We start from the raw sequence: 56,191 nt of genomic DNA on the forward strand, positions 1-56,191 counted from the left end.
CTTCAATAAAATTCTTGAACCGCAGATGGGCGCCGTGCTGGGCAAAATCCTGATTCTGGTGGCGATCATTCTGTTTATTCAGAAACGTCCGCAGGGGTTATTCGCACTTAAAGGGAGGGTGACAGACTGATGAGCCAGCCATTGACCTTAACACTGGCGCGCAGGGCACCGCGCTCCACGCAAATCTTCGGCAGTCTGCTGGTTGCGGCGCTGCTGGTGCTGCCTTTTCTCGCGCTGTTGCCCGCAACGCATCCGCTGGCCGTTTCTACGTGGATGTTGACGCTCATCGGCAAGATCCTCTGCTACGCAGTTGTCGCCGTGGCCCTCGATCTGGTCTGGGGCTATGCCGGTATGCTCTCACTGGGGCACGGCATATTCTTCGCCCTGGGCGGCTATGCGATGGGCATGTACCTGATGCGCCAGGCGGCCGGGGACGGGCTGCCCGCGTTTATGTCGTTTCTCTCGTGGAGCGAGCTGCCCTGGTTCTGGTGGGGAACGCAGCATTTTGCCTGGGCTCTGGTGTTAATTGTGACGATCCCCGGCCTGCTGGCGCTGGTCTTCGGCTGGTTTGCTTTTCGCTCGAAGATCAAAGGGGTCTATTTCTCCATCATGACCCAGGCGCTGACCTACGCGGGCATGCTGCTGTTCTTTCGCAACGAAACCGGCTTTGGCGGCAATAACGGCTTTACCGGCTTTACCACGCTGCTCGGGTTTTCCGTCACGGCGACCACCACGCGGATCGCGCTGTTTCTCGCAACGGTCGTGCTGCTGCTTCTGGCCCTGGGCACAGGCTACGCGCTGGCGAAGAGTAAATTTGGCCGCATTTTAACGGCGGTGCGCGATGCGGAAAACCGTCTCACGTTCTGCGGCTACGATCCGCGCGGTTTCAAGCTGCTGGTCTGGACGCTTTCCGCCGTGCTGTGTGGCCTGGCGGGGGCGCTGTACGTTCCGCAGGTGGGCATTATCAACCCGGGTGAAATGTCGCCGACCAACTCGATTGAAGCGGCCATCTGGGTAGCGCTGGGTGGACGCGGCACTTTGGTGGGCCCGGTGATTGGCGCGGCGCTGGTCAACGGTGCGAAGAGCTTTTTCACCGTGGCGATGCCGGAGTACTGGCAGCTGTTTCTGGGGCTGATTTTCATCGCCGTGACGCTGTTTTTACCGCGCGGCGTGTTCGGTCTGTTTCGTAAGGGAGAGAATTAATGCAGCCCTCTGAAGGACTCTTTACCCGCCAGCTACCGGGCGACCGTTACCGCGAGCAGACCGATCCGGTGTTGCAGCTCGAGGCCATTAACGTCAGTTTCGACGGTTTTCAGGCGTTGACCGATCTCTCGCTGAACATCGGCGTCGGAGAATTGCGCTGCATCATTGGCCCTAATGGCGCCGGTAAAACCACGCTGATGGACGTGATTACCGGCAAAACCCGGCCAAAAAGCGGGAAAGCTATTTACGATCAGTCCATCGATCTGACTGCCCTGGAACCGGCGGCCATCGCCCGTCAGGGCATTGGCCGTAAGTTCCAGAAGCCGACCGTGTTTGAAGCGCTGACCGTAGGGGAAAACCTCGAAATCGCCATGAAAGCCGACAGGTCCGTCTGGGCGAGCCTGCGGGCCACGCTCAGCGGCGAGCAGCGCGACCGCATTGATGAGATGCTGGTTTTGCTGCGGCTTGGCAGCGAGCGCGATCGCCGTGCCGGGCTGCTTTCCCACGGACAGAAGCAGTTTCTGGAGATCGGCATGCTGCTGGTGCAGGACCCGCATCTGTTACTGCTGGACGAACCCGCTGCCGGTATGACCGACGCAGAGACGGAATACACTGCCGAGCTATTCCGAACCCTGGCAGGCAAGCATTCGCTGATGGTGGTTGAGCACGATATGGGTTTCGTCGAGACCATCGCCGACAACGTCACGGTGCTGCATCAGGGGCGGGTACTGGCGGAAGGTTCGCTTCGCGAGGTACAGGCCAATGAACAGGTAATTGACGTCTATCTGGGACGTTAAGGAGAGGTGATGTTACAGGTTAGCGAACTGAATCAGTACTACGGCGGAAGTCATATTCTGCGCGGGGTGAGCTTTGAGGCGGTCGTCGGGGAAGTTACCTGCCTGCTGGGGCGCAACGGGGTGGGCAAAACCACGCTGCTGAGGTGCCTGATGGGGCTGATCCCGGTGAAAGGCGGGGAGGTGGTCTGGCAGGGAAAGAGCATCACTCACAGTAAACCGCACCAGCGGGTGCAGTCCGGCGTGGCCTATGTTCCGCAGGGGCGGGAGATTTTTCCGCGTCTGACCGTAGAAGAAAACCTGCTGATGGGGCTGTCACGCTTCTCCGCGGGAAACGCAAGGAGCGTACCGGAGGAGATTTGGCAGCTTTTCCCGGTGCTGAAGGAGATGAAGCACCGACGCGGAGGCGATCTTTCCGGTGGTCAGCAGCAGCAGCTGGCGATAGGTCGCGCGCTGGCGAGCCGTCCACGGTTACTGATTCTGGATGAACCCACGGAAGGTATTCAGCCGTCGGTGATTAAAGAGATTGGGCAGGTGATCCGCAGCCTGGCGAACCGGGGGGATATGGCCATCCTGCTGGTGGAGCAGTTTTATGATTTTGCGGCAGAGCTGGCCGACAGCTATCTGGTGATGTCGCGCGGCAGCATCGTCCAGCAGGGGCGCGGGGAGAACATGGAGCAGGAGGGCGTTCGCGGGCTGGTTGCGATCTGAAATGTTATAATATAACATCCTCATTCTTATAAAACGGAATGAGGATTTTGCTGTGGCTGCACAACTTGCAAAAATTGCGCTGACTCTGGGAACGCTGCTGGTAAGCGGCTCGCTTTTTGCCCATTCGCACGGTCATCAGATGACAGAGGCGGAACAGAAGGCGGCAAACGGCGTCTTTGAGGATAAAGACGTCAGGGACAGGAAGCTGTCTGACTGGGACGGGACCTGGCAGTCCGTTTATCCGTTCCTGCTTGATGGTTCGCTGGATCCGGTTTTCGAAAAGAAAGCGCAGAAGGGAGAAAAATCCGCTGCCGAGGTGAAGGCCTACTACCGCAAGGGGTACGCGACGGACGTGGACGCCATCGGCATTGAAAACAACGTGATGGAATTCCACCGAGGCAAAACGGTGAGCAGTTGCCGCTACGACTACAGCGGCTACAAAATTCTGACCTATGCGTCGGGGAAAAAAGGCGTGCGCTACCTGTTTGAATGCAAGGATAACGCGAGCCAGGCGCCTAAGTTTGTGCAGTTCAGCGACCATATCATCGGGCCGAAAGCCTCTTCACACTTCCATATCTTTATGGGCAACACCTCCCACGAGGCGCTGCTGAAAGAGATGGATAACTGGCCGACCTACTACCCGAATGAGATGTACAAAGAGCAGGTGGTGGAGGAGATGTTGCACCACTAGGGTGTTGGTTTTGCCGGGTGACGGCTTCGCCTTACCCGGCTTACGATTAGGGTTTTGTCGGTCGGGTAAGCGCAGCGCCACCCGACACGCTATCTTCACTTTTCACGCGCATCCCGCGCAATATCATCAGCCAGGCCGCAATGATGGCGGCCATCATAATGATAAATAATGACCAGTGCGGCAGATGGGTCAGGATGAGCCCGGTGATCATCGGGTTCGCCGCCGCGCCGAGCCAGCCCAGCGCCTGGGCGGAGAAATAGCTCGCCTTCATGCCCGGCGGGGCGATATTGTCGATCAGCATGTATTCACCCGGTGCATAAATAATTTCACCCAGGGTGAAAATCGCCGCCGCGATCCCCCAGTAAATCAGGTTCTCGCCGGAAAGCATAAACCCGCCCAGCCCGAGGATGAAAAAAAGCGTCGCGGCGGTCATTAGCGGACGGATATTGCTGGCGGTGATCTTACGTCCAAGCGCGTATTGCAGGGTGACGACCACCGCCGCGTTGACGGGCAGCACAACGGCCACCACCTTTTCTGCGAAATCACTGTCCGCATGTGCGGCGAGGACATACTGGGAAATGCAGGTGGCGAACGATCCACCCACATACGACGCCAGCAGGCCGGAGAGCGTGTACCAGAACAGCGCCCGGTCTTTCAGCAGCACCGAGGGCTGCCACGGCATTTTCTCCTCAGGGCTGTCTGAGGCTATGCTTTTCTGCACAAAGAAATGGATAAACCCGAGCGGCAGTGCGGCGCAGAAGGCGGCCAGCCAGAACGGCAGTTGCAGGCTGTACATCACCAGCAGGGTGCCGATCGGCGGCCCGATCGTCCAGCCAATGTTCAGGAAACTGTAGTTGAGTGAGAAAACGCGCGCCTTTTCGCTGGAGGTCAGCACGTCGGCAAACCATGCTTTCAGCACCGTTGAGAAGACGGAATAGGCGCAGTTAATCAGGGCAAAGAACAGCACCACCAGCGTCACGTTATTCACCAGCGGAATCGCCACAAACCCGGCGATAAAGGCCACGATGGCGATCAGCATATAGCGTTTTTTGTCGAACTTATCCGCCAGGATGCCAAACCCCAGGCTAAACACCACGCCGATGGTCAACGCCACGGTAAGGGCATAGCCAATATTCTCCACGCTCATATCGTACACGCGTGTGAGATATATGGTCATAAAGGGCAGCGTTGCCCCGCGGCCAATTGTTAATAACAATGACGATGCCAGCAGCGCTGCGGTTGAGCGCCTGATTGATGGTTTCATTTTCCTGCCCGACAAATGCTTATGCTTTTTTTGTTGTGTTATTACAGGATTATCATGGGATCGGCAGCTTGTATAGCACCCAATTTATCCACAGGTGCTTCTCTCCAGTACCAGAATTAATGATCTTCTCGCGGGGCTATTTTTTCTGTTACCTTGAAGTGTTTACAAAATTTTAATAATTCAGGGGCGGAAAATGACGCGGAAAGACGGGCTGTTAGCGTTGCTGGTTGTCGTGGTGTGGGGACTCAATTTTGTGGTCATCAAAATGGGGTTGCACAACATGCCTCCACTGATGCTGGCGGGGCTGCGCTTCCTGCTGGTGGCCTTCCCGGCGCTGCTGTTCGTTGCCCGCCCGAAAATTCCCCTCAAGCTGCTGCTGGGCTACGGCCTTACCATCAGCTTTGGTCAGTTTGCGTTTCTTTTTTGCGCCATCAAATTCGGTATGCCTGCGGGCCTGGCTTCGCTGGTGCTTCAGGTGCAGGCGTTCTTTACCATCATTCTCGGCGCATTTGTCTTCGGCGAACGCTTGCAGGGCAAGCAGCTGGCGGGCATTAGCCTTGCGGTCTTTGGCGTGCTGGTGCTGATTGAAGGCAGCCTCAACGGTCAGCATGTCGCGCTGCTGGGCTTTATGCTCACCCTGGCGGCGGGGCTGAGCTGGGCGTGCGGCAATATCTTTAACAAACTGATAATGCAGCACGAGACGCGTCCGCCGGTCTTATCGCTGGTGGTCTGGAGCGCATTGATCCCAATCGTGCCGTTTATGGCCGCGTCGTTTATTCTGGATGGTCCGCAGGCGATGTTGAAAAGCCTGGTGGAGATCGACCTGACGACCATTTTGTCGCTGATCTACCTGGCGTTAGTCGCCTCAATCATTGGCTATGGTATCTGGGGATCGCTGCTCGGACGCTATGAAACCTGGCGTGTGGCGCCGTTATCGCTGCTGGTACCGGTGGTCGGGCTTGCCAGCGCCGCACTGTTGCTGGATGAAACGCTCAGCGCGCTGCAACTGTGTGGCGCAGGGCTGATTATGGCCGGGCTGTATATCAACGTCTTTGGCTTGCGGGTGCGTCGGGCAACGCGGGTGCGGGGTTAAGGCAGAAAAAAGCCCCGCATTAGCGGGGCAAAAACGAATTACAGGTCGTGGTTGTAATACGGCACGCCTAATTCGTCGGATTTGTCGCTGCCAGCGCCCATGTGATTGAAGTCCCAGGGCGACTGGTTTTGCGTGGACGGCATAATTATGGTGTCACGATTATTTTGCTGCCCCGCATTGGGGGTTTGCTCCGCGAAGCTCTGGCCGGAAACCAGCACCAGCAAGGTGAGGGCGGCGGAGGCGATAAATTTCATGATTTCCTCGGTTACGTCTTAACAGGCGATGATTAACTGCAATGTTTTAGCGGATACAGATAACGGGATTCACCCGGCATACTGGTAATACGGTACTTATGAGGCGGCACGTCAAAGTAGTTCTTGAACGTACGCGTCAGGGTTTGTTGCGATTCAAATCCGTAGCGTTCCGCCAGATAGAGGATCGGCTCATTGCTTTCTTTCAGTTTTTGGGCAATCTCCGTCAGCTTGCGGCTGCGAATATATTGTCCTAATGAATGGCCGGTCTCTTTTTTAAACATCCGTTGCAGGTGCCATTTTGAGTAACCTGAACGCTCAGACACTTTCTCAAGAGAGAGTGGAGATTCCAGGTTATCTTCGATCCAGTCCAAAATGCTATGAATGGTGATAGCGTCAGTATTGCGTCTGGACATCGTCATACCTCTTTTTCTGTTTACGGCAGGATTTTCTTGAGTAAGAGCTCAAGCGTTGCCACTTCATCTGCCGATAAGTTTTTTGTCAGTTCCTGGTGCAGTGTTTGTCCTACTAATTGATGACATTGCTCACACATGGCCGCGCCATCGCTGGTCAGTTTCACCAGTACGCCACGTTTGTCATTCGGGTTAGGGCTTCGTTCTATCCATCCTTTACAGACGAGACGATCCAGCATGCGGGTTAACGCACCCAGATCGACAGAGAGCACCTTTTTCAGCTCAACCGGCGTGATACACACTTCGCAGCGAATGGAACACAGCACTTTGAACTGTGTTGCGGTGATATCCAGCGGTGACAGATAGTCATTGAGCAGGCGATCTTTTTTCTGGTTAACCATATGAATAAGACGACCCAGTGGGATTATGTCGTTAAAGAGGTCACTGGTGCTTTTCACAATGGTTGCCCTGGCAAGTAGTTTAGTCACGGCAGATATTATTGCTCAGGCAAGTATAAGTCAACTGAATGAATCGGCCGATGCCACGAAATGCTAAAACGCTTCAGGAACTTATTCTGTACGCTTTTAAATCATACAGATAATCCGGGGTTATCAATTACGCGAGACAATTATGGTTACGCTGTCGGATGGCTCCGGACGAGGATTTGCCCCTATAATTGCGATGTTGAATAAGGATAAGGACTGCGGTGCATTATGTTGGATTTGATTAAAGCAGTGGGGCTTGGACTGGTGGTGTTGCTGCCGCTGGCGAACCCGTTAACGACGGTGGCGCTTTTTCTGGGGCTGGCGGGGAACATGAACAGCGCAGAGCGCAATCAGCAGTCGATGATGGCCTCTGTCTATGTCTTTGCCATAATGATGGTGGCTTATTACGCCGGGCAACTGGTGATGAATACCTTTGGTATTTCGATTCCCGGTCTGCGTATTGCTGGCGGGCTGATTGTGGCCTTTATTGGTTTCCGGATGCTGTTCCCGGCGCATAAAGCGCACGAATCCCCGGAAGCCAAAAGCAAATCGGAGGAGCTTGAAAGCGAACCGAGCGCCAACATCGCGTTTGTGCCGTTAGCCATGCCGAGCACGGCGGGGCCGGGGACGATTGCGATGATCATCAGTTCCGCCTCAACGGTGCGTGATGGGTCGACATTCCCGCACTGGGTTATCACCGTTGCGCCGCCGATCATTTTTGCGCTTATCGCCATTATCGTCTGGGGATCATTGCGCAGCTCCGGGGCGATTATGCGCTGGGTGGGCAAGGGCGGGATTGAAGCTATCTCCCGTCTGATGGGTTTCCTGCTGGTCTGTATGGGCGTGCAGTTTATTATTAACGGCGTGCTGGAGATTGTTAAGACGTATCATTGAGAACGTTGCCGGGTGGCGGCTTCGCCTTACCCGGCCTACAAGTCCGTAATAACGTAGGCCGGGTAAGGCGAAGCCGCCACCCGGCATAACAAACGTCAACCGTGACTGGACTGTTCTTCCATCGCGACCGGCCATTTACGGAAGATAAGCACCGACCAGATCAGCGCGATCAGCGCCGGAATCGCCCCGAGATAACCAATGGCCGACATCGATACATGCAGGCTGATCTGATTTCCCACCAGCGCACCGGCGCCAATCCCCAGATTAAAAATCCCGGAGAAGAGCGACATCGCTACGTCCGTGGCGTCCGGGGCCAGCGCCAGCACTTTGACCTGCATTCCCAGACCAATAATCATGATTGCCACGCCCCAGAACAGACTGAGGATCGCCAGATGACTCTCGCTGCCTGCCGCAGGCATCAGTAACAGCAGGCATGCCAGCAGCAGACCAATCGCACTGCTTACCAGCGCAGACGCGTGCTTATTGCCCAGCTTCCCGAACAGGATGCTGCCGATAATCCCCGCGCCGCCCAGGATCAGCAGCAGAACGGTGGCAAAGTTAGCGCTAAAGCCCGCCACAACCTGAACAAACGGCTCAATATAGCTGTAGGCCGTGTAATGGGCGGTCACCACAATCACGGTCAGCAGATAGATGCTCATCAGCGCCGGTCGACGCATCAGCAGCGGCAGACTTTTCAGCGAGCCGGAGTGTTCGCTGGGCAGTTTTGGCAGCAGTTTGATCAGACACACCAGGGTGATCAGCGCCCCCATGCCGATGGCAAAGAAGGTGGTGCGCCAGCCGAAGTATTGTCCCACAATGCGCCCGATCGGCAGGCCTAACACCATCGCCAGCGCCGTACCGGTGGCAATCAGGCTCAGCGCCTGGGCGCGTTTTCCCGCCGGAGCCAGACGAATGGCGAGGGACGCGGTGATCGACCAGAAAACGGCATGGGCAAACACGATGCCAACGCGGCTGATGACCAGTACGGTAAAGTTCCATGCCATAAATGACAGCACATGGCTGGCAATGAACACCACAAACAGCCCAATCAGCAGCTTACGGCGTTCCATCTGGCTGGTCAGCAGCATAAACGGCAGCGACATCAGCGCCACCACCCATGCATAGATGGTCAACATAATGCCAACCTGTGCCGTTTCCATATGGAAGCTGGCGGCGATGTCGGACAACAGCCCAACCGGAACAAATTCCGTGGTGTTGAAAATAAACGCGGCGATGGCGAGCGTGACCACGCGTAGCCACGCGACTCTGCGGGAAACCGTGTGTGTTGTCATAGGGATATCTGGGATTCGTTGCCTGAAAGATGAGGAGACGATCTTAAAGCCTTAAACGGCGAAAACTCAACCGTTATGTGATGTGAATCACAAAATTTACCTTCATGCAGCGGTAGCGAACGGGGTTGTTTTCATCGAAGATAAAGAACAACACAACAAAAACAGGCGGTAACACGATGCAGGAGATTGATTTTTATCTGGTAGATGCGTTCAGCGCGTCCTCCTTTGGCGGCAACCCGGCGGTGGTGTGCCCGCTCGACGCGTGGCTGCCGGATGAGACGTTACTGCGAATGGCACAACAGCATAACCAGTCAGAAACCGCGTTTTTTGTGTGTACCAAAGGGGGGATCGAGTTGCGCTGGTTCACCACGCTCACCGAGGTTAATCTCTGTGGTCACGCGACGCTTGCCGCGGCGTATGTACTGTTTCACGAATTGGATTATCCGGACTCACGCCTTCATTTTGACACCGCCTCTGGTCGCCTGACCGTCAGTCGTGAAGGTGACTGGATGACGCTGGACTTCCCGGCCTGCCCGACGCAGGCACAGACGCCGCCACCGGAGATGCTCACCGCACTCGGTATCAGCCACTACGTCGAGGCGCGAAAAGGCCGCGCCTGGGTGCTGGTACTGGAAAGCCGCGAGCAGGTTGAAGCCCTTAATCCGGGTTTCTCCACCATGACGCCGGGCGAGCATAAAGTGGCCGTCACTGCCCGGGACGAGGGGGAATACGACTTTGTCAGCCGTTTCTTCTCGCCAGGCGTGGCCGTGCCGGAAGATCCTGTCACCGGCTCCGCGCACACCATGCTGATCCCGTACTGGAGTGAACGGCTTGGCAAAACACAGATGTTTGCCCGCCAGGTTTCTGCCCGTGGTGGCGACGTACGCTGCGAACTCAAGGGCGACCGCGTGCGGATGGGCGGGCAGGCGGCACTGTATCTGAAGGGCACAGTATTTCTGCGCTGAACAAATCTAAGAGGAACCAACGATGCAGGAAATTGATTTTTATCTGGTAGATGCCTTCAGCGACAGGGCGTTCGGCGGCAATGCGGCGGCGGTGTGTCCGCTGGAAGCGTGGCTGCCGGATGAGACGCTGCTGAAGATGGCGAAGCAGCATAATCAGTCAGAGACGGCGTTCTTTGTCCGAACGGATAACGGGTTTGAACTGCGCTGGTTTACCACGCAGGATGAAATTAACCTGTGCGGCCACGCAACCCTCGCGGCTTCTCACGTTATTTTCGAATACCTGGATTATCCGCATACGGAAATCACCTTCACCACGCGCTTTGTCGGCGAACTGACGGTACAACGCAGCGGCGACTGGCTGACGCTTAATTTCCCGGCGTGGTCAACCGAGGTTGCCGATACTCCACCCGCGGTGCTGTTCAGCGCGCTGGGCATTAACGCGGCAAACGAGGTGCGTGTGGGGCGTGACTACATGGTGGTGCTCGACAGCCAGCGGCAGGTGGAAGCGCTGACGCCGGATATCGCGGCTATGCTCCCGCTCGGGAAAATGGTCTGCGTTACGGCGCCGGGGGATGAGTATGATTTCGTCAGCCGCTTCTTCTGCCCGGGGGAAGGGGTACCGGAGGATCCGGTGACCGGATCAGCTCACAGCATGCTGATCCCGTACTGGAGCGAAAAGCTCGGAAAAACGCAGATGTCGGCCCGCCAGGTCTCCTTGCGCGGCGGGGATCTGCGCTGCGAGCTGAAAGGCGACCGCGTGCTGATTGGCGGGCAGGCCACGTTGTATATGAAGGGGAAAATTTTCCTTCGACTCCAGGACTACGTTCAACATTAACAACTGGGCGCTGGTGGCTGACGCTCGTTGAACAGCGCGATAAAAGCCTCGAGCTGGCGGGTCATCGCCCCGCGTCGCCACACCAGCCAGGTGGTGAGCCAGCGCCAGTTTTCCGCCAGCGGCCACGCCGCCACCTGATGATGCCCCGGCATGCTCTCCAGCATGGAGCGGGGCATCAGCGCAATGCCTGCCCCGGCAATCACGCAGGCGAGCATCCCGTGATAGGACTCCATCTCATGGATCCTTCCCGGCGTGACGCGGTCGGCATGGAACCAGCTCTCCAGATGACGCCGGTAAGAACAGTTGGCGCGAAAGGCATACACGTCGCTGCCGCTCACCTGTGTAGCTTTTGACACTTCCGCGTGACCCGCAGGGGTGACCAGCATCATCTCTTCCCGGTAAACCGGCATCCCTTCCAGTTCCGGGTGCGAGAGCGGCCCGTCGACAAAGGCGGCGCTGAGCGTCCCCTCAAGCACGCCGTCAATCATCGTACCGGAAGGTCCGGTGGACAACGCAAACTGAATGCGCGGATAGCGCTGGTTAAACCGCGCCAGACTTTCCGGAATGCGTACGGCGGCGGTACTTTCCAGCGCGCCGAGCGAGAATAATCCCTGCGGTTCATCCCCGGCGACGACCATTCGCGCTTCGTCAACCAGCGCCAGGATCTGCTTGCTGTAGCGCAAAAAATTGTGCCCGGCGGGGGAAAGCCGCAGGCGCTGATTCTCGCGAATAAACAGTTCCACGCCGAGGTCCGCTTCTAGCTGTCGGATGCGGGTGGTGAGGTTTGACGGCACCCGGTGTACCTTCTGCGCCGCCTGGGTAATGCTGCCGGTCAGTGCGACGGCGTTAAACATCTCAAGCTGAGTTAAGTCCATACCGTTCTCGTATTGTGAATAAGGTGGTGAGTATTATTCATTTTTAAGAAATAGCAGAGTAGGCCACAATCAATCAACTGTTATTACGTGGAGAACATCATGACCTATTCATCTGCTACCCATGCCCACTCTGTCAACCCGGCTACCGGCGAAACGCTGGCTGCTTACCCGTGGGCAACGTCCCATGACGTTGAGCGTGCCATTGCGCAGGCGGATACCGGTTTTCGTCAGTGGCGACGCGAAAGCGTGGCGCACCGGGCGCAAAAACTTCGCGATCTGGGTGCGGCGCTGCGTAGTCGTGCGGAAGAGATGGCGCAGACTATCTCCCGGGAGATGGGCAAGCCCATTATGCAGGCGCGTGCGGAGGTGGCTAAGTCCGCCAGCCTTTGCGACTGGTACGCTGAACACGGCCCGGCGATGCTGCACCCGGAATCTACCCAGGTCGAAAATGCGGTGATTGAGTACCGTCCGCTTGGGCCCGTTCTGGCGGTGATGCCGTGGAACTTCCCGCTCTGGCAGGTGCTGCGCGGTGCGGTGCCGATCCTGCTGGCAGGGAACAGCTATCTGCTTAAACATGCGCCTAATGTGCTCGGCTCGGCGGAGCTGATCGGGAAGGTATTCGCGGATGCCGGTTTCCCGGAGGGGGTCTTTGGCTGGGTGAACGCGACGAATGATGGCGTCAGCCAGGCGATTAACGATCGTCGTATCGCGGCGGTGACCGTAACCGGCAGCGTTCGGGCTGGTGCGGCAATTGGCGCGCAGGCGGGCGCGGCGCTGAAGAAATGCGTGCTGGAGCTGGGCGGTTCCGATCCGTTTATCGTTCTGAACGATGCCGATCTGGATCTGGCCGTCAACGCGGCGGTGGCCGGACGTTATCAGAATACCGGGCAGGTTTGTGCGGCGGCAAAACGCTTTATTGTGGAAGCGGGCGTGGCGGACGCCTTTACCCAACGCTTTGTTGACGCGGTCAAGGCGCTGAAGATGGGCGCACCGGATGAGGAAGATAACTATATTGGCCCGATGGCGCGATTTGATCTTCGCGATGAACTGCATCAGCAGGTGCAGGCTACGCTGGCGGAAGGGGCGACCCTGCTGCTGGGCGGAGAGAAGATGTCTGGGACCGGTAACTATTATGCCCCAACCGTACTCGGCGGCGTCACCCCACAGATGACGGCCTTTCGTCAGGAGCTGTTTGGTCCGGTGGCGGCAATTACCATTGCGAACGATGCGGCGCACGCATTGCAGCTGGCTAACGACAGCGATTTTGGCTTATCGGCGACGGTCTTTACCGAGAACGATGCGCTGGCTGAAACCTTTGCGCGCGAGCTGGAGTGCGGCGGGATCTTTATCAACGGCTACAGCGCCAGCGATGCGCGCGTCGCGTTTGGCGGGGTGAAGAAGAGCGGCTTCGGGCGAGAGCTTTCTCATTTCGGCCTGCATGAGTTCTGTAATGTGCAGACGGTGTGGAAGGATCGCGTGTAGTCTTGTTGCCGGGTAAGGCCAGGCCGCTACCCGGCAATTCACGTTTCCTGTCATTTTTGCGTAATGGTTCTGTCATTTTCGTTTCGTAGACTCGCTCGCGTCTAACGTATTGTTACAGAAGAAAATTATGAACCTAACGCAAATTTTTAGTCGTCTTGCGCCGCGCTTTATCCCTCGTCAGTTTGGCCTGCTGACCGGCATCTTTTGTATTATTGGCCTTTTCTCCGCCCTGCAACTCTCTTCCTCCTTCCTGCTGACCGCCTCCCTGAATGAAGCCCAGCGTAACGAACAGCGCAATCAGCTGGCCTGGCAGCAGCAGAGCAGGCTGGATCAGGCCCGTATTTCTCTGCTGGCGGCCAGCGATCTGCTCAACCGCTCCGGCGTGTACTTTATGCAGGACAAGGAGACCGGCTCGGAAGGAAGCTGGCATAGCCTGATGGACGAGGCGCAAAAATCCCTGGCGGCGTCACAGCAGGCATGGCAGGCCTGGCTCGCGCTTAATCCGCCGAAAGACGAGGGGTTGGTTAACAGCTATCAGCTGTTTTTCGACGCCATCCGAGAGCAGGCGGAGGGGCTGGTGAAAACCAACAGCATCGACCTCTTTTTCGCCGTACCCGCCCAGGCGTTTCAGACCGATTTTAATGACAATTTCGCACGCTATCAGCAACGGAGTGAGAAGCAGACGATACAGGGGCGTCAGTCGCTCATGGAACAACTCTCAGGTCTGCAACGGCTGTTCCTGTTTGCGCCACTGGTGCTGCTGACCATTGCCATTGCCGTCTGGTTCGGAATGGCGAAGTGGGTGATATCCCCGCTACGCCGTCTGATTATCCATATTAACCAGCTTGCGGCAGGGGATTTGTCAGGCACGCCGCCTGACGTTGTGCGCTTTAACCGTGAAATCAGCCAGCTCAGCGGCAGTATTACCGCCATGCAGCGCGGGCTCCAGCAACTGGTGACCCAGGTCAGCGAGGCCACTACCTCCATGGTTGAAAATATCGGATCGCTTGCGCAGGGGAATCAGAAGCTTTATCAGCAGTCTACGCGACAGGCCAAAGAGCTGGAGGAGGTGACCGCACACATCGCCGATCTCGAAACCCACGTTGAGGGGAACACGGGTTATGCTAAACTCGCCCGCTCGCGCGCGGATGAAGCCCGACAGGCTGCCGCTGGTGGGGAGCAAATGATGTCAGCGGTGAATGGCTCGATGCAGACGATCGTCGACCGATCCTCAGAGATGCGCGGGATCGTCGCGATGATCGACAGCGTGGCGTTTCAGACCAACATTCTGGCCCTCAATGCTGCCATTGAAGCCGCCCATGCAGGAGAGCAGGGGCGCGGATTTGCGGTGGTTGCCCGGGAAGTGGGACTGTTGGCCAGAAAAAGCAGTCACTCTACGCAAACCATCCAGGCGCTGATTAACCACTCGCTACAGGGCATTGAAGAAGGTTCTCAGGTGGTAAACCGTCTGGAAGAGAATTTGCAACAGGTCACCGGGCTGGTGGCGAATCTGAGCAGCCTGCTGAATGATATTTCGCTGGCTACCCTGAATCAGGGGGACAGCATTCATCAGATGACCCGTCAGCTTCAGGCGCTGAATCAGGTATCGCGTCGGACAGATATGCTGGTTAGCGAAGCGTCAAATGCCTCTGAGCGCCTGCATCAGCAGTCCGATCTTTTGTTGCAGGCCGTCTCGCGTTTTCGTCTCCCTGCCTGACGTGACGTATCAGCCTCTGTTATACTCGCAGCCCGTTTTAGCCTGAGGGCAAGGAGCAAAGTGTGGCTGCGGTCATCCATAATGAGATGCTGGACGAGATTCTGGCGCAGGTTCGTCCGTTACTGGGGCAGGGTAAGGTTGCCGATTACATTCCCGCGCTGGCTTCGATCAGCGGTAATAAGCTCGGTATCGCCATTTGTACTGTCGACGGTCAGCGTTTTCAGGCGGGAGACGCGCTTGAGCGCTTTTCGATTCAGTCGATCTCAAAAGTGCTTAGCCTCGTTGCCGCCATGCGCCAGTATGACGAGCAGGAGATCTGGCAGCGGGTGGGCAAAGATCCGTCCGGTCAGCCGTTCAACTCCCTTCTCCAGCTGGAAATCGAACAGGGTAAGCCGCGTAACCCGTTTATTAACGCCGGGGCGCTGGTGGTGTGCGATATGCTGCAAAGCCGGCTGAGCGCGCCGCGCCAGCGGATGCTCCAGATTGTGCGGCAGCTTTCCGGCGTGCAGGACATCGCCTACGATCCGGTGGTAGCGCGCTCTGAATTTGAACACTCTGCACGTAACGCCGCCATTGCCTGGCTGATGAAGTCCTTCGGCAACTTTCATAATGACGTCGCCACGGTGCTGCAAAACTATTTTCATTACTGCGCGCTGAAGATGAACTGCGTCGAACTGGCGCAGACTTTTCTGTTTCTGGCGCATCAGGGCCATGCCCCGCATCTGGGCGAGGACGTTGTCTCCCCGATGCAGGCCCGGCAGATCAACGCCTTAATGGCAACCAGCGGGATGTATCAGAATGCCGGGGAGTTTGCCTGGCGCGTGGGGCTGCCGGCTAAATCCGGCGTTGGCGGTGGGGTCGTGGCGATTGTCCCTCACGAGATGGCGATTGCCGTCTGGAGCCCGGAACTGGACGAGACCGGAAATTCACTGGCGGGCGTGGCGGCGCTGGAACAGCTGACCAAACGCCTTGGACGGTCCGTATACTGATGTCCACGTTAGATCCTCTGTTCGCGCGCCTGGCTCGCTCCACGTTCCGTTCACGATTTCATTTAGGGACGAAAGAGCGGCAATACTGCTGGGATAAGGGCGCGGAGACTATCGATAAGCATGCCGCCGATTTTGTCGCCGCGCGGCTGGCGCCTGCACACCCGGTGAATGACGGTAAGCAGACGCCAATGCGCGGCCATCCGGTTTTTATCGCCCAGCATGCCACGGCAACCTGCTGTCGGGGCTGTCTGGCTAAGTGGCACGCTATCCCGCAGGGCGTGCCGCTGAGTGCGCAGCAACAACAGTATATCGTCAACGTAATCCATCATTGGCTGGTCATAGAGGTAAATCGTGCCTCCTGAACTGACAATGTCTCTGTTTAAGCTACGCTTTTACTAATGCTCAGCGTCAGGAGACGTTATGAAGGCACCTCAAATTCCCGTGAATGAAGCGGAGCGCATGAATGCTCTGCGCGAGTCCGGTCTGCTTGAGATCGACAATTACCCCGCGTTTGATCGTCTTACGCGGCTGGCAACACGCTTTTTCAGGGTGCCGCTGGCGATGATTACGCTGGTGGATGACCACGCCGCGATCGTGAAGTCTGCCGACGGCCAGGTACCTGCCACCCAGCCTCGCGATCTCTCGTTTTGTGGTCATACGATCCTGGGTGACGCGCCGCTGGTGGTGAGTGACACGCTGCTGGACGAACGCTTTGCGGATAATCCGCAGGTGGTGGGAGATCCGGGCGTGCGCTTTTACGCCGGTTTCCCGCTGCGTTTACGTGACGGGGCGTGCGTGGGATCGTTGTGTCTCATTGATTACGCGCCTCGTGAGTTTACCGCGGCGGATGCCGCCGTACTGGGCGATCTCAGCGCGCTGGCAGAGGATGAATTTGCGGCCGTTAGCGCGGCCACAACCGATGAACTCACGGGGCTGTTTAACCGTCGCGGGTTTAACCAGTTTGCGCAGTTTGCACTGTCGGTTTCGCAGCGTCGGGCAGAACCCTTAACCCTTGGCTGGCTGGATCTGGACCATTTCAAAACCATCAACGATCGCTTCGGACATCAGGAGGGGGACAAAGCTCTGAAAGCGATGGCCGCCCTGATGCGTTCCTCGTTCCGCGAGGCCGATCTGCTGGTACGTTTCGGGGGAGATGAGTTCGCGGTGCTGTTTGCGGATACCGATGAGCCTGGCGCCTGGATCGCGATGCAGTATCTCGTGGAACAAACGGAAAAGTATAACGCGCGTCAGCTACATCCCTGGTCGTTACAGTTCTCCTGGGGGCTGAGCGAGTTCGATCATCACCGCAACGATATGCAGGCATGGCTAAAACACGCGGATGCGCAAATGTACGCCATGAAGCGGCAACACCACGGCGAGAAATGACATAACGAAATCCTATGTCATCACTTATTGCGTTACAAAAATGTTAATAGCAAAGTGGAGAGATTCAACCTAAGGACGCGCAATGAACTCTCCCATGCTGATTAAACCTCTCTCCCGGCAGGACATCCTCACCCACATCGATGCCCTGAACGATATTCTCGTCAACTGTGTCAACGGCGGCGCCTCTGTCAGCTTTGTGCTGCCTTTTTCTGCCGGGAAAGCCCAAACCTTCTGGGTCGGCGTCGCAGACAGCGTCAGGCGCGACGAGCGTACCGTCCTGGGCTGTTTTGATGCGGAGCAGGGGCTGGTTGGCACGGTCCAGCTGATCACCAATCAGCCTGAAAACCAGCCGCACCGTGCAGATGTCGCGAAACTGCTGGTTCATGAGAAAGCGCGCCGTAAAGGGGCGGCAATGGCGCTGATGGAAGCCCTGGAGGCGGTTGCACGTGAAAAAGCGCTTACGGTACTGGTGCTTGATACCTCAACCGGCAGCGGCGCGGAGACGTTTTACCAGAGAGCAGGCTGGCAAAAGGCGGGGGAGATCCCACGCTACGCCCTAATGCCGAACGGGGACATGACGGCGACCTCGGTGTTCTATAAATTTCTGTGATTATTTTTCACCATCGCATCCTGAGTTGATCCAGACAGGGGTTATGGTCCTGAAGTTTTGATAAGTTATCACACCAATCTTATCAGGCTGTATGACTAATCATAAAGGACCTCCATTGTGAACACACTCAACCGTCGTGATTTCCCCGGTGCGCGCTATCCTGAACGTATCATCCAGTTTGGCGAAGGTAACTTCCTGCGCGCGTTCGTTGACTGGCAAATCGACCTCTTAAACGAGCATACCAATCTCAATGCCGGTGTGGTGATTGTGCGGCCGATCCAGAGCGATTTTCCGCCGTCCCTGAGCACCCAGGATGGTCTGTATACAACGATTATTCGCGGTCTGAATGAGCAGGGGGAAGCGGTAAGCGATGCGCGTCTTATTCGTTCCGTGAATCGTGAAATCAGCGTCTACAGCCAGTACGATGAATTTCTGAAGCTCGCCCATAACCCGGACATGCGGTTTGTCTTCTCCAATACCACGGAGGCGGGGATCAGCTATCACGCGGGGGATAAGTTTGACGATGCGCCAGCTGTCAGCTATCCGGCCAAACTGACGCGTCTGCTGTTCGAGCGCTTTACCCACTTTAACGGGGCAGCGGATAAAGGCTGGATTATCATTCCTTGCGAACTCATCGACTACAACGGCGATGCCCTGCGTGAACTGGTGCTGCGCTATGCACAGAAGTGGGCGCTGCCGGCGGCATTCATTGCGTGGCTGAATGATGCTAACACTTTCTGTTCGACGCTGGTTGACCGCATTGTTACCGGCTATCCGCGTGATGAGGTGGCAGAGCTGGAAGCCGGGCTGGGCTATCACGACAGCTTCCTCGACACGGCGGAACATTTCTATCTGTTTGTTATTCAGGGGCCGAAATCACTTGCAGCTGAACTGCGCCTGGATAAATACCCGCTCAACGTCCTGATTGTTGACGATATCAAGCCGTATAAAGAGCGTAAGGTGGCGATCCTCAACGGCGCGCACACGGCGCTGGTTCCGGTCGCTTTTCAGGCCGGCCTGGATACGGTAGGGGAAGCCATGAACGACGCGGAAATTTGCGCGTTCGTAGAGAAGGCTATATATGAGGAGATTATTCCGGTCCTGGATCTGCCGCGCGACGAGCTGCACTCCTTCGCCAGTGCCGTAACGGGGCGTTTCCGTAATCCGTACATTAAGCATCAGCTGCTGTCGATTGCCCTGAACGGGATGACCAAGTACCGCACCCGCATTCTGCCGCAACTGCTGGCAGGGCAGAAGGCGACCGGCAAACTGCCAGCACGTCTGACCTTTGCTCTGGCGGCGCTGATTGCATTTTACCGTGCCGAGCGCAACGGTGAGCGCTATCCGGTGCAGGACGATGCGCACTGGCTTGAACGTTACCAGCAGTTGTGGACGCAACATCACGACAAACAGGTCACTACCCGTGAACTGGTATCGTCAGTGTTAAGCGTGAGCGAGCACTGGGAACAGGATCTCACTCTGGTGAACGGACTGGTAGACCAGGTTGTGCTGGATCTGGATGCAATTTTAAGCAAAGGCATGCGCGATGCGGTAAAACCGCTCTGCTAATCATAATGCCCGGCGTTGGCCGGGTTTTTTACAGACTACTTTTAGTTACAACATACTATACGTTCTTTTTTTAAAAAGCACATGCAGCACCGTGCGGTTGAGGCTTAACAGGTCAGAAAATGCAATGAACTATTAACATGCTTGCAACCGTGAGGGGGATCACGTTTAATAGCCGCGCTCTTTACTTTTCTGAAGCTGATTATGATTGTTCGTCCTCAACAGCACTGGCTGCAACTGATTTTTGTCTGGCATGGTTCGGTACTTCCCAAAATTTATACCCGACTGCTGCTTAACTTCCTGCTTTCCATCGCCGTGATTGTCATGCTGCCGTGGTACACCTCGCTGGGTATCCGGTTTACCGTCGCGCCGTTCAGCATTCTGGGCGTGGCTATCGCCATCTTCCTGGGATTTCGCAATAACGCCTGTTATTCGCGCTACGTTGAGGCGCGTCTGCTTTGGGGGCAGTTGATGATAGCGGCGCGCTCGCTGTTTCGCGAGGTAAAAAACACCTTGCCGGATGATAAACATCTTGGAGAGTTTGTCCGCCTGCAAATCGCGTTTGCTAACTGTCTGCGTATGACCCTGCGCAGAGAAACCAATGCCGATCAGCTGTCCCGCTATCTGGCTCCAGACGATTTACGCAAAGTGATGGACGCCAACTCGCCAGCGAACCGTATCCTGCTGATCATGGGGGAGTGGCTGGCCGTACGGCGGCGTAGCGGGCACCTTTCAGACATCCTGTTTCACAGCCTCAACAACCGCCTGAATGATATGTCCATCGTGCTGGCTGGCTGTGAGCGTATCGCCAATACGCCAGTCCCGTTTGCCTATACGCTGATCCTGCACCGGACGGTGTATCTGTTCTGCATCATGCTGCCGTTTGCGCTGGTAGTTGATCTGCATTACATGACGCCCTTTGTCTCTGCGCTGATTTCCTACACTTTTATCTCGCTGGATACGCTGGCGGAAGAGCTGGAAGATCCGTTTGGGACGGAAGATAACGATCTGCCGCTGGACGCCATCTGCAACATGATGGAGCGCGATCTGTTGCAGATGAACGATGAAGAGAATATCCCTGAAAGACTGATGCCTGATAAGCATTATCAGCTGACCTGACGGGCATTCCATTCGTCGCGGGTGATTTCCCACAGCTCCGAATCCAGCAGGCCGCTGACGTAGGCTTTCTTCTCCGTCCTGATAAGCCGCATACCGCTGCTGTCTGAAATACGTCGGGAGCGGCTGTTGGCCGCCGCTTTCGGCGCACGTAACACCGGTTTATTGAGCGTATTAAACCAATAATCCGTTGCCGCAATGCTCGCTTCCCGCATATATCCCTGGTCCTGAAATTCCGGCGCAAGCCAGAAGCCCCGGTTGTTGTCCTCCACGTCATACAGGCAAATCACCCCCATCAGTTCGTCAGGCGCTTCGCGACGGCGAATCGTCCAGAACCACGCAATCCCTTTGTCCATGTCGGGCAGTGCAACGTTGTTGACGTAGTTTTCAGCACCGTTTTCCGGGTAGGGCCAGGGGACTGAAGCCACCATATAGCGGACAATCTCCCAGCGGGGATAGCGTTGCTGGATCTGGACGGCATCGGCGGCAACAAGGGGTTTAAGTAATAAGCGTTCTGTCGTAAGCGTGGGTATCGTCATCCGGTGATCTCCATATTTGAGCGTTATCATTTGTTTGGGTTCTGATATTTCATCAATATCACATTCCAGTTGGTCGTGCTTTTGTTATTCAGATTTATCCATAAAGGAGTATGTAATGCCAAGAAAAGCCAGGCCCGAAGAAGCCGAAACACTCTGGCACGTCCGTAACGAAGCGATGCGCCATGGCTGTAAAATCTGTTACGACGCAGAAGTGATTGCGCGCTGGACGTCAGAAAAGATGCCTGAACATTACCGTACCTCCAGGTCGATTTCGTGTTATAGGCCTGCCCCATGCAGGAGCTGAACTGCTCCCAAATGGAGCTACGGTTTACGAAGTTCAATAGTTTATTTACATTTGCTTACATAAATACACTTTCTTTACATTAAGTAATGTAAGATATTTTTTTAGCACAAAATGCAAAACTAAATTAAATGGAGATGATTTATGTCGAATATAAGAGCATTAAGCCTTAATGAGATAGCATTAGTAAGTGGCGGCAATGGAAGCGGTAATTATGAAGGTGCCGGTAGTCGTAACACCAGCTCTAAACCTGGTAATTCAAAAGGAAACAATGGCTCTATTTACAAGGGCGTTGACTCATGCGGCGCAGGAATCATCGGTGGTCTAATCGCCGGCTCTCCTGGGGGGCCAGTGGGTATGACCGCTGGGGTAATTGGTGGAGCTATAGCTGGTCAGTGCACAAAAGATAGTTTTTCAGATCGTGGTAGTAAAGATAAAAGTAATAATTACAACGGCCCCGGACAATGCCGTTGGTAAGTAATTTGAGTTGTGTGTGATAATAATTTAAAAGCTCATTATAACTGAATGTTATTCTAGGTGTTTCGATATTTAATGATTATTCGAAGTAGTCATGATGAGCTATTATTTTTGATAAAGTTAATGTAATCACAAGTATCGGGTTAAGCATGAAACAATTTTTAAATTTCCTAATTTACTTATTTTTTTTCATTATCGCATTTACCCTTTTGAAATACGCTGAAGTTCTTGAGTTTGACGAAGTATCACGGCCAGGGATTATATCAAGGTTTCTTATTGCGTTGATTGTATTAATAGCAGTAACTCGATGGGGCGTTAACTTGATGAATAGGTTTAAAAGTAAATAAAGTACACTCCGATAAAAATTGTTGTGTTGCAGAATGGAATCATTACAAATGTTCACTGAAGTTAAAGTGCATGATATCAAAAAATGATTACGATATCATAGCCATATTTGTTGATTCTTATATTAAATATGAATTAATAATAGGTTGAACATGATAATCTTTAGGCATGTCTATCCATTCATTTATAGTAAGAAAAACGTAATTGTTCTTTTTATTGCGTCTGTTATCTCAATAATAATTACGTTATCGCCATCCATAACCCTCCGCTATCTTACTCTCGATGTGTCATTTTTCTTATTGTTTATTGCGGAATTTTCAATTGCATTTTTCTTGTATATTTTTTACTTAAGGAAGTTGGATGGTTTTAAATTACGCCCAAGTAGAGATTTAACTTCAATAAAATTTTCTATTGTTGTGTTGTTTGTCATTTTGCTGGTTCAGTATAATGTTTATCTTTACAGGGATAATTTATATCATTATGGACCTTCCCATATTAGTTTTATAGCATTTATAATAGCCACCTTCGTAGTCCCATATTATGAGGAGATTATATACAGGGGCTGTATCTTCGGTGTTTTCCACTCAATTTTTAATAAAAAGTATATTATCCCATGTATATTGACTTCATTGTCTTTTTGTCTGATGCATGGACAGTATTATAACATTTTAGATCAATCCATTCTTTTTTTGGTGTCAATATTGCTATTAATAGTTAGAATAAGAAGCAGAGGGCTTTTTTATCCTATTATAATTCATTCGTGCATGAATGCTTTTGTTTTGTCGTTAAATTTTTGAAGGGTATTTGGGATATGAATATCTTCAGGGAAGAGGCTTTAAATCATCAAACAGATTCTGATTATGGTGAGATTGTCTTACCTGCGTCATTCGGTTTATCAGTAAGCGCACTCACAACGTTATTCATATTTCTGTGCCTGATACTCTTTATTCTTTATGGTAGCTATACACGTAAGGCTCACCTTTCCGGAATCGTTATGCCCTCATCCGGGCTGGTAAAAATCACTCCTCAATATGCTGGCTACGTAACCAAATTGACCGCCTCAGAAGGTCAACACATTATTGCCGGTGAGACTCTTTATCATATCAGCGGTGAACATTTCAACGAACAGGGGGCAGGTACACTCGCTGCTATAAGACTTTCCCTACAAACTCAGTTTACAATGCTGACTTCTCAACAGACCCTGGAATTGCGTGACAACAGTCAGCAGCAGCATGCCATACAACAGCGAATAGTTTCCCTGAAACCTCAGGTTAAAAGTGCAGAAAAGCGTCTGTCACTTGCCGTGCATCAGGCTGCGCTGGCCGTGTCTGTTATGGAGCGCTATAAGAAACTTGCTGATACGCATTACGTATCAGATATCGAATACCAGCAGAAGCAGATTGACGTTTCAACGTCACAGCAAAACGTTGAGGATCAGCGTCAGGGGCTTCTGCAACTGCACACCGCGATGGAGGCTGCTAAAGACGACCTTGACCATCTCATCGTTCAGGGTGAAAGCCGGAAGGCTGAAATGGACAGGCAGTTGCAGGTGATCAGGCAACAGCAGGACGAACTGGCAGGTAAGGAAAATTTCACGCTGACTTCACCGGGCGAGTATTACACTGTCCGTCAATTTTAACATGCAGTGGACAGCACGGGTTTTCCATCATCAGGTCCATCTTCCTCTGGCCTGGTTTGATGCACGCAGTAAGGGGAGTATTAATGCTCGTTTTGAGGCGGTAGATACCATCCAGCAGGCGCTGACTACGCAAGTGCTGGAAGGTATTCTGGATGTGTTGCTCGTGGTGACTGCGCTTTGCATGATGCTGCTGTACAGTCCTGAAATGACATTGATCGCCGTACTTGCAGCCATTTTCTATGGTGTGTTGAGGGCACTGTGGTATCCGTCCCTTCGACAGTCGGCAGAAGATGCCTGGGATGCAGGTGCCAAGGAGTCCGGGCATTTTCTTGAAACACTCAACGGGATCCTCAGCCTGAGAATTAACGGTGTGACGGCACATCGTGAGGCCGCCTGGCTGAATCTCAACGTTGCCCGCAGAAATACGCAGTTGCGTCAGAGCCGTCTGCTGATGTGCTATGACATTGCTCACACTCTTACCGGCAGCGTGGTATCAGCAATCATTTTGTGGAAAGGCGCCGGGGAGGTATTGAATGGAACCTTCACCGTCGGCATGCTGGTTGCTTATTTATCCTATCAGACGCGTTTTTCTTCCAGTATCAGTAGCCTGACTGATAAGTTTTTTTCCTGGCGTATGCTCGATGTTTACAACGAACGACTGGCTGATATTGTACTGACCCCGACAGAAGGCCTTCAGCAACAGCCTTTTCGTGAGCATAACAACGCTTCGCACATTCCTTCTGTATCCCGCAGGGAGATGGATGAATATGCTCATGCTCCTCTAGTACTTGAGCACATCATCTTCAGCCAAAAGGGAGGGGAAAATCCGATAATCGGCGGGGTGTCGCTGACACTCAATCCCGGAGAAGTCGTTGCTATTACAGGTAAATCCGGATGCGGGAAAACGACACTGGTGAAGCTTATCCTTGGGATCCACATCCCTGATGAGGGCAGGATCAGGGCATTTGGCATATTGCATACGCATCCGGATTATTTTCAGGTTCGTCAGCGTATCGGTACCGTACTGCAGGATGACCATCTTTTCAAAGGTTCTGTAGCAGATAACATTATTTTTTTCAGTGATGACCGAAATTATGAACGAATGATCCAGTGCGCAAGACTGGCACTTATCGACAGCGATGTTATGGCAATGCCGATGGGGTATCAGACGCTGATTGGTGAAACCGGCGGAGGGCTTTCCGGAGGACAAAAACAACGCATTCTGCTGGCAAGGGCGTTGTACAAGAAACCGGGATTCCTGTTACTGGATGAAGCGACCAGCCACCTTGATGTTGAGAGTGAAATCCGGATAAGCCAGACCTTACGTCAACTGGGGCTTCCTGTTCTGCTGATAGCCCATCGCCCGGAAACCATAGCCTCTGCAGACCGGGTTTTGTATCTGGCAGACGGCTACTTAACGGAGCTGAATCTCCAGCATACAGTCAATAATGGCGAGTCTGTTTGTGAATATACTAATGACGTGATGGCAAAAAATTAACCTTAACGTACATAATTTTCGATATCCAAACTTACCCCTATCTGGAAGATCTATTTGTTGACGCTGCCGAACGTGGCGCAGGGGCGGGTAAAGCGCTTATCGACGCCCTGATCGATGAGGGTAAGCGGGAAGGGTGGTCAAAACTCTACTGGGTAACCCGCATGCACAATCCGGCGCGTAAGCTGTATGACCACTATGGTGAAGCCGACGATTACGTCCGGTACCGAATCACCCCTTAACCGGGTTTGTATCACACTGTATCTGCGTCTGTGATACATACACAGGTATGCAATAAAGCCGCATCCGCACACATCCTTTATACAAACGCATGGTGTTATATCTCCGTCAACTGAACTCACCCGGAGATAACATCATGTTTAACAAACTCGCATACTCAGCCGTCGCCCTGACCGTTTCGCTTGGCACCGTGATGTCCTGTCAGGCGGAAGCGATGGGCAAGGATTACGCGTCGGCCTTCAACCAGGTAAAACAGATTAACGCTGGCGATCTTAACGTCGGTTATGTCGATATCGGGCCGAAAGAGGGGCAACCGGTGATCCTGCTGCATGGCTGGCCGTACGACATTCACAGCTACGCTGAAGTGGCCCCCGCGCTGGCCGCGAAAGGGTATCGTGTCATTGTGCCGTCCCTGCGCGGGTACGGCACCACGCGCTTTATTTCTGATAAAACACCGCGAAACGGCCAGCCTGCGGCGATGGCAAAAGACATCGTCAACCTGATGGACGCCCTGAATATCAGACAGGCGGTGTTTGCCGGTTATGACTGGGGGGCGCGTACGGCGGATATCGTTGCGGCGCTCTGGCCGGAACGCGTGAAATCGCTGGTCTCGGTGAGTGGCTACCTGATCAGCAGCCAGGCGATTGGCAAACAGCCTTTACCGCCGAAGGCAGAGGTTCAGTGGTGGTATCAGTTCTATTTCGCCACGCCGCGCGGTGCGGAAGGCTATGCTAAAAATACGCACGATTTTGCCCGGTTGATCTGGTCCCAGGCTTCGCCTGACTGGAAATTCAGCGATGCCACCTTCAATGCGAGCGCCAAATCCCTCGATAACCCGGACCACGTTGCCGTCACGCTCAGTAATTACCGCTGGCGTCTGGGGCTGGAGAAGGGGGAGCAGAAATATCACGCCTACGAACAAAAGCTGGCTAAGCTGCCGAACATTACGGTGCCGACCATCACCATCGAGGGCGGTAACAACGGGGCACCACATCCTGCACCCGCAGCCTATGCGGGGAAGTTCACCGGAAAATATGAGCACCGTACTTTCGGCGCAACGGTTGGCCACAACCCGCCGCAGGAAGATCCGCAGGACTTTGTTAACGCGGTTGTCGACGCGGATAAGCTCTGATATGTGCTATTTTCAATCCGTTACCTCTTAATCAGGGAGCCTGCGGTGGAGCATATTGATCACATCCTTGTCGTCGATGACGACAGGGATATTCGTGAGCTGATTGTCGATTACCTCGTGAAATCCGGCTACCATGCCTCTGGCGCGGCGAACGGGAAAGAGATGCGCGTAGTGCTCGACAAACAGCATATCGACCTGGTGGTGCTGGACGTGATGATGCCCGGCGATGATGGCCTGACGCTGTGTCGACAGCTGCGCAGCAGCAGGCATAAGGATCTGCCGATCCTGATGCTCACCGCGCGCAACGAGGACACGGACCGCATCCTGGGGCTGGAGATGGGCGCCGACGATTACGTGGTGAAACCGTTTGTGGCCCGCGAACTGCTGGCGCGTATCAAAGCTATCCTGCGTCGTTTTCGTACTATGCCGCCTAATCTTCAGGTGACCGAGGCAGGGCGCCTGGTGGTGTTCGGGGAATGGCAGCTGGATACCGTGGCGCGTCATCTGATTGATAACGAGGGTATGGTTGTGGCGCTCAGCGGGGCGGAATATCGCCTTTTGCGCGTATTCCTCGATCATCCTCAACGGGTGCTGACCCGCGACCAGCTGCTGAACCTGACGCAGGGACGTGATGCTGAGCTGTTTGAGCGTTCGATTGATCTCCTGGTGAGCCGCGTGCGACAGCGTCTGAATGAAGATGCCCGCACGCCCGCCTACATTAAAACCGTTCGCAGCGAAGGCTACGTTTTTACCATGCCGGTGACCATCGTCGAGGCCAATGAATGACCCTGTGGCCCCGCACCTTACTGGCCCGGCTGCTGATCATTGTGCTGCTTGGACTCTTGCTGGCTAACGCGCTCAGCCTGACGCTGGTCATGGTTGAGCGAATGCGCAGCGCGCGTTCGGTTATGCTGGGCAATCTTGAGAACGACGTGGCGACCAGCGTGGCTATTCTCGACCGGCTTCCGGCCAAAGAGCGGGCAGAGTGGCTGGAACGGCTCAGTCGCGGTAATTATCGCTATATCCTTGGCCCCGGCGAGGCAGGCGCCGCGCCAACGGACAAGCGCTCGCGGGATGCGATTCGCACCCTGAAAGAGACGCTTTCAGCCCAATATCAGCTTCAGTTTACGGCGGTGCCAGGGCCGATTTCCCATATTCAGGCCCATCTGACGCTCCGCGACGGCGCACCGCTCACCATCGATCTGATCCCGCGCATGCCGCCTGTCGCCAGCTGGTTGCCCGTGGTGCTGGTTCTTCAGCTGTTACTTGTCGCGCTCTGCTCCTGGGTTGCCGTGCGCCAGGTTGTCCGGCCCTTCCTGCAATTCACGCGCGCGGTTGATTCCCTCGATCCTGCGGCCCATTCTCCGATGACTGAAAAAGGTCCGGTTGAGGTGCGCCAGGCAGCGCACGCTTTTAATGAGATGCAGTCGCGGATACAGACCTATCTGCGTGAACGCGCGCAGATTCTGGCGTCCATTTCTCACGATCTCCAGACGCCCATCACGCGCATGAAGCTGCGGATCGAAATGGCGGATCAGCCCGAACTCCGCGATAAGCTGCTGAGCGACCTGGATAATATGTCGCGCCTGGTACGGGAGGGGATTGCCTATGCCCGGTCATCAGAATCTCTGGAAGAGACCACGCTGAAGCTGGAGCTGAATGCGTGGGTTAACAGCATCGCCAGTGATTATCAGGACATTGGTAAAAACGTGCAGTTTCATGCACGCAATGCGCGTCTGCCGATCGTCACTCGTCCCCAGGCATTGCGCAGGGTAATGACCAATCTGCTGGATAATGCGCTGAAGTTTGGCGATAGCGCGGTAATAGAGATTGATGAAGATGAAAGGCAGGTCGCGATCCGCATTATGGATAACGGCCCTGGCATCCCGGAGGCAGAACTGGAGGCGGTGTTACAACCGTTCTACCGGGTTGAAACATCGCGCAACCGGGAAACGGGCGGCACCGGGTTAGGCCTCGCCATTGCCGCGCAGCTCACCGCCCAGCTTGACGGGAAATTGCAGCTTGCAAACCGGGCGGAGGGCGGGCTGGCCGTAAGCGTAACCCTTCCGCGCGGTTAATTGTACGCCTGTGTATCTGCACCCCGCGCCGATACGCAGGCAGACAAAATTCAGCTTTTCGCACACGGCCTGAACACATTCGTACGGTGAAATAACCTCACTGCACCTTCGCAGCAACCGTATCGTGAGGTCGTTATGTTTCTGATAATCGCTTTTTTAGGCGGCATGATTAGCCTGCTCAGTCCGTGCACGCTTCCCGTCATTCCTCTGCTATTCGCCGGCTTTCAGGGGCAGCGCAAACACATTCTGGCGCTTCTGGCGGGAATGATTGTGATGTTCATGTTGGTGGCGATGGTAGTAACGGTTGCCAGCGAGTGGATCGCTGACGCCACCGTTATCGGTCGCTGGATTGCGCTGCTGGTACTGAGCATTGCCGCCCTGGCCCTGATCTTCCCGCAGTTCGCTCAGCGCATTGCCCGCCCGGCGGTCAGCGCGGGAAACGTTCTCAACACCCACAGCATGCAGCGACGCGGCCTGGTTTCGGATTTTCTGGCAGGGCTGGCCGTTGGGCTGCTGTGGTCCCCCTGTGCCGGACCGATTCTCGGGGCGATCTTCAGCATTAATATTGCGGGCCACTCGGCCATCGCAACCGGAGCGCTGTTAGCCGCTTACGGCAGCGGGTGCGCGTTGATGCTGGGGCTGCTTGTCGCGGGGGGCCGTAAGCTGATAACCCCTCTGAGAGCCAAATCCGCATTGATGGCACGTTTGCGTCAGGGAGCGGGAGTGATGATGTTAGCCGCCGTTGCGTTCAACGCCAGCGGGATGACCTCAGCCCTGAAAGGTGCCAACGGTATTGCCGACCAGCTGGAAAATGCCCTGTTGAGCCTTGCGCAACCCACCTCCACGCAGGTGAAACTGCAACCGGTCGCTGACGCGACGCCGGGCAGCCAGCTACCGTCATTAAGCGGCGGTACGGGTTGGGTAAACGGTGACCCTGTCACGTCTGAGGCCTTGCGGGGGAAAGTTGTGCTTATCGATTTCTGGACCTGGGACTGTATCAACTGCCAGCATACGCTTCCGCATGTGCGTGACTGGGCGAAGAAATATCAGTCTGAAGGTCTGGTAGTGATTGGTGTCCACACCCCGGAATACCCCTGGGAAAAGCCGTTATCATCGGTGAAAAACGCGGTCAACAAATGGCAGCTGCCGTACCGCGTAGTGACGGATAATAACTACAAAATCTGGAGCGCGTTCGGAAATCAGTACTGGCCAGCACATTACTATTTCGATGCGAAAGGGCAACTGCGTTACACCGCGTTTGGCGAGGGGAACTACGACAAGCAGGAGGCCGTAATTCAGCAGTTGCTCAAGGAAGCGCGTTCCTGATCCGGCTTACGGAACCCGCTGAGCCACCATAAACAGGCGCGGAAAAGCCAGCAGTATCTGTCCGTTCTCCTGAAGCGGATACTGCTCTTTCAGCAGCTCAAGATAGCGTTTCAGATAGTTTTTCTGCTCGCTTTCGTTGAGTTCCTGTAACCACGGCCGTAACCCCGTCGCGCTGACCCAGTCAATAATCGCCTGATGAGAGCTCATCTGATGGAAGTAAGTGGTGCGCCAGATATCCACGTCGCATCCCGCTTCCGTCAGAATATCGTAGTAGGCATGGATACCCGGCAATGGCTCGCGGCCACGATCGGGGTAGCCCTGTTCCCAGGCAACTTCACGCATCAGGGCGTGCGTCGGCTCAAGCCAGTTGTCAGGCATTTGCACCGCCAGCACGCCGTTTAACTGGAGCAGCGAAACCAGGTGTGGCAGAAGGTGGTAATGGTCCGGGATCCATTGCAGTGAGGCGTTGGCGTAGATCAGGCTGAGCGGCTGGTCAGGTTTGTAGTGCCGGATATCCGCCTCAACAAAGTGGCAGTCTGGCAGGGCCTGTCGGGCTTCCTCCAGCATGGCCGGGGAGTTATCCACGCCGGCGATCTGCGCAGAAGGCCAGCGCTGTTTCAGCAGCGCGGTGCTGTTGCCTGGCCCGCAGCCCAAATCCACGCCAGAGGTTATGTCAGCAAGCGGCACCCGGGCGAGTAACTCAGCGGCGGGACGTGTGCGTTCTGCGCTGTACTGTAGATAAAGAGAGGGATCCCAGTCGGCCATTTTCGCATCTCCATGTTGAGGTGTTCAGCAAGAATAGCACAGGCAAATACCTGCGCCGGGGCAGGTATCTGGCTAATGGTGAGATTATAAAATGCCTTTGAGGGCCAGGTGATAGAGCAGCATGATGGTTTTTCCGTCGACAATCTGCCCATTTTCAATGCCCCGAAGCGCGTCGTCCAGCGTCATTTCCAGTACGTCGATATCTTCTCCCTCTGCTTTAACGCCTCCGCCCGCGCTGGTCCGATCCTGCGGGTGATATTCCGCCAGATAGAAGTAGAGTTTCTCGGTAACCGAGCCCGGGCTCATATAGGCCTCAAAAATTTTCTCTACGCGCGTCACCTTATACCCGGTTTCTTCTTCCGCTTCGGCCTTAATCCGGCTTTCCGGGTCAAGGTTATCGAGCAACCCGGCGGCCGCCTCAATGAGATCCTCTTCGTGACCATTTATAAACACCGGGAAACGGAACTGACGCGTCAGAATGACGGTTTTGCTGTCGCGATTATAGAGCAGGATCGTCGCGCCATTCCCCCGGTCATACACTTCACGCTCTTGTCGCTGCCAGTCGCCATCGCTGCGCTGGAGGTCAAAAGTATATTTTTTCAGGTTATACCAGTTGTCGGACAACGTTTCGCTGTTGATAATGCGTATATCTGCACGTTTTGATTGCACGTTTGGCTCTCCTCTCGTAGAGTAAGCATCATAAACAGCACTATCGTGCAAATACAAGGCACATCGTGCAATAACAGGAATAATTCATGCTCACAAGCCAGCGTAAACAGTTGATTCTGGAAAAACTGGAGGCGGAAGGTCAGGTCCAGTCTACTGCGCTCAGCCTCTTTTTCTCGGTGTCTGAGGACACTATCCGCCGGGATTTACGTGAACTGGCGGCAGAAGGGCGTTTGCAGCGTGTTCACGGCGGCGCACTGCCAGCATCGTCAGCGATTGCGCCTTTTGCCGAGCGTCAGTCCGTTAAAATGGATGCAAAAAAACGCGTGGCACGGCGAGGCGCGCAGCTCATTTCACCGGGGCAGGTGGTGATCATTGATGGCGGGACGACCACCTCCGAACTTATTACGTTCTTACCACCCGATTTACGGATAACCGTGGTGACGCACAGCCCGGGTATCGCTTTGGGGCTGGTCGACCATCCATGCATAGAGGTGATCCTGATTGGTGGTCGTTTGTATAAACACTCCATCGTCACGGTCGGCGCGGCCGCTATTGAAGGCATCAATAATATTCATGCGGATCTGTTCTTCATGGGGGTCACTGGCGTCCATCCTGAGGCCGGGCTGACCACCGGAGATTATGAAGAAGCGTGCATCAAACGTGCATTTTCCGGCAGAGCGGCGGAAACGGTGGTATTGGCCTCACCGGAAAAGATCAACACGGCCTCGGCGTTTGTGATTGGCGACCTGTCGCTGGTGAATACGCTGGTTGTTGAAAACACAACGGATGAACGCTGGGTGAGCGCTCTGAAAGAAAAGGGCGTTGCGGTGATCGCAAGCCAGTAAATATCTGCTTTTTTGCCAGCCTGACCGCGTGGCTGTCAAACAGACAAAGGTTATCCTTCACGCGGATTTCTAGACTAAGGCTTTCATCTGTTTAAGGACAAGCCATGAAAGCGGTCTCCATTCTGACGTGCGGCGCGGACCCAACCGCGCAACGCCTGTCAACGTCTGCCATTCAGCAGGCCATAAATAGCGCTCAACAGAACGATGTCATTGTTATTCCGCAAGGCCGTTTTCTGACCGGAGCACTGTTCCTGAAAAGCGGTGTTTCGCTTCGCCTGGACGCTGGCGCACAGCTCGTTGGAAGCCAGGATCTGGCTGATTATCCATTGATAAACACCCGGGTGGCCGGCATTGATATGCGCTGGCCGGCAGGCATTATTAATATCATCGATTGTGAGAACGTCAGTATTACCGGTACAGGCACAATAGACGGGCAGGGTGTTATCTGGTGGCAACGCTTCTGGGGCGATGACGAGCGCAGCGGCATGGTCGACGATTACAGCGCCAGAGGATTGCGCTGGGTGGTTGATTACGACTGTCAGCGCCCGCGCAATATTCTGGTCTTTGAAAGCCAGAGCATTCTGCTGCGTGATTTTACCAGTCGGGAGTCCGGATTCTGGAACATGCATCTTTGTTATTCGCGCCATATCACGGTTGAGGGCGTGCAAATCAGCAATTCTGCGGGGCCGAGCACCGACGGGATTGATATCGATTCCTGTGAACAGGTGCGGGTTGAACGCTGCATTGTTTCCTGTAATGACGACAATATCTGCATAAAATCAGGACGAGGACGCGAAGCGGCGCAAAAAGCACGTACAGCACGGGATATCGTGATTCGCGGTTGTACGCTGAATAAGGGGTCCGGGATCACGCTGGGGAGCGAAACCTCAGGCGGCATTGAACGCGTCCTGATAGAAGATAATGCGTTTAACGGTACGGGCGTCGGGTTTCGCATTAAGTCGGCCCGCAACCGGGGCGGATTTATCCGTGATATCACCGTCCAAAATTTACATCTTACGGACGTGCGTTTTCCGGTGCTGATCCAGCTGAACTGGTTTCCGCAGTACAGCTATGGCGACCGGGGAAATTTATCTGATAAACCAGAACACTGGCGCAAGCTGGCTGAAGGTGTTGAGGGCGAAGCCGGTCTTACTGCGGTCAGCGGACTGACGATTAAAAATATGACGGCGCGTCGCTCAGACAACAAATATTTCTCGCGGGCATTTTTCATTGAGGGGTATCCGGAGCGTCCTGTGACCGGGTTAACGCTGGACGGAATTTTGATTGACGCGTCAGAGTTCGGGAAAATTTCCGGTGTGGATGGGTTGCGCTTTAAGGATGTGCAGGTGACTGCCGTGGAGAACACGCAAGACCGTAACGACAGTTATGAGCGTTGATGTATTGCACGGTGAAGGCGTTAACGTTACTGTTAGAGAGCTACAAGCAAAGAAATCAGGGGCTTACCGTGAAGAAAGAGATAAAAACACTGGAATCGAGACAGATTTATCGTAACCGCTGGATGTCGCTAAAGGAAGACCGGATTCTGAGAGCCGATGGGAGCGAGGGGCTTTATTCCGTCATTGAAAAAGATGATTTCGTGGTCATCATTCCGGTTGAGAATGATGAAATCTATCTGGTTGAACAATACCGATACCCTCTGGGCCAGAGAACCACAGAACTCCCTCAGGGAAGTTGGGAATGTTCTCGCGACGCTGCACCTGAAGACGTTGCCAGAGGCGAGCTTAAAGAAGAAACCGGGTTAAGCGCCGGGAAAATGGAGTACGTCGGTTATCAAAAGCTCGCACAGGGTTATTCAGCTCAGGGTTATCATATTTACCTTGCCACGGAGCTGACATTTACCGGCCAGCAACTGGAGGAGGAAGAATACGGCCTGACGGTGAAAAAAATTAAAATTAGTGCCTTTGCTCAATTAATACGTGACGGCAAAATCACTGACGCCACCTCAGTTACGGCATTCCTGCTGGCGAGAACTAAAAATATGATCTCTTAATCGTTTCCGGGGGCTCCGATTCTTCAAGCGACCCGGACTGGCAATAACGTTTTAGATTAATATTGAGTATCCATACCTTTAGTGCGCATAATGTATATTATGTTAAATTACCTGTGGTGATAATGAGTTTGTGATTTGATCGCTGAGTTAACGCTGCTATTATCTAAGTCTTAAGGTTGGAATCATAAGTTTTTCAATAAATTATCCTGCTAATTCACAGTCCTCACGGGATGAAGGAGCTCTCTGATGAATCTACCCGGTCAGCAGTCGCCTGACAGCACCCTTCCCTCTTATGATGTCTCTCGAAGCCTTGGCCTACAGGCCGGTACTGATATCGACTTTAAAAAGCTAGCCGCGCAGCTCGACTGTACACGTAACTTTTACAATGTCGGCATCATTTTCGATGATGGCAAGCAACGCTGGCTGGTTCGTCCGTCACGACGCATTGCTGATGTGAATCAGAGCACCGTCAGCCATGTGGTCATCAGTAAAATTCCGGATGCTAAGGAAATCAGTGCGGAAAAAGCCGTGGTGGCGACGTTAACCACGCCGTCACTTGCGACTGAAATCACTTCAACCGGTTTCGCCTGTGGCGCGATGATTGTTACGCTTGTCATGGCGTTTGGTGCCGGTGCGGCTGTGCCTTTTACCGCTGGCGGATCCGGCGTGATTGCGGCGATTAGCCTGTCCGGCTCGTTGGCTACGGGAGCACAATGCATGATTGGCGCGGGCCGTCTGCTGGCTATCCATAACGACCATGGTTCCGATGTTGCCTGGCTCGACAGCCAGGACTGGTACGTTGCCACCACAACGGTTCTGGATGTCATTTCGCTGACTGCGGCAGGAACCGCGCTACGAGGTACTTTAGAAACGTACAAGCTGTTGAAAGCGGCATCTTCAGGTAAAGTTACCGCCTGGTTCCAGAGCATGAGCCGTGCCGAGCGTAAGCGCATCACGGAAGAGATTATTAAAGCGCAGAATCCAGGCATCTCCAGTGCTGGCGTAAAGGCCGCGATCCGTGCAGGTGTTTATCCGAAACGTTTCCCCAGCGAATCGTTACAAAAATCACTGCAGCGCGAGTTAATGAGTGCGGTCAACAACGCATCGGCCTTTGTGGGGAGTTCACTCACAGGGACTATCCGCAACCCACAAAATACCGTCCAGTCAGGGCGTTATGTAGTTGGTGTGCTGCAGTCATTTTTACCTAACTAAACGCTGAGTATATAAATGTTTAAAGTTTTAACCCGTCGCCTGCAATATTGTAACGAGGTGTCCGCCAGCATAAAAAATGCCGCCCCGACACAGTTGCAGCAGCTTAAGACGCAGTTGGCTGAAGATATGGTTAAGCCTGTGGGACTACATACCATGGGTATTCCGGCGGCGGTCAGTACGCTCGGGGTGATTGTCAGTTTCGCCATTCCACAACTGTGGCTGGGGTATGGCGTACTCGCCGCACTCGGCCAGCCAGCAGAGCGCGTATTCGTGTGGGTCGTGCTGATCGCCCTGCTCTTCGCTGGCATCAACGGAGTGACGATGTTTATGATTGGCAAAGGTAGCATGCGTGCCGTGCGGTTACATCTTACGCTGGCGGTGCTAAGCCTGGTATTAACGGCAGCCTATCTGCTGGCCGCGCTGAGCGGTAGTTCTTCTCCGGGCGTCAGTCTGACCGCGGCGCTGGTAAGTATTGTCATGCTTGGGCTTAGCGGTATCTGTATCCTCTCTACCGCTTTCTATAAGATGCTGCTATTTACTTTGCATAACAGAGTCTGGCGCAAGCTTATCAGCCAGACGCGCTAAACATTCATTCCATTAAAATCCCGCCGCTACGTGCGGCGATCCGACTATCGCTACTGAGGAAGCCTGAGAAACAGTGTCCGTTCCTGAGTCTGCGATGCTTTAAAACCATGGTGGATATAAAACGCTTTGGCTTCCTCAGTGAGTGCATGAACCATAATCGCCCGCACCCCGATATTCTCAGCTACCCGATAACAGCGTAAAACCGCATCGTGGAGTAAATCGGCTCCCAACCCGTTTCCGCGTAACGAGACATCAACTGCCAGACGGGCAAGAATAATCACGGGAATGGGATCCGGCATGTTACGCCGCAGATTACCTGTCGCTTGCGTATGGTTAACGCTGCCGGTAGCCAGAGAGTAAAATCCCGCGACCTGCTTCGTGCCCGTTTTACAAACGACAAAGGTTCGGGCTGCGCCGAGCGCCTGGTTTTTCAGACCTCTTTGTTTTAGCCATTCGTCAAGCACGGCCTCTCCACTGACGAACTCCGCCAGTTGATGGGCGCTGGATAACGGCTCAGGTGCTGTTACACGTCCCACTGAGGTTTCCTTGCCAGCAGTTTTTCTATGGCCGGATCGTCCGCGACCGGGGCATCGAGCATGTCAATGAACTCTGCGTACTGTTCATCGTTAAAATTGAATACACGTCGATCGAGGATCACATTCTCGGCTGCCTGACAGGCCATCTCCAGAATGAAGTCCGTGCGTGATTTATGGAGGATCTCTGCGGCGGCATCGATAAGCGCCCGCTGGGATTCTTTGGCTCTGAGATTGAGTTGAACATCTGATTTCATAGGTATACCTCTTGTATAGCAATTGCTTTACAAGCATAGCATAAGCGGTGTGTATAGCAATCGCTATACAGAGCCCGAAATTATGTCTGACCTCTCCACACCGCATATCGCAAGAATTTGCTCTCTCAGCCAGCGGTGACCAGGGTCGCGTTCCATTCTTGGGTGCCACATCTGCGATACCGTAATACGACGGCTTTTGAACGGCAGCTCGAACAGATGTACCTGGTCCGTTACCTGCTGATTGAGTAAATAGAGCGCGGGTATCATGGCGATAAGATCCGATTCCAGCGCCACGGAGAGCGCCGTCGGAAATCCCGGTACGACGCTGGCGATTTTACGTTTTGTCCCCAGTTCGGCCAGCGCATCGTCAACGGATCCATGCAACGCGCCCTCGGGTGACGCAACCACATGGCCCCAGGCGACATAATCCTTCACGCCTATTTCTGCCTGCTTAGCCAGCGGGTGTCCCTTACGCACGACGCCCACAAACCGATCCTCAAACAGTCGTTGCAGCCGTATTTCAGGCCCCATATTGCTCTGGACGCCAATCTCCAGATCAACCAGCCCTTCCCGAAGATAGCGCGACGTTTTTTCCGGCTTAGGCGCAAAGCGTATACAGACGTCCGGCGCGGCGTCGGCCACAGCCGCTATAAGCGCAGGCCCAAACGCCACCACAAAACCATCGTTTGCCCTGATGGTAAAAAGGCGCGCCAGACTTTGCGCACTGAACGTTTCAGTTGAGGGCTGCAATACCGCCCTCGCCTCGTGCACTGCACGCCTGGCGCGATCCCGGGTCGCTTCGGCCCACGGGGTTAGTACCATGTTACGTCCGGCGCGCACCAGGATCGGGTCGCCTGTAACGTCGCGTAACCTGCTTAATGTCCGGCTCATGGCCGATGTGCTGAGGTTCAGACGACGTGCTGCACCTGCGACACTCGCTTCGCTCAGCAATATGTCGAGTGCAATCAGTAAATTAAAATCAGGATCGGTCATAGCGCTCATTCCTGTACATTCAGATAAGGCGTTTCGTGCAACGATAAAGTGCAAATGGTGCGCCTTCCGCCCTATAAAAGCCATCTTTATAGTTTTGTCATCCATACACGCTTCTCAGAGGACAACATGATGATGCTCTTTTCCAGTCAACCCGGCGACGAAGGACTGCCTGGCCCGGCGCGCGCACGGGTGATGGCCGCAATTATGACCACCACCTTAATGGGCGTGTTTGATGGCACCATGATCAACATTGCCCTGCCCTCCATGGCTCAGGAGATGCAGGTACCTGCCAGTATGGCCGTCTGGTTCGCCAACGGGTATCTGCTGGCGGCTGCGATGACGCTGGCGATATTCGCGGCGCTTGCGGCCCGCCTGGGTTATCGCCCCGTATTTCTGGCAGGTCTGACGACCTTTACTCTGACATCGCTGGGTTGCGCGCTGGCGAATACACCCGAAGTGCTTATCGGTATGCGCGTGCTTCAGGGGATCGGCGGCGCGGCGACGCTGAGTATTGCCCCCGCAATCCTGCGGTCCGTATTTCCCGGGCGATTGCTTGGCCGCATTCTGGGGTTGCACGCCCTGCTCATCGCCTCCAGCTCCGCTATCGGCCCGGTATTGGGCGGGACGATCCTTCACACCCTGAGCTGGCAATGGCTGTTTGCGATAAACGTTGTTCCCGGCACCCTCGCCTTACTGCTGGCGGTCAAAGCGCTGCCGCGGGATGCGGTTCGAAAGCAAGCGCCTTTCGACACCCCGGGCGCCATATTGTCGGCGCTGCTGTTGGGGTCGACGATCATGGCGGCGAACAGCCTCCATGACGCGACTTATCACCTTGGCAGTCTTTGCTGGACAATGCTCGCTGCGCTGAGCGGCATAGCGTTTATCTGGCAGATCCGCCGCGCGGATAACCCCTTACTGCCGCCGATGATGTTTAAAAATGAACGTTTTACCCTCGCGGCCTTCACGTCGATGATTGCTTTTGTCAGCCAGGGGATCACCTTTATTGCGCTGCCCTTCCTGTTTCAGAGCGAATACGGCTACAGCCCGGTGTTGTCTGCCCTGCTGTTTACGCCGTGGCCGCTAGGGATCGTACTGATTGCGCCGCATGCAGGCCGGTGGGCAGACACGATTTCAGCCCCGGCGATATCCACCCTGGGGCTGATGATTTTTGTCGTCGGTTTGATCCTGCTGGCAACATTACCCGCCCGCCCTTCAGTGTGGGATATCTGCCTGCGGAGTCTGGTGTGCGGAGTGGGGTTTGGCTGCTTTCAGAGTCCTAATAACCGGGAAATGCTTTCCAACGTTATTCGTGAGCATGCGAGCTATGCATCCGGTGTTTTATCCATTATGCGCACGTTCGGGCAGTGTCTGGGCGCCGCCGCCGTGGCCGTTCTGCTGGCCGCAGATGAAAGGTCAATTCATGTTGCGCTGTGGGTCGCCGCCGCAGCTTCTGCGGTAGCGGTCGTCGTCAGCGCGAGCCGGTTGCGTAAAATCACTCATCCTGCGGAAACAGGATGAGCACGAAAAATATAACTAAGCGCTACTCCAGCGCCAGCAGCGCAAAACTCGCCAGCCAGTGGCCGCCGCTGTAGTGACTGCCGACAACATGCTCCACGCTTGCCGAGAGATGGCGCGCAACGGCATCCTGTAACGCCTGTTGCGCCGGGTGGTTTTCCGGCAAAGCGCGGGCAATGTGCTTCATACACCACGCGCGGCTGAGGTTAAGCCCGTCCAGATGTGCGATTTTCGGGTCGGTGCGGTCGCTTACCTCAGCCGGGTTCATCAGCGCTGAAACGGCACCCACTTCAGGCAGAAACGCATCAAACCAGGCCGGGAAATTCTCCACCACCTTACTCATCAGCAGGGCCTCGGTCAGCGCCCCGGAGATATACTCGTCGCCGCCCGGCTCATAATGCGCCGGATATTGCGTGTCCGTATGATAAAAGCGCGTCGCCGCGTCCAGGATCGCCTGTTCAAGCCCGTCATCCGTCACCGCCCGGGCATAATCCAGCCCCAGCGCGAGCGCAAACGCCGTGTTGTAATGTGTTCCGACGCGGATGGGATAGGTGAGCTTGCTGAGGTAATCCACCAGCCGCTGGCGAATATCCCGCGTTAACGGTTGCAGCGTCTGGTACCAGCGCTCCGCCTGTGGCAGTGACGACTGTTTCAGCTCCTGCGCCAGCGCCAGCAGCCAGCCGTAGCCATAAGGCCGCTCAAACGACGCGCGGAACGGCGCGGTAAAATAGGCCAGCTCCTTCGCCACCTTCTCGTCGATCAGGTGTTCTTCGAACAGAGTGATGATCTCTTCCCGGCACGGCAGTTCGGGCCAGAGACGCAGGCAGCGCAGCAGCAGCCAGTAGCCGTGCACCGCAGAGTGCCAGTCAAAACAGCCGTAAAAGATCGGGTGCAGCTCGCGAGGCGGCAGAACGTCGCCGTCATCGTTGAGCAGATGCATAATGTGGTTCGGGTATTCCTGACGTAAATAGGTCAACGGCATTCTGGCGAAGGCGTCAGCCTGATGTTGCGTTAATTCCATTGCAGCTCCTTAGCGAAACACGAGGAAATACATTAAGAACACGTTCACCACCAGCAGGGTTAACGCGGTCGGGATCTGGATCTTGATAACCTGATATTTGTCTTTTAGCTCCAGCAGCGCGGCGGGCACAATGTTGAAGTTGGCGGCCATCGGCGTCATCAGCGTGCCGCAATAGCCTGCGTACATACCGATAGCCAGCAGCGGCGCCGGGTTACCGTGATGGACGTTAATCAGGAATGGCAGAGCGATACCGGCGCTTAACACCGGGAAGGCAGCGAAGGCATTACCCATGATCATGGTAAACAGCGCCATCCCCACGCAGTAAATGACCACCAGCATGAAGCGGCTGTCCGGGTTCACAAACAGGCTGACCACCTTTTGTACCGATTCGCCGGTATTCGCCACCACGAACACCCCGCCGAGCATGGCGAGCATCTGCGGCAGGATCACCGCCCAGCCAATGGTATCGACCAGCCGACGCGACTGACGCACCGCATGCAGCGGCGTACCTTTTGTCAGCCACCAGCCGGTAAGGATAGCCGCCACGCAGGCCACGCACAGCGCCGCCAGCGTAAGCTGTTTCTGGTCGAGCAGATAAACGCCGCCAATCGACACGCCTTTCAGAAACAGCGTCCCGATGACCGTTACCACGGGGATCATCAGTGCCGGTAAAAACAGCCAGTTTTTCAGCCGGTTCGACGAGGCAACACGCTCCTCCTCGGTGGACATTTTATAGTGCCCCTTCCCGACCAGCCCGAAACCGGCCAGCAGCGCAATCACGATAACGGCGCCGCCAATAATGCGATACGCCAGCGACTTACCCAGCTCCTGCACCATCAGATCGCCAAACAGGAAGATCCCGCCGAACAGAAACCAGAACAGCGCCGTGGTATAGCGTTTCGGGTTAGCGCGGTCGCGAAGGGTCATCACAACCAGCAGCATCACGACGAAGCCGATCAGGTAATACACGCGGTTAATGGTGATGAGGGTCATCATGGTGCGATCTCCTGCGTACCCTGCTCTGCTTTCCAGGCCATCACGTCGCGACGAATGCTGGCGTCGAGGCGCAGCAGACGCGTCATATGGATGATCAGTGCCGCAATAGCGGTCGGAATGGCCCACAGGCCGATATGCAGCGGTTCGATCCCCTCGATCCCGTTCTCTTTCAGGAACGCATCAATCAGCAGTACCGCGCCAAAGGCGATAAAGATATCTTCCCCAAAGAAAACCGCGATATTGTCACACGCGGCGGCATGGGCTTTGATTTTGTCGCGGATAGTCTGCGGCAGTTCGCCGTATTCATTCAGGGCCGCCCCTTCCGCCATCGGCGCCAGCAGCGGACGCACCGTTTGCGCGTGGCCGCCAAGGGACATCAGGCCCAGCGCAGCCGTCCCTTCGCGGGCGACAAAGTAGAGCATCAGGATACGCGCCGAGGTGGCGCTGGCGATCTTCGCGACCCAGGCCTGGGCGCGCTCTTTCAGCCCGTAATACTCCAGCAGGCCAATCACCGGCAGGATCAGAATGAAGGTGGCAAGCGATCGGCTATTCACGAACTTTTCGCCAAAGGTTTCCAGCAGCATACCGAAATCCATGCCAACCAGCAGGCCCGTCGCCAGCCCCGCCACCACGACAACCAGCAGCGGGTTGAAACGCAGTGCAAAACCAATAACCACCACCGGAATCCCGATAAGTGGCAACAGTGTAGAACTGTCCATAAACGTTACCCTATCCAAAGTGAGCGTTGCGCGCCGACGGCTATTTTTTATACTTCGCAGCAGAGCGAAGCCGGTGCATTACGGCGCGCGATGTTGTGTTTTGCGTCAGGCTCCACAGAACCTGCACTAAAAAGCTATATCTGAACGTCAAAAACATGTAAACAATTTATCAATAAAATGTTCTTATTTTATCGACGGGTTTACATTTCGGGGGAAGGATCGTTATGACAGTAAACAAAAAGACGACAGCGTTAAACCACGACGATATTGCGGACGGGCGAATCGTCTCCTCCCGGCATCTCGTCTCAGAGCGGTGTGCTGAATTATCAGAGCTGGAATATGCGCTGATCATGACCAGCAATGCGTTTAACAAATGGATGGTGCGCTGCATGACCGCAGCGGGTGAACCGGATATGGGGGCCTTTGACGTTTCGCTTCTGCACCACGTGAATCACCGCAACCGCAAGAAAAAGCTGGCTGACATATGCTTTGTGCTGAACGTGGAAGATACCCACGTGGTGACGTATGCGCTGAAAAAGCTGGTTAAGGCGGGATATGTCACCAGCGAGAAAGCCGGAAAAGAGCTTTTTTTCTCCACCACGGAGGAGGGAAAAGCGCTGTGCATGAAGTACCGGGAGGTGCGGGAGGCCTGCCTGATCAACATTCATGCGGAAAGCGGCATTCCGGGAGCATCAATTGGCGAGACCGCGCAGTTACTCCGCGCGATCTCCTCCCTGTATGATACCGCCGCACGCGCGGCGGCCTCGCTTTAAGGACGGCGGAAAAGCGTCATACTCCGCCCGGCCAGTTCATAATCGACGGATTCCGTGATGATTTCCCCTGTGGGGGCCTCATCCGCCGTCGAAAGCTCCAGCACCCAACCCCCTTCGCCAAACTGCGGGATCTGGAATGGCACCGTACCTTCAAACGGGTTAAACAGCATCAGCACGTCGTGCCAGACGCCCTCTTCCTGCTTAAGATCCGGGCGGCTGATGGCAAGACCAAGGGTGGAGCCCTCGTCCCATTGTTCCGACTGCTGCGGTCCGCCGCCGGCGTTAAACCAGCGGATCTCCAGCCCGTCGCGCCAGTTTTCACGTCGCAGCAGCGGCTGCGTCGCGCGCAGGGCAATCAACCGACGGGTAAAGTCGCGCAGCTTCTCGTCGTTTTCAGTGAGTCCTTTCCAGTTTACCCAGGAGATCTCGCTGTCCTGACAATAGCCGTTATTATTGCCCTTTTGCGTCCGGCCAAACTCATCGCCTGCCAGCAGCATCGGCGTACCGTGCGAGAAGAAGAGCGTGGTGAGGAAGTTGCGCTTTTGCCGCTCGCGGGTGGCGATGATATCCGGGTTCTCCGTCGGCCCCTCTTCGCCATAGTTATACGACCGATTATCGTTATGTCCGTCGTTATTATCTTCCCCGTTATCGGCGTTATGTTTCTCGTTGTACGACACCAGGTCGTTCAGCGTGAAGCCGTCATGCGCGGTAATAAAATTGACGCTGGCCCACGGACGACGCCCGCGCAGATCGTACAAATCACCGGACCCTAACAGACGGGCGGCAAAATCGTTAGAGACGTTATCCCCCTTCCAGTATTCACGTACCGTATCGCGGTATTTGTCGTTCCACTCACCCCAGCCTGGCGGGAAGCCCCCCACTTGATACCCGCCGGGGCCGATATCCCACGGCTCACCGATGAGCTTCAGCTTCGACAGCACCGGATCCTGGGTCACGGCATCGAAGAAGCCGCCGCGCGGATCAAACCCCTCCGGCTCACGTCCGAGAATGGTCCCGAGATCAAAGCGGAAACCGTCAATCTGCATCGATTCTGCCCAGTAACGCAGGGAGTCCATGACCATCTGCAATACGCGCGGGTGCGAAGTATTAACGGTGTTCCCGGTGCCGGTGTCGTTGATGTAATACCGGTGCTGATCCGGCATGGTGCGGTAATAACAGAAGTTATCAATTCCCTTAAACGACAGGGTTGGCCCCAGCTCGTTGCCCTCCGCCGTGTGGTTATAGACCACGTCGAGGATCACCTCGATGCCCGCGTCATGAAAGGCACGCACCATGTCGCGGAAACCCTGGATCCCCGCCGGGCCGTAATAGCGGGACGCTGGCGCAAAGAAACCGAGCGAGTTATAGCCCCAGAAGTTTTTCAGACCGCGATCAAGCAGGTGCTGATCGTCAGGGAACCAGTGAACCGGCAGTAGCTCGACCGAGGTAATCCCGAGGCTTTTGATGTACTCCACCGACGCTTTATGCCCCATCCCCTCAAACGTACCGCGCAGTTCAGGCGGAATAGCCGGGTTAAGCTGGGTAAAGCCTTTTACGTGGCTCTCATAAACCACGGTATGCGGCCACGGGATATCGGGTCGGCGGGAGTCTTGCCAGTCGACGGCATTGGGGTCGATGACTTTGCATTTGGGCGTAAACGGCGCGCTGTCTCGCGTATCAAAGCTGAGATCCAGCTCGTCGTGTCCCAGCTCATAGCCGAAGTGGGCATCGTTCCACTCAATGTCACCCACCAGTTCACGGGCATAGGGGTCAATAAGCAGCTTATTGGGGTTGAACCGGTGACCGTTCTCCGGATCGTAAGGGCCATATACACGGTAGCCATACAGCGCCCCCGGTTTCAGATCCGGCACATAGCCGTGCCAGACCTCATGGGTATATTCCGGCAGTTCCAGGCGGGTGATTTCTGTTTTTCCCGATGGGTCAAACAAACACAGCTCCACCCGCTCCGCATGGGCAGAAAACAGGGCGAAATTCACTCCTTTCCCGTCATAATTTGCGCCCAACTGTTGGCCATGACCGGCCCGAATTTCAAACGTTGTATCCTTTGGCATTTTTGTTCTCCTCGATTATTCGCAGGTAAGCAGAACCAACAAACATCCCTTTTCAGACGTTAAATCCAGCGTCTCTGGCAGAAGGCGACGCTCACCGGTAAACAGATCCCGGTAGTGCTTCCCGGCCAGCTCCTGGGGTATGGCCACCGTAGTATTGGCCCACAGCATCGCATTGTCGGTGACGTCAAACACCAGACGCGGCACGGCGACGATCAGCGCCTCGTCATCTTTTATGCGGGCATAAACGATCAGATTCTCTTCCCGCTCGCCGGTCACCTTCAGCGGCAGCCAGTCGCCGTAGCGGAAAAGCGCGGGGTAATGCGGCCGCAGCCGTAACAGCGTGGCGGTGACGTACTGCTTCACGCTGCCGTCTCGCCAGCGTTGCGCATCGTTAAAAATGGTTCCATCCGCTACGCTGAGGTTTTCCGCCAGCGCGGTGAAATCCGGTTCGCGGCGGTTATCCGGGTCGACCAGGCTGAAGTTAAGCCCTTCGCTGCCCTGGTAGATGTCCGGTACGCCTGGCGCAGTCAGCTTGATCACCGTCTGGCTCAGGCTGTTCATTAACCCAGCCCGAATAAACGGCTGGAGTGCGGCACTGAAATCACGCAGGAACAGGGTGTTATCCGGGGAGAGCAGATGGCGCACGTAGTCCAGCACCACGCTCTCGTACCCTTCGTTGCTGTCGATCCAGTCGGTACGCTGCTTGGCCTCGCGCAGGGCTTTCTCAATAAAGCCGAGGAAACGCTCTTCCAGTGACTTAAGGCCATCTCGATCGTCAGGCGACAGCGTGGCTGGCCAGACGCCCGCCAGCGCCTGGAAGATCATCCAGGTGTCGGCGGCGTTCGGCGCGGTGCCGTCGTTGAGGAATCGGACCTGCGTCTGGTTCATCTGGCGCCAGCGCGCCAGGTTTTCCCCCCACAGATCTGGCGCTTCCGTCAGCGTGTATAGTCGCGCTCGCGCATCCTCGCCGCGTTTGGTGTCGTGGGTGGAGGTTCCCAGCAGCGCATTGGGCTGGCGGGCAAGACGAATGCGCATCTCCTGGTGAAAACGGGAAAGTGAAAACGCGCGCGGCGTCGGGTCGGCGCCGACTTCGTTCAGGGCCAGCTCCAGGTTATGGCGAAAGAACAGCGTATCCTCTACCGATTTCGCCATCAGCGGCCCGGTCAGTTGCTGAAAACGGGTGCGGAAAAGCGAGGCCAGCGCGTGGTCATCCTCCGGCAGATCGCCGGTAAGAATGCGCACGATCAGGCTGAGCGCGGGTTCAGAGGTGTCGACGCTGGCGACCACGCGACTGAGCAGCGCCACATCCGGTGGCGTCAGCCCCTCTCCGGTGCCGTAGGTGCGATACACCGGAAACGCGATAAGCAGCTCGCGCAGGGCATGGCGGATATCCTCATGCTCCACTTCGGCGCCGTTATGCCCGGCCAGCTCGCTGGCTATTTTGAGCAGCGTGGTAAATTCACCTTCAAAATTACGATCGGTCATCAGCCCTTTGGCTTTGCGAAGTTCCGCCTGCCTGTCCACGGTCGTACCCAGCGTCTCGTCGTAGAGCGTCTCCAGTCGAGAGAGGTTGGTATCATCCACCAGCACTTCCGCCAGAGAGGCAATAAACTCATAGCCCGTTGTACCCGAGACCGGCCACTCCGGAGGAAGCTGTTCCCCTTTGGCGAGGATCTTCTCTACCGTGATGTAGCAATCCGGTCCGGTCGCCGCACGCAGGCGCTGCAAATAGCCCAGCGGATCGGCAAGCCCGTCCACATGGTCAATGCGCAGGCCATCGACAACCCCGTCGTGAACAAGCTCAAGGATCAGGCGGTGCGTGTCTGCGAAGACCGCCTCATCCTCTACCCGCACGCCGACCAGCCCGGTGATTTCAAAAAAGCGCCGCCATGAAAGCTGTTTCGGCGCTTCCCGCCAGGACATCAGCCGCCAGCTTTGCGCCTCGTGGATCTCAGCGATGCTCTTGCCTTCGGCATACGTGCCGGGATTAAGCGGATAGGCGGTATCATAGTAAACCAGCGCTGCGCTGTTGGTGACACTGTCACGTTTTAAGGTGATAGCCCCCCGCTCCAGCTCGGCTTCAAAGGTGTCGCCAAGAAACGGCAACGTCAGCGGTCGGGACCAGTCGATATCAAAATACGCCGCATAGCGGCTCTGCCTGCCTTGTTCTATAACATCGCGCCACCAGCGGTTTTCCAGCGAGGTCGACATATGGTTAGGAACGATATCCAGAATCAGCCCCATCCCCGCCTGTTTCAGCGCTGCCGCCATGCGGTCAAACCCTTCCCGCCCGCCAATCGCCGGGTCGATTTCGTTGGGGTCGGTCACGTCATAGCCGTGGGGGGAATCCGTGGTTGCGGTGAAAACAGGCGACGCGTAAAGATGGCTAATTCCAAGGTCTTTCATATACGGAATCAGGTCCACCACGCGATCGAAGGTCATGCCGTTGCGAAACTGAATTCGGTAAGTAGAGGAAGGGATCATAGCGCTGCTTCTCCATCAGCTAAGCGAACAACAATGCTGTTTGGCGGCAGGTTATCGACTGCCTCCGGCCAGCTAAAGATCGTTTTTCCGGGCAGGTTCGGTAAGGCGAGCGGCTTTTTGCCGATATTCAGCGCCAGCGACAGCGTACCGGATGGGAAACGCCAGCTCACGGCAACCATGCCGAGCGCCGTTTGCAGGACGTTACCCTCCCCGGCACCCCGCTGTTTCAGTAGCGGGACGATAAAGCGCTGACGCAGCGCAATCAGTTCGCGCGTAGCGTGCAGCCACGCCCTGCCTTCCTCCGTGTCTGCCTTGTTCCAGTCAAGCTTCGACCGCATAAAGGTATTTACGTCATTGGGGTCCGGTACGGTTTCATCGTGCCCGGCATGGCCGGTGAACTCTTTCGCGCGCCCTTCCCGCACGGCTTTCGCCAGGTCGCCGTGGAAGTCGGTGAAAAAGAGGAACGGATGCGTTTCGCCATACTCCTCGCCCATAAACAGCAGCGGAATATGTGGCGACATGAGCAGCGCCGCGAACAGCACACGCGTTTTATCCGCGCCTGCCAGAGAGATAAGCCTCTCCCCCTGGGCACGGTTGCCGACCTGGTCGTGATTCTGAATAAAATCGACAAAAAACTGCGGAGGTTGCTCGCGACACTCTACCCCGCGCGATTTTCCGGTCTGAAGCGAGATTTCCCCCTGGTAGACAAAGCCCTCTGCCAGCGCCCGCGCCAGTTTTTTCTCCGGCTCAAAGGCAAAATCCTGATAATAGGCGTGTGATTCCCCGGTCGCGAAGACATGCGCGGCGTTGTGAAAATCATCATTCCATTCGGCGGTGAAAAGCGGCGTCTGACCATGCTCATCGCGCGGATGCAGGAAAATCACGTTGCGACTGTCTTCGGTGGTCAGATGGATATGCCGATCCGGAAATGCGTCGCGGATCCGTTGCGCTATCTCGGGAAGAATATGGGTCTCAGCGTCGTCATGGATCTGGTCGATGGCGTCGAAGCGCAGACCGTCAAGATGATACTCCGAGAGCCAGAATAACGGCGCCTCAGCGATGTATTGCCGGACGGCCTCAACCTCATAGGCAATACCGTTGCCCCACGGGGTCATACGATCCTGATGGAAAAACGCTGGCGAGAGCAACGGCAGGTAATTACCTTCCGGGCCAAAGTGGTTGAGTACGATATCCAGCACCACGGAAAGCCCGAGCGCGTGGGCGGCATCAATGAAGGCATGAAAATCATCCGGTGTGCCATAAGCCGAGTGCGGGGCATACAGCAGTACGCCGTCATACCCCCATCCGCGCGCGCCCCCGAACTGGGACACGGGCATCACTTCCAGTTGAGTAATACCCAGCCCGGCCAGATAAGGCAGTTTGTCGATGGCCGCCCTGAAGGTTCCTTCCCCGGTGAAGGTGCCGATATGCAGCTCGTAGATCACCGTCTCTTCCCACGGTCGTCCTTGCCATTCCCGCTGAGTGGGCAGGCTGCGACGCGGGTCGATCACCACCGACGGGCCGTTGACGTCAGCCTGCTGCGCGCGTGAGGCCGGATCCGGCACCGCCATTCCATCCTGTAAAACAAACTGATAGGTCGTACCGTGCCTGACGCCGGGCACGTCAATCTGAAACCAACCGTCGCCCACCGCCGCCATGGGAATGTCGGTATCGGTTAAACGTAATGTGAGATCTTTCTGCCCTTCTGCCCAGACGCGAAAACGTACAACGTCATCGGAAATAAACTCAGCACCCCAGTGCCTGCGACATGTTCTGAATTCCATTCATTGTCCTCGAATGACCACCTTTTACGCGGAACGAAATACAAGCTTAGACCAGGATCTACAGAGTGTTATGCCAGCAGGGGATGCCGCTTCGTCTATTATCTATTTATAACTCCCACTTAAGGAATACTATGCATATTCGAAAAGGATTAAGTACAGACCTCGCCCGCCTTGAATGTTGTGATTTTTCTTTCAAGGTTGATGAGATTGCAAGAGAGCCATTTCTCAATGGTGATTTGCATATCGAGGCGCTGACCGAACCTTATCTTAAAACCTATGAACTTGATCTCCAGACGCTGGAAAATCATTGCGTTAATCCGGATTCAATATTTCTTATCGCCGAAACGGATGAGGGTGAAATCGCCGGTTTTATTACCGCGTCCTGCAACTGGAATAAATTTATTTCGGTGGATTACATTGCCGTGGAGCGTACAAAACGCCGTACGGGCGCGGCGCACAAGCTGATGTCCGCCACCCACGTCTGGGCGCGAAGCCTCAATGCGCCCGGCTTACGGCTGGAGACGCAAAACGTTAATGTTCCTGCCTGTCTGTTTTATCGTCACTATGGATTTATTCTGGGCGGTTACGATCGCTATCTTTACAATGCCCTGCCGGAAAAAGATGAGGTCGCCCTTTTCTGGTATTACATGCTGGCTTGAGAAAATATTTTATATCCGCTCCCGGAAGATAGATTTGTCTGAATTTGTCAATTTTGCCCGCTTACGTTTAATTAACGACTAATCTTGGAATTCACTATTAAGGAGGCCGGTATGTCTACAGGAAATAATCACACGCTGCATTACCCTCGTCCACCGTTTGCTGAACAACCGCAAAGGGCCCCCGGGCTGGCATCGGAAATGAAGCCAATACCGGATCATGGTGAAACAAGTTATATCGGGTCAGGAAAACTGGCAGGAAAAAAAGCGCTGATTACCGGCGGTGATTCCGGAATTGGTCGCGCGGTAGCGATCGCCTATGCCCGTGAAGGTGCAGATGTCGCTATTGGCTATCTGCCGGAAGAGGAGTCCGATGCGGCATCGGTCATTGCGTTGATTCGGGCCGAAGGCCGTAAAGCGGTCGCCATTCCCGGCGATATTCGCGTGGAATCGTTCTGCGATACGCTGGTGGAAAAAGCCGTCGCAGAACTGGGTGGCCTGGATATCCTGGTGAACAACGCCGGACGCCAGCAGTACTGCGAATCGATCGACGATCTCACCACGGCAGATTTCGACGCGACGTTTAAAACCAACGTCTATGCCCCCTTCTGGATCACTAAAGCTGCGCTGCGCCATTTGCAGGAAGGCGCCGTGATCATCAACACCACTTCCGTTCAGGCGTTTAAACCGAGCGCGATCCTGGTGGACTATGCGCAGACCAAAGCCTGTAACGTGGCATTTACCAAGTCTCTGGCTCAGCAGCTGGGGCCGCGTGGCATTCGGGTGAATGCCGTCGCGCCAGGTCCATACTGGACGCCTCTTCAGTCCAGCGGCGGTCAGCCGCAGTCCAAAGTTCAGAAATTCGGGGAAGATACGCCCCTGGGCCGACCGGGCCAGCCGGTTGAAATCGCACCGCTGTATGTGCTTTTTGCCTCAGATACCTGCTCATACGCCTCTGGACAAGTATGGTGCTCTGACGGCGGTACCGGCGTGCTGTAAAGCATCCTCTCAGACCTATCCATTTCATGGATAGGTCACATTCACTTCCCTGCTGTTCTCAAAAATCTCAGTTGAACTATGATGAATTTACTATTGAGGAGCCCATCATGTTTACTGTGAAAAAACTTGCGTTATCAACCCTGTTGACCGGTTCGGTTTTATTCTTTCCCGCGATCCACTCGGTGGCCAGCGTTCCGCAGCATGTGGTGAAACAGCAGGCCGGCGGCTACAGCGTTCAGGTTGGCGATACGATTGTCACCGCCTTTACGGACGGCAGCGTGCCGCAGGACCTGCACGCCTTACTGCGCCGGACGTCGGCGGAAAATACCGATGCGTTACTGGCCAAAAACTTCCAGGCCAATCCGGTGGAAGCATCGATTAACGCGTTCTATATCGCTATGCCCGGCCACAAAATTCTGGTGGATACCGGTTCCGGTCAGCTCTTTGGCCCCGGCAAAGGCGGGCGGCTGATTGAGAGCCTGGCGACGCAGGGCATTAAACCGCAGGATATTACCGATATCCTGATCACCCATGCGCACTCCGATCATGCTGGCGGCCTGGTTAAAGACGGTCAGCGCGTATTTACCCGCGCACAGGTGTATGTCGGCAAACCGGATATCGATTTCTTCTTTAACGACGAGAACCAGAAAAAATCTGGCTATGACCAGAACTACTTCGACGTCGCGTACAAGACCTTAAAGCCCTATCTGGATGCCGGAAAAGTGAAGACTTTCTCCGGGACGGAACAGCTTCTGCCGGGCATCAGTGGTACGGTTCACCCGGGCCACACCCCAGGGTCCGCGTTCTACACGCTGGAGAGCAAAGGTGAAAAAATTACCTTTGTCGGCGACATCATTCACGTTGCCGCGGTTCAGTTCCCACAGCCCAACGTGACGATTGCTTACGATGAGGATCAGGACGGAGCCGCCCGGGTACGCAACGCAGCGTTCGCTGAGTTTGTGAAAAACAAAGATCTGATTGCGGCGCCACATCTGCCTTTCCCCGGGATCGGGTATGTGAAGAAAGGTGAGCGGGAAGGCTACGCGTGGGTTCCGGTGACCTATACCAACCGGGACGCGCAATAAGAGAGTCTCTGCGTCCCAGGCTAAATATGTCAGCCTGGGACCGCTATCTCACGCCCAGGGCCCCGCGGCCGGGTATTAACCAGCCGGCGAAATCTGTTCGGCCCTGCGCTCAACCTGTCAGACAGCCAGCCATTTTTTTGCGTTCGCTTTCATATTCGCTTCTAGTTCACTGTCACGCGTGGCAAATACGCGGCCGAGGGGAAAACCGCTTTGTTCCAGCAGATAAGCTAGCGCGGCATATTCCCGCGGATAGTTGGCAGCAATTTTTGAATCAATCTCAACCGGGCCCAGCGGAAAGGTGAAAATACCCATGTCGTAGATGCTCTGACGATGGAACAGCTTCCATACGCCCTCTCTCTTTTCTGCCAGATCGTAGAAACGATTGTGGCATTCGCATCCAATATTAAGTTTTATATTTTCAGCGATGATCATCGCATTGGTTTCGAGAATCGCTTTGTCGCCGCGGTCGTTAAAAGTGACGGCGGGCGAGCCAATCATATGTTTTGTGCGCAAATCTGAAGCGCCCATACGCATGGAACCCTCGACAAAATCGCTCACGAGCCCTTCGAACCACGTAATTTCGATTGTGCCGTCCGGATGAAAAAGATTACGCAGCTGCTCCCATTCGCCCAGGTCGCGGTGCATCCAGCCATTCATGAGGTCGTTAAGATCCTGACGGTCTTGCAGTTGGTGAGTTTGCATTGTTTGATTCCTGTTTGAGTTGATGCGTTCAGTTTGGCCGTGAAGCGGTTTATACTCAAATATATATATTTTACTAAACAATCATTTTTAATGATGAGTCAGGGTGGCAATGGAACTCCGGCACTTACGCTATTTTTTGGCTGTTGCAGAAGAAGAGCATTTTGGACGCGCGGCTGAGCGACTCAATATTGTTCAGCCTGCGCTTAGCATGCAGATTAAAGCCCTTGAAACCGAGTTAGGCGGTCCGCTGTTTATCCGCACCAGCCGTCGTGTGGAACTTACTGAGGCCGGATCGCTTCTTCTCAGCGAAGCCAGACTGATGCTGGAACAGATGGAACACACGCGTCTGGCAGTCCAGCGTGCGATACGGGGAGAGACAGGGCGTGTACGGGTCGGTTTTGCCGGGAACGCCATTTTTAGTGGCAAAATGATTACCGATGTACGTCGCTTCCGTAAAACCCATCCGGATGCAGAAGTCACCATTCAGGAAATCGCTCCCCAGAAACAGGTAGCTGCGATCCTCGCAGGGCATATTGATGTCGGTTATACACCGGATAACAGTACGACAGCCGATCCGCAGATCAGGGTGCAGAAAACCGGAAACTGGGAGATGATAATCGCAATGTGTGACGATCATCCCTTAGCCATCCATCCGCACCTCTCCGTTGAAATGCTCGCCGGTCATCCCCTGGTCCTGTACGACGCGCATGACGCCAATGAAAATCTGACTTTGCTGCTGGCGCAGCAGCTCGGGGATGGTTTTTGCGTGGCACATCGTTCAAACAGTACGCTAAGCGTTCTGGCATTTGCCGCAGCCGGGCTCGGTCTGGCGCTGGTTCCCGCCCCCCTGCAACAGGTGCAAATACCCGGACTGATTTACCGCAACCTGAATGCTCAGGCGTTGACCGCAAATCTGGTCATGATCAGCCGCATGCAGGAGCCAGGTAATGCAGTGACTGCTTTTCTGGCAATGGCTAACCTTCCCTGTTGAACAACGGCAGCAAGCTATGACGCACAATAAGATGCCCTCCTCCGATATGGATATGGACCTGATCCTGACGCTGGATGCGTTACTCAGGGATCAGAATATCACCCATGCGGCCGCGCGGCTGGGCATCAGCCAGCCGGCGATGTCTGCCCGCCTTGCGCGCCTGCGCGTCCTGTTCGATGAGCCGCTGTTTATCCCTTCCCCACACGGACGTGGGGTGTTACCTACGCCGCGCGCCGAGGCGTTAAGGCCGCAGGTCGCGACGGTTTTGCAGGGTATATCGGCGATGCTTGAACCCACCACGTTCAACGCGCATAACAGCACCCGCACCTTTGTGATTGCCCTGCACGAGAACCCGGCGCTGATGCTGGGGGCAGAGTTGCAGAATCAGATTAGCAGCGCAGCACCAGGCATCCGCCTGCGTTTTGCGCTCCCGGAAACCCCGCTGCTGCCAGCGCAGATGGAAAATGGCGATGTGGATATTTATGTCGGCGTTAACGCGGGGGCGCACGATGCATGGGTCAGACGCAAGCTGTTTGACGATGAATATGCCACCGCCCAGCGAAAAGGCCATCCGCGCGGTACGGGACCGATGGATCTGGAAAGCTATTGTAGCCTTTCCCACCTGGTGGTTTCATCCGAGGGCGACCCGTTCGCAGGCTTTGTCGATCAGCATCTGGCGGGGCTTGGCCACCAGCGTAACGTGGTGATGTCGACGCAAAGCTATGCGATGGCGCCTGCGATTGTTGCCGGTACCGATTTGCTCTGCACCCTACCCAGACGCATGTTGCTACGGTTCACGCAAACGCTTGATATTTTTCCGCCGCCGCTGGATCTGCCGCCGATCGTCATCGGTATGTACTGGCACCCGAAAAACAGCCAGGATCCGGCTAACCGCTGGCTACGTGAACAGCTTCTTCAGGCCGCCGGACGTCAGGTGTGATCGAGGATACTCATCAATTTTTTCAGGACCTCAGAGCGAATAATCCGGTGGCAAACCAGCGTCAGCTCGCTCTCCCGGAGTCGGTCAAGAATATCCACAAAGACGACGTTTTGCACGCATATCGCCTTCGCTGAAGCCGGCAGCATGGCGATGCCAAACCCTGCCGAGACGAGACTTATCACCGTGGGGACATCGGTGGCACTTTGCACAACGTCAGGCTGTATGCCCGCGCTGTGGCAGGCATCATAGAAATATTGCTCCAGCCCCATCCCCTCCGGGTCGCGCAGGGCGATCCACTTCTCCTCTTTCACCGACGCAAGCGTCAGCGCGGCGGAGCCCGCCAGGCTATGTTGACGAGGTAAGGCCAGCACGGCCTTTTCCGTTGTAAATGGACGGCTTTGCAGATCGTCAGGCAATAGCGGTAACGGGGCACGAATAATGGCCACATCCAGCTGGTTGCTTTGCACGCCGGTATAAAGGGTTTGCACGTTACCCGTCATCATGGAAAGGCTGATGGCGGGCCATTTCTCATGTAAAAGCCGCAGCGCGGCGGGCAGCTTACTGTCGAATATCGCACTTGAAACACATCCGAGATTCAGCACGCCCTGTTCCCCTCTGGCCGTCTGTCTGGCATCCAGAATCGCCTGATCGGTCATTAAAATCGCGACTCTGGCTTTACTGAGAAATGCCTCACCGGCTGGCGTCAGCGTCAGGCGACGATTCGCCCGGCTAAAGAGCAAGACCCCAAGACGATCTTCAAGCGTTTTTATCTGCTGGCTCAGCGCTGGCTGCGCCATGTTAAGGCGCTCCGCCGCCCGATGCATGTGAAGCTCTTCCGCCACCACGATAAAATTGCGCATCAGTCGAAACTGCATACCATGCCTTTATTATTGATAATAAAATTCTTATTAAAATAGCATAAATGATGCAATTGATAGCCCTCTTCTTCCGGTTAAGAATGGAAGCCTTCATCCGAGGAGGGAAATATGAAAAAACACATCAACGATCTCAGAAGTGCTATCGAACTGCTCAAACGCCATGAAGGTCAATACCTTGAAACCAGCCATCCGGTCGATCCTGACGCGGAGCTGGCGGGTGTGTACCGGCATATTGGTGCTGGCGGCACGGTAAAACGTCCGACGCGCATTGGCCCGGCGATGATGTTTAACGCTATTAAGGGATATCCCGACTCGCGTATTCTGGTCGGAATGCACGCCAGCCGCGAGCGGGCGGCGCTCCTGTTGGGCTGCGAGCCCTCTGAACTGGCAAAACATGTCGGCCAGGCCGTGAAAAATCCGATTGCTCCCGTTGTGGTTCCAGCGGCACAGGCGCCGTGTCAGGAACAGGTGTTTTATGCCAACGATCCGGACTTCGATCTGC

Annotated in this window: 57 protein-coding genes and 2 pseudogenes (2 of these 59 only partly in view); 39 read left to right on the top strand and 20 right to left on the bottom strand. The window is 55.1% G+C overall.

Annotated features, from left to right (window positions below; translation table 11 throughout):
- The 5 genes in view from urtB to zinT are tightly spaced (at most 52 nt apart) and all read left to right on the top strand, a layout consistent with a single transcriptional unit that may run on beyond the window.
- Window positions 1–130 carry the 3' portion of an urea ABC transporter permease subunit UrtB gene (urtB, locus tag ACQG0T_RS11355; protein WP_252051034.1) on the top strand. Its footprint begins 1,445 nt before the window's first position, so 130 of the gene's 1,575 nt are visible here — the last part of the coding sequence; its start codon lies off the left edge, out of view; its stop codon occupies window positions 128–130.
- Entirely contained in the window at window positions 130–1,203 is a 1,074-nt protein-coding gene (gene urtC, locus ACQG0T_RS11360; RefSeq protein WP_015570542.1) for an urea ABC transporter permease subunit UrtC, read from the top strand. Before urtB ends, urtC begins: the two co-directional genes overlap by 1 nt.
- Entirely contained in the window at window positions 1,203–2,000 is a 798-nt protein-coding gene (gene urtD, locus ACQG0T_RS11365) for an urea ABC transporter ATP-binding protein UrtD (protein WP_032653548.1), read from the top strand. Before urtC ends, urtD begins: the two co-directional genes overlap by 1 nt.
- 9 nt (window positions 2,001–2,009) lie before the next feature.
- Window positions 2,010–2,708: an urea ABC transporter ATP-binding subunit UrtE gene (gene urtE / locus ACQG0T_RS11370; RefSeq protein ID WP_032103021.1), complete on the top strand. Its 699-nt coding sequence runs from the start codon at window positions 2,010–2,012 to the stop codon at window positions 2,706–2,708.
- Between the two features lie 52 nt (window positions 2,709–2,760).
- The gene (gene zinT / locus ACQG0T_RS11375) at window positions 2,761–3,399 is read left to right on the top strand and encodes a metal-binding protein ZinT (protein WP_017693437.1); all 639 of its coding nucleotides are present in this window, start codon (window positions 2,761–2,763) and stop codon (window positions 3,397–3,399) included.
- A gap of 46 nt (window positions 3,400–3,445) precedes the next feature.
- Here zinT and ydeE read toward each other — a convergent pair whose 3' ends face one another.
- Entirely contained in the window at window positions 3,446–4,663 is a 1,218-nt protein-coding gene (ydeE, locus tag ACQG0T_RS11380) for an efflux MFS transporter YdeE (protein WP_017383985.1), read from the bottom strand.
- A gap of 193 nt (window positions 4,664–4,856) precedes the next feature.
- Here ydeE and eamA point away from each other — a divergent pair, with 193 nt between their 5' ends.
- Window positions 4,857–5,756, top strand: a complete 900-nt coding sequence (gene eamA, locus ACQG0T_RS11385; protein ID WP_017693436.1) for an O-acetylserine/cysteine exporter — start codon at window positions 4,857–4,859, stop codon at window positions 5,754–5,756.
- 38 nt (window positions 5,757–5,794) lie between these two features.
- Here the strand turns inward: eamA and marB are convergent, their stop codons facing one another.
- From marB to marR, 3 genes are read right to left on the bottom strand one after another with little or no spacing between them, the layout of a single operon-like run.
- A complete protein-coding gene (marB, locus tag ACQG0T_RS11390) occupies window positions 5,795–6,010 on the bottom strand; it encodes a multiple antibiotic resistance protein MarB (protein ID WP_252051035.1) in 216 nt (71 codons plus the stop codon).
- 32 nt (window positions 6,011–6,042) lie between these two features.
- A complete protein-coding gene (gene marA, locus ACQG0T_RS11395; RefSeq protein ID WP_001303241.1) occupies window positions 6,043–6,423 on the bottom strand; it encodes an MDR efflux pump AcrAB transcriptional activator MarA in 381 nt (126 codons plus the stop codon).
- Between the two features lie 20 nt (window positions 6,424–6,443).
- Window positions 6,444–6,878: a multiple antibiotic resistance transcriptional regulator MarR gene (marR, locus tag ACQG0T_RS11400; protein WP_017383983.1), complete on the bottom strand. Its 435-nt coding sequence runs from the start codon at window positions 6,876–6,878 to the stop codon at window positions 6,444–6,446.
- A 255-nt stretch (window positions 6,879–7,133) separates the two neighbouring features.
- Here marR and ACQG0T_RS11405 point away from each other — a divergent pair, with 255 nt between their 5' ends.
- Window positions 7,134–7,799, top strand: a complete 666-nt coding sequence (locus ACQG0T_RS11405) for a MarC family NAAT transporter (protein WP_003857180.1) — start codon at window positions 7,134–7,136, stop codon at window positions 7,797–7,799.
- A gap of 95 nt (window positions 7,800–7,894) precedes the next feature.
- Here the strand turns inward: ACQG0T_RS11405 and ACQG0T_RS11410 are convergent, their stop codons facing one another.
- Window positions 7,895–9,091 (bottom strand): sugar transporter, encoded by a 1,197-nt coding sequence (locus ACQG0T_RS11410; protein ID WP_426723793.1) that lies wholly within the window; start codon window positions 9,089–9,091, stop codon window positions 7,895–7,897.
- Window positions 9,092–9,267: 176 nt separating this feature from the next.
- Between ACQG0T_RS11410 and ACQG0T_RS11415 the strand changes: the two genes are divergently transcribed.
- Window positions 9,268–10,056, top strand: a complete 789-nt coding sequence (locus ACQG0T_RS11415; protein WP_063863979.1) for a PhzF family phenazine biosynthesis protein — start codon at window positions 9,268–9,270, stop codon at window positions 10,054–10,056.
- Between the two features lie 22 nt (window positions 10,057–10,078).
- Window positions 10,079–10,891 carry a PhzF family phenazine biosynthesis protein gene (locus ACQG0T_RS11420; protein WP_045345221.1) on the top strand — a complete coding sequence of 271 codons (813 nt, stop codon included), beginning with the start codon at window positions 10,079–10,081 and terminating at the stop codon, window positions 10,889–10,891.
- Here the strand turns inward: ACQG0T_RS11420 and ptrR are convergent.
- Window positions 10,888–11,766: a putrescine utilization regulator PtrR gene (gene ptrR, locus ACQG0T_RS11425; protein WP_045345220.1), complete on the bottom strand. Its 879-nt coding sequence runs from the start codon at window positions 11,764–11,766 to the stop codon at window positions 10,888–10,890. The genes ACQG0T_RS11420 and ptrR overlap by 4 nt on opposite strands.
- 99 nt (window positions 11,767–11,865) lie before the next feature.
- Between ptrR and sad the strand changes: the two genes are divergently transcribed.
- From sad to ACQG0T_RS11465, 8 genes are all read left to right on the top strand, one after another.
- On the top strand, window positions 11,866–13,248 hold the full coding sequence (gene sad, locus ACQG0T_RS11430) for a succinate-semialdehyde dehydrogenase (protein WP_032669892.1): 1,383 nt from the start codon (window positions 11,866–11,868) through the stop codon (window positions 13,246–13,248).
- A 127-nt stretch (window positions 13,249–13,375) separates the two neighbouring features.
- On the top strand, window positions 13,376–14,965 hold the full coding sequence (locus ACQG0T_RS11435; protein WP_047719560.1) for a methyl-accepting chemotaxis protein: 1,590 nt from the start codon (window positions 13,376–13,378) through the stop codon (window positions 14,963–14,965).
- 62 nt (window positions 14,966–15,027) lie between these two features.
- Window positions 15,028–15,954 carry a glutaminase B gene (glsB, locus tag ACQG0T_RS11440; RefSeq protein WP_003857165.1) on the top strand — a complete coding sequence of 309 codons (927 nt, stop codon included), beginning with the start codon at window positions 15,028–15,030 and terminating at the stop codon, window positions 15,952–15,954.
- Window positions 15,954–16,316, top strand: coding sequence for a DUF4186 domain-containing protein (locus ACQG0T_RS11445; protein ID WP_003857163.1), 363 nt, complete (start codon window positions 15,954–15,956; stop codon window positions 16,314–16,316). The genes glsB and ACQG0T_RS11445 overlap by 1 nt, the downstream gene beginning before the upstream one ends.
- 58 nt (window positions 16,317–16,374) lie before the next feature.
- Window positions 16,375–17,340: a sensor domain-containing diguanylate cyclase gene (locus ACQG0T_RS11450; protein WP_045339788.1), complete on the top strand. Its 966-nt coding sequence runs from the start codon at window positions 16,375–16,377 to the stop codon at window positions 17,338–17,340.
- Between the two features lie 82 nt (window positions 17,341–17,422).
- The gene (locus ACQG0T_RS11455; RefSeq protein ID WP_064489375.1) at window positions 17,423–17,950 is read left to right on the top strand and encodes a GNAT family N-acetyltransferase; all 528 of its coding nucleotides are present in this window, start codon (window positions 17,423–17,425) and stop codon (window positions 17,948–17,950) included.
- Between the two features lie 117 nt (window positions 17,951–18,067).
- Window positions 18,068–19,519 (top strand): tagaturonate reductase, encoded by a 1,452-nt coding sequence (locus ACQG0T_RS11460; RefSeq protein ID WP_045334859.1) that lies wholly within the window; start codon window positions 18,068–18,070, stop codon window positions 19,517–19,519.
- Window positions 19,520–19,720: 201 nt separating this feature from the next.
- Window positions 19,721–20,635, top strand: coding sequence for a bestrophin family protein (locus ACQG0T_RS11465; protein WP_003857155.1), 915 nt, complete (start codon window positions 19,721–19,723; stop codon window positions 20,633–20,635).
- On the opposite strand, the gene ACQG0T_RS11470 is transcribed toward ACQG0T_RS11465, so the two are convergent.
- Window positions 20,623–21,171: a GNAT family N-acetyltransferase gene (locus ACQG0T_RS11470; RefSeq protein WP_023296620.1), complete on the bottom strand. Its 549-nt coding sequence runs from the start codon at window positions 21,169–21,171 to the stop codon at window positions 20,623–20,625. The two genes, ACQG0T_RS11465 and ACQG0T_RS11470, sit on opposite strands and share 13 nt — an antisense overlap.
- A gap of 445 nt (window positions 21,172–21,616) precedes the next feature.
- Between ACQG0T_RS11470 and ACQG0T_RS11475 the strand changes: the two genes are divergently transcribed.
- The 9 genes and pseudogenes from ACQG0T_RS11475 (at window position 21,617) to ACQG0T_RS11515 (ending at window position 30,204) form a co-directional block, all read left to right on the top strand.
- Window positions 21,617–21,949, top strand: a complete 333-nt coding sequence (locus ACQG0T_RS11475; protein WP_071524110.1) for a hypothetical protein — start codon at window positions 21,617–21,619, stop codon at window positions 21,947–21,949.
- Window positions 21,950–22,446: 497 nt separating this feature from the next.
- Entirely contained in the window at window positions 22,447–23,091 is a 645-nt protein-coding gene (locus ACQG0T_RS11480; RefSeq protein ID WP_023300106.1) for a CPBP family intramembrane glutamic endopeptidase, read from the top strand.
- A 14-nt stretch (window positions 23,092–23,105) separates the two neighbouring features.
- A pseudogene (locus ACQG0T_RS11485) lies at window positions 23,106–23,903 on the top strand (secretion protein HlyD); the annotation flags it as partial.
- Between the two features lies 1 nt (window position 23,904).
- Window positions 23,905–25,431 (top strand): annotated as a pseudogene (locus ACQG0T_RS11490) (peptidase domain-containing ABC transporter); the annotation flags it as partial.
- Between the two features lie 11 nt (window positions 25,432–25,442).
- The gene (locus tag ACQG0T_RS11495) at window positions 25,443–25,670 is read left to right on the top strand and encodes a GNAT family N-acetyltransferase (protein WP_254909581.1); all 228 of its coding nucleotides are present in this window, start codon (window positions 25,443–25,445) and stop codon (window positions 25,668–25,670) included.
- A gap of 134 nt (window positions 25,671–25,804) precedes the next feature.
- On the top strand, window positions 25,805–26,800 hold the full coding sequence (locus tag ACQG0T_RS11500; RefSeq protein WP_252051037.1) for an alpha/beta fold hydrolase: 996 nt from the start codon (window positions 25,805–25,807) through the stop codon (window positions 26,798–26,800).
- A 45-nt stretch (window positions 26,801–26,845) separates the two neighbouring features.
- Window positions 26,846–27,586 carry a response regulator gene (locus ACQG0T_RS11505; protein WP_022651194.1) on the top strand — a complete coding sequence of 247 codons (741 nt, stop codon included), beginning with the start codon at window positions 26,846–26,848 and terminating at the stop codon, window positions 27,584–27,586.
- Window positions 27,583–28,878 (top strand): ATP-binding protein, encoded by a 1,296-nt coding sequence (locus tag ACQG0T_RS11510; protein WP_180260544.1) that lies wholly within the window; start codon window positions 27,583–27,585, stop codon window positions 28,876–28,878. Before ACQG0T_RS11505 ends, ACQG0T_RS11510 begins: the two co-directional genes overlap by 4 nt.
- Before the next feature lie 135 nt (window positions 28,879–29,013).
- Entirely contained in the window at window positions 29,014–30,204 is a 1,191-nt protein-coding gene (locus ACQG0T_RS11515) for a cytochrome c biogenesis protein/redoxin (RefSeq protein WP_062938941.1), read from the top strand.
- 6 nt (window positions 30,205–30,210) lie between these two features.
- Here the strand turns inward: ACQG0T_RS11515 and tam are convergent, their stop codons facing one another.
- Window positions 30,211–30,969 carry a trans-aconitate 2-methyltransferase gene (tam, locus tag ACQG0T_RS11520; RefSeq protein WP_045142134.1) on the bottom strand — a complete coding sequence of 253 codons (759 nt, stop codon included), beginning with the start codon at window positions 30,967–30,969 and terminating at the stop codon, window positions 30,211–30,213.
- 84 nt (window positions 30,970–31,053) lie between these two features.
- Window positions 31,054–31,638 (bottom strand): NUDIX domain-containing protein, encoded by a 585-nt coding sequence (locus ACQG0T_RS11525; RefSeq protein WP_017382349.1) that lies wholly within the window; start codon window positions 31,636–31,638, stop codon window positions 31,054–31,056.
- A gap of 86 nt (window positions 31,639–31,724) precedes the next feature.
- Here ACQG0T_RS11525 and ACQG0T_RS11530 point away from each other — a divergent pair, with 86 nt between their 5' ends.
- From ACQG0T_RS11530 to ACQG0T_RS11550, 5 genes are all read left to right on the top strand, one after another.
- Window positions 31,725–32,483: a DeoR/GlpR family DNA-binding transcription regulator gene (locus tag ACQG0T_RS11530; RefSeq protein ID WP_015570520.1), complete on the top strand. Its 759-nt coding sequence runs from the start codon at window positions 31,725–31,727 to the stop codon at window positions 32,481–32,483.
- Window positions 32,484–32,587: 104 nt separating this feature from the next.
- On the top strand, window positions 32,588–33,880 hold the full coding sequence (locus ACQG0T_RS11535) for a glycoside hydrolase family 28 protein (RefSeq protein ID WP_045341968.1): 1,293 nt from the start codon (window positions 32,588–32,590) through the stop codon (window positions 33,878–33,880).
- Window positions 33,880–34,494: an NUDIX domain-containing protein gene (locus ACQG0T_RS11540; RefSeq protein ID WP_080338042.1), complete on the top strand. Its 615-nt coding sequence runs from the start codon at window positions 33,880–33,882 to the stop codon at window positions 34,492–34,494. Before ACQG0T_RS11535 ends, ACQG0T_RS11540 begins: the two co-directional genes overlap by 1 nt.
- A 246-nt stretch (window positions 34,495–34,740) precedes the next feature.
- The gene (locus tag ACQG0T_RS11545; RefSeq protein WP_214587177.1) at window positions 34,741–35,706 is read left to right on the top strand and encodes a hypothetical protein; all 966 of its coding nucleotides are present in this window, start codon (window positions 34,741–34,743) and stop codon (window positions 35,704–35,706) included.
- Window positions 35,707–35,721: 15 nt separating this feature from the next.
- Window positions 35,722–36,291, top strand: coding sequence for a hypothetical protein (locus ACQG0T_RS11550; protein ID WP_063847895.1), 570 nt, complete (start codon window positions 35,722–35,724; stop codon window positions 36,289–36,291).
- Window positions 36,292–36,341: 50 nt separating this feature from the next.
- On the opposite strand, the gene ACQG0T_RS11555 is transcribed toward ACQG0T_RS11550, so the two are convergent.
- The 3 genes from ACQG0T_RS11555 to ACQG0T_RS11565 form a co-directional block, all read right to left on the bottom strand.
- A complete protein-coding gene (locus tag ACQG0T_RS11555; RefSeq protein ID WP_045329830.1) occupies window positions 36,342–36,827 on the bottom strand; it encodes a GNAT family N-acetyltransferase in 486 nt (161 codons plus the stop codon).
- Window positions 36,815–37,081, bottom strand: a complete 267-nt coding sequence (locus tag ACQG0T_RS11560) for a DUF1778 domain-containing protein (protein WP_003857131.1) — start codon at window positions 37,079–37,081, stop codon at window positions 36,815–36,817. Before ACQG0T_RS11560 ends, ACQG0T_RS11555 begins: the two co-directional genes overlap by 13 nt.
- A gap of 63 nt (window positions 37,082–37,144) precedes the next feature.
- Complete coding sequence (locus ACQG0T_RS11565) at window positions 37,145–38,074, bottom strand: LysR family transcriptional regulator (protein ID WP_047726560.1); 930 nt, start codon at window positions 38,072–38,074, stop codon at window positions 37,145–37,147.
- 129 nt (window positions 38,075–38,203) lie between these two features.
- Between ACQG0T_RS11565 and ACQG0T_RS11570 the strand changes: the two genes are divergently transcribed.
- Window positions 38,204–39,592 (top strand): MFS transporter, encoded by a 1,389-nt coding sequence (locus ACQG0T_RS11570; protein WP_252051113.1) that lies wholly within the window; start codon window positions 38,204–38,206, stop codon window positions 39,590–39,592.
- Window positions 39,593–39,614: 22 nt separating this feature from the next.
- On the opposite strand, the gene ACQG0T_RS11575 is transcribed toward ACQG0T_RS11570, so the two are convergent.
- The 3 genes from ACQG0T_RS11575 to ACQG0T_RS11585 are packed head-to-tail and all read right to left on the bottom strand — an operon-like array spanning window position 39,615 to window position 42,325.
- Window positions 39,615–40,610 (bottom strand): DUF2891 domain-containing protein, encoded by a 996-nt coding sequence (locus tag ACQG0T_RS11575; protein ID WP_017382342.1) that lies wholly within the window; start codon window positions 40,608–40,610, stop codon window positions 39,615–39,617.
- Window positions 40,611–40,619: 9 nt separating this feature from the next.
- Window positions 40,620–41,606: a DUF979 domain-containing protein gene (locus ACQG0T_RS11580; RefSeq protein WP_017382341.1), complete on the bottom strand. Its 987-nt coding sequence runs from the start codon at window positions 41,604–41,606 to the stop codon at window positions 40,620–40,622.
- The gene (locus ACQG0T_RS11585; RefSeq protein ID WP_003857121.1) at window positions 41,603–42,325 is read right to left on the bottom strand and encodes a DUF969 domain-containing protein; all 723 of its coding nucleotides are present in this window, start codon (window positions 42,323–42,325) and stop codon (window positions 41,603–41,605) included. Before ACQG0T_RS11585 ends, ACQG0T_RS11580 begins: the two co-directional genes overlap by 4 nt.
- 224 nt (window positions 42,326–42,549) lie before the next feature.
- Here ACQG0T_RS11585 and ACQG0T_RS11590 point away from each other — a divergent pair, with 224 nt between their 5' ends.
- On the top strand, window positions 42,550–43,098 hold the full coding sequence (locus ACQG0T_RS11590; RefSeq protein WP_017382340.1) for a winged helix DNA-binding protein: 549 nt from the start codon (window positions 42,550–42,552) through the stop codon (window positions 43,096–43,098).
- Here ACQG0T_RS11590 and glgX read toward each other — a convergent pair.
- The 3 genes from glgX to treZ are packed head-to-tail and all read right to left on the bottom strand — an operon-like array spanning window position 43,095 to window position 49,438.
- Window positions 43,095–45,170, bottom strand: coding sequence for a glycogen debranching protein GlgX (gene glgX / locus ACQG0T_RS11595; RefSeq protein ID WP_252051039.1), 2,076 nt, complete (start codon window positions 45,168–45,170; stop codon window positions 43,095–43,097). The genes ACQG0T_RS11590 and glgX overlap by 4 nt on opposite strands.
- A 15-nt stretch (window positions 45,171–45,185) precedes the next feature.
- On the bottom strand, window positions 45,186–47,654 hold the full coding sequence (gene treY, locus ACQG0T_RS11600) for a malto-oligosyltrehalose synthase (protein ID WP_252051040.1): 2,469 nt from the start codon (window positions 47,652–47,654) through the stop codon (window positions 45,186–45,188).
- Window positions 47,651–49,438 carry a malto-oligosyltrehalose trehalohydrolase gene (gene treZ / locus ACQG0T_RS11605; RefSeq protein WP_252051041.1) on the bottom strand — a complete coding sequence of 596 codons (1,788 nt, stop codon included), beginning with the start codon at window positions 49,436–49,438 and terminating at the stop codon, window positions 47,651–47,653. The genes treY and treZ overlap by 4 nt, the downstream gene beginning before the upstream one ends.
- Before the next feature lie 131 nt (window positions 49,439–49,569).
- On the opposite strand from treZ, the gene ACQG0T_RS11610 reads away from it, so the two are divergent.
- From ACQG0T_RS11610 to ACQG0T_RS11620, 3 genes are all read left to right on the top strand, one after another.
- Entirely contained in the window at window positions 49,570–50,097 is a 528-nt protein-coding gene (locus tag ACQG0T_RS11610) for a GNAT family N-acetyltransferase (protein WP_058686374.1), read from the top strand.
- Between the two features lie 111 nt (window positions 50,098–50,208).
- A complete protein-coding gene (locus tag ACQG0T_RS11615; protein ID WP_017382335.1) occupies window positions 50,209–51,093 on the top strand; it encodes an SDR family oxidoreductase in 885 nt (294 codons plus the stop codon).
- Between the two features lie 107 nt (window positions 51,094–51,200).
- A complete protein-coding gene (locus tag ACQG0T_RS11620) occupies window positions 51,201–52,178 on the top strand; it encodes an MBL fold metallo-hydrolase (protein ID WP_271040260.1) in 978 nt (325 codons plus the stop codon).
- A 117-nt stretch (window positions 52,179–52,295) separates the two neighbouring features.
- Here the strand turns inward: ACQG0T_RS11620 and ACQG0T_RS11625 are convergent, their stop codons facing one another.
- Window positions 52,296–52,880, bottom strand: a complete 585-nt coding sequence (locus ACQG0T_RS11625) for a nuclear transport factor 2 family protein (RefSeq protein ID WP_252051042.1) — start codon at window positions 52,878–52,880, stop codon at window positions 52,296–52,298.
- Window positions 52,881–52,989: 109 nt separating this feature from the next.
- Between ACQG0T_RS11625 and ACQG0T_RS11630 the strand changes: the two genes are divergently transcribed.
- Together ACQG0T_RS11630 and ACQG0T_RS11635 are read left to right on the top strand one after the other, a co-directional pair.
- Entirely contained in the window at window positions 52,990–53,871 is an 882-nt protein-coding gene (locus tag ACQG0T_RS11630) for a LysR substrate-binding domain-containing protein (protein ID WP_023303752.1), read from the top strand.
- A gap of 16 nt (window positions 53,872–53,887) precedes the next feature.
- Complete coding sequence (locus ACQG0T_RS11635; protein ID WP_032102998.1) at window positions 53,888–54,811, top strand: LysR family transcriptional regulator; 924 nt, start codon at window positions 53,888–53,890, stop codon at window positions 54,809–54,811.
- Here the strand turns inward: ACQG0T_RS11635 and ACQG0T_RS11640 are convergent.
- Window positions 54,802–55,686 (bottom strand): LysR substrate-binding domain-containing protein, encoded by an 885-nt coding sequence (locus ACQG0T_RS11640; protein WP_163294054.1) that lies wholly within the window; start codon window positions 55,684–55,686, stop codon window positions 54,802–54,804. The genes ACQG0T_RS11635 and ACQG0T_RS11640 overlap by 10 nt on opposite strands.
- Before the next feature lie 111 nt (window positions 55,687–55,797).
- Between ACQG0T_RS11640 and ACQG0T_RS11645 the strand changes: the two genes are divergently transcribed.
- Window positions 55,798–56,191, top strand: the start of a protein-coding gene (locus tag ACQG0T_RS11645) for a UbiD family decarboxylase (RefSeq protein WP_271040261.1). Its footprint extends 1,088 nt past the window's final position; 394 of the gene's 1,482 nt are visible here — the first part of the coding sequence; it begins with the start codon at window positions 55,798–55,800; the stop codon falls past the right edge of the window.

This window comes from Enterobacter cloacae complex sp. 302F9, from assembly GCF_050030335.1.
Lineage (GTDB): Bacteria > Pseudomonadota > Gammaproteobacteria > Enterobacterales > Enterobacteriaceae > Enterobacter > Enterobacter hormaechei_C.

Bases quoted from the DNA above. Each gene is read 5' to 3' on its own strand.
- urtC (WP_015570542.1), top strand. From the start codon at position 130: ATGAGCCAGCCATTGACCTTAACACTGGCGCGCAGGGCACCGCGCTCC.
- urtD (WP_032653548.1), top strand. From the start codon at position 1,203: ATGCAGCCCTCTGAAGGACTCTTTACCCGCCAGCTACCGGGCGACCGT.
- urtE (WP_032103021.1), top strand. From the start codon at position 2,010: ATGTTACAGGTTAGCGAACTGAATCAGTACTACGGCGGAAGTCATATT.
- ydeE (WP_017383985.1), bottom strand. From the start codon at position 4,663: ATGAAACCATCAATCAGGCGCTCAACCGCAGCGCTGCTGGCATCGTCA.
- eamA (WP_017693436.1), top strand. From the start codon at position 4,857: ATGACGCGGAAAGACGGGCTGTTAGCGTTGCTGGTTGTCGTGGTGTGG.
- marB (WP_252051035.1), bottom strand. From the start codon at position 6,010: ATGAAATTTATCGCCTCCGCCGCCCTCACCTTGCTGGTGCTGGTTTCC.
- marA (WP_001303241.1), bottom strand. From the start codon at position 6,423: ATGTCCAGACGCAATACTGACGCTATCACCATTCATAGCATTTTGGAC.
- ACQG0T_RS11405 (WP_003857180.1), top strand. From the start codon at position 7,134: ATGTTGGATTTGATTAAAGCAGTGGGGCTTGGACTGGTGGTGTTGCTG.
- ACQG0T_RS11410 (WP_426723793.1), bottom strand. From the start codon at position 9,091: ATGACAACACACACGGTTTCCCGCAGAGTCGCGTGGCTACGCGTGGTC.
- ACQG0T_RS11415 (WP_063863979.1), top strand. From the start codon at position 9,268: ATGCAGGAGATTGATTTTTATCTGGTAGATGCGTTCAGCGCGTCCTCC.
- ACQG0T_RS11420 (WP_045345221.1), top strand. From the start codon at position 10,079: ATGCAGGAAATTGATTTTTATCTGGTAGATGCCTTCAGCGACAGGGCG.
- ptrR (WP_045345220.1), bottom strand. From the start codon at position 11,766: ATGGACTTAACTCAGCTTGAGATGTTTAACGCCGTCGCACTGACCGGC.
- sad (WP_032669892.1), top strand. From the start codon at position 11,866: ATGACCTATTCATCTGCTACCCATGCCCACTCTGTCAACCCGGCTACC.
- ACQG0T_RS11435 (WP_047719560.1), top strand. From the start codon at position 13,376: ATGAACCTAACGCAAATTTTTAGTCGTCTTGCGCCGCGCTTTATCCCT.
- ACQG0T_RS11445 (WP_003857163.1), top strand. From the start codon at position 15,954: ATGTCCACGTTAGATCCTCTGTTCGCGCGCCTGGCTCGCTCCACGTTC.
- ACQG0T_RS11450 (WP_045339788.1), top strand. From the start codon at position 16,375: ATGAAGGCACCTCAAATTCCCGTGAATGAAGCGGAGCGCATGAATGCT.
- ACQG0T_RS11455 (WP_064489375.1), top strand. From the start codon at position 17,423: ATGAACTCTCCCATGCTGATTAAACCTCTCTCCCGGCAGGACATCCTC.
- ACQG0T_RS11465 (WP_003857155.1), top strand. From the start codon at position 19,721: ATGATTGTTCGTCCTCAACAGCACTGGCTGCAACTGATTTTTGTCTGG.
- ACQG0T_RS11470 (WP_023296620.1), bottom strand. From the start codon at position 21,171: ATGACGATACCCACGCTTACGACAGAACGCTTATTACTTAAACCCCTT.
- ACQG0T_RS11475 (WP_071524110.1), top strand. From the start codon at position 21,617: ATGTCGAATATAAGAGCATTAAGCCTTAATGAGATAGCATTAGTAAGT.
- ACQG0T_RS11480 (WP_023300106.1), top strand. From the start codon at position 22,447: ATGATAATCTTTAGGCATGTCTATCCATTCATTTATAGTAAGAAAAAC.
- ACQG0T_RS11500 (WP_252051037.1), top strand. From the start codon at position 25,805: ATGTTTAACAAACTCGCATACTCAGCCGTCGCCCTGACCGTTTCGCTT.
- ACQG0T_RS11510 (WP_180260544.1), top strand. From the start codon at position 27,583: ATGACCCTGTGGCCCCGCACCTTACTGGCCCGGCTGCTGATCATTGTG.
- ACQG0T_RS11515 (WP_062938941.1), top strand. From the start codon at position 29,014: ATGTTTCTGATAATCGCTTTTTTAGGCGGCATGATTAGCCTGCTCAGT.
- tam (WP_045142134.1), bottom strand. From the start codon at position 30,969: ATGGCCGACTGGGATCCCTCTCTTTATCTACAGTACAGCGCAGAACGC.
- ACQG0T_RS11530 (WP_015570520.1), top strand. From the start codon at position 31,725: ATGCTCACAAGCCAGCGTAAACAGTTGATTCTGGAAAAACTGGAGGCG.
- ACQG0T_RS11535 (WP_045341968.1), top strand. From the start codon at position 32,588: ATGAAAGCGGTCTCCATTCTGACGTGCGGCGCGGACCCAACCGCGCAA.
- ACQG0T_RS11540 (WP_080338042.1), top strand. From the start codon at position 33,880: ATGTATTGCACGGTGAAGGCGTTAACGTTACTGTTAGAGAGCTACAAG.
- ACQG0T_RS11545 (WP_214587177.1), top strand. From the start codon at position 34,741: ATGAATCTACCCGGTCAGCAGTCGCCTGACAGCACCCTTCCCTCTTAT.
- ACQG0T_RS11550 (WP_063847895.1), top strand. From the start codon at position 35,722: ATGTTTAAAGTTTTAACCCGTCGCCTGCAATATTGTAACGAGGTGTCC.
- ACQG0T_RS11560 (WP_003857131.1), bottom strand. From the start codon at position 37,081: ATGAAATCAGATGTTCAACTCAATCTCAGAGCCAAAGAATCCCAGCGG.
- ACQG0T_RS11565 (WP_047726560.1), bottom strand. From the start codon at position 38,074: ATGACCGATCCTGATTTTAATTTACTGATTGCACTCGACATATTGCTG.
- ACQG0T_RS11570 (WP_252051113.1), top strand. From the start codon at position 38,204: ATGATGCTCTTTTCCAGTCAACCCGGCGACGAAGGACTGCCTGGCCCG.
- ACQG0T_RS11575 (WP_017382342.1), bottom strand. From the start codon at position 40,610: ATGGAATTAACGCAACATCAGGCTGACGCCTTCGCCAGAATGCCGTTG.
- ACQG0T_RS11580 (WP_017382341.1), bottom strand. From the start codon at position 41,606: ATGATGACCCTCATCACCATTAACCGCGTGTATTACCTGATCGGCTTC.
- ACQG0T_RS11585 (WP_003857121.1), bottom strand. From the start codon at position 42,325: ATGGACAGTTCTACACTGTTGCCACTTATCGGGATTCCGGTGGTGGTT.
- ACQG0T_RS11590 (WP_017382340.1), top strand. From the start codon at position 42,550: ATGACAGTAAACAAAAAGACGACAGCGTTAAACCACGACGATATTGCG.
- glgX (WP_252051039.1), bottom strand. From the start codon at position 45,170: ATGCCAAAGGATACAACGTTTGAAATTCGGGCCGGTCATGGCCAACAG.
- treY (WP_252051040.1), bottom strand. From the start codon at position 47,654: ATGATCCCTTCCTCTACTTACCGAATTCAGTTTCGCAACGGCATGACC.
- treZ (WP_252051041.1), bottom strand. From the start codon at position 49,438: ATGGAATTCAGAACATGTCGCAGGCACTGGGGTGCTGAGTTTATTTCC.
- ACQG0T_RS11610 (WP_058686374.1), top strand. From the start codon at position 49,570: ATGCATATTCGAAAAGGATTAAGTACAGACCTCGCCCGCCTTGAATGT.
- ACQG0T_RS11615 (WP_017382335.1), top strand. From the start codon at position 50,209: ATGTCTACAGGAAATAATCACACGCTGCATTACCCTCGTCCACCGTTT.
- ACQG0T_RS11620 (WP_271040260.1), top strand. From the start codon at position 51,201: ATGTTTACTGTGAAAAAACTTGCGTTATCAACCCTGTTGACCGGTTCG.
- ACQG0T_RS11625 (WP_252051042.1), bottom strand. From the start codon at position 52,880: ATGCAAACTCACCAACTGCAAGACCGTCAGGATCTTAACGACCTCATG.
- ACQG0T_RS11630 (WP_023303752.1), top strand. From the start codon at position 52,990: ATGGAACTCCGGCACTTACGCTATTTTTTGGCTGTTGCAGAAGAAGAG.
- ACQG0T_RS11635 (WP_032102998.1), top strand. From the start codon at position 53,888: ATGACGCACAATAAGATGCCCTCCTCCGATATGGATATGGACCTGATC.
- ACQG0T_RS11640 (WP_163294054.1), bottom strand. From the start codon at position 55,686: ATGCAGTTTCGACTGATGCGCAATTTTATCGTGGTGGCGGAAGAGCTT.